This is a genomic window from Paenibacillus sp. SER-28 (assembly GCF_052906305.1).
In genome coordinates this window covers 57,672-115,342 of record NZ_JBRECM010000001.1, presented here as the reverse complement: position 1 = coordinate 115,342, position 57,671 = coordinate 57,672, and the positions used below count along the sequence as shown (strand labels likewise).

Sequence of the window (57,671 nt, the reverse complement as noted above, 5' to 3'; positions counted from 1 at the left end):
ACAATCATCATGGTAAAGCAGAACAAAGAGTATGCGGTTAACAACTTTCTGAATTTGCGAATCAGTATAATCGAATTGATATTTTGTTCAAAAAAGAAGGCTAATGAAGGCAGCAGAATAAATAGTGCCACATCAAAAAGTTGTAAGTACAGCTTGCCATAGCCGCGATAGAATGTATACAAGAATGGTGAATACGTTACGATCATCAGACCAATAGACAATACTATTGCACTTAGGGACAGCCACATAGCCATACTCGGACGGAACATGAAAAATGAGCAGATCAGTAGTACTAGTGCCATAAAGATAAACGTACTGCCCAGTACAATATCTAAAACATCCATTCTGACCAAGGTCCCCAACAAATCACGATAATCACCGGTCATCACATTGCCGATAATGCCCAGTCTATTCTTACTGCTTTCCGTCCATATGTATAATGTTTTACCGCTGTCTTCCGGCTTCAGCGGAATCAGAATACGATTATTCTCATAATTGTACCCACGGTAGGATTCGTAAAAATTGGTCCCATCTTTATACAGCGTAATATGCCTGCCATAAATATTTTCAAAAAGTACCGCTGGCGTTTCATCATTTAGCGAAGGTAACTTCATACGAATCCAGGCAGAGCCTATATTACCGGGTTGCCTAAGCAGTTGTGTATCATTTTCAATATGCATCCAGGCCTTGCTGGAATCCTTTACCTCATCTAAAGAGCCATCCTCGTTTACCGCTCCCCATCTCATATCCCAGGAGGGTATCTTATAATCCCTTTCCGGGGTCATTTTGGCCGCATAGGCGGAGTAGCCCAGCGACAACAACAACACAATGACCGCTAGCAGGGTGGCGACAGCTTTGGGCACATGCCTCATATTAAGCACCTCAAAGTTACATAGTAGGATTTACAAGTTTGTATACGTTTTAACATTTTTTACGTCCTGAAATTATATTATTCTATACGATGATGTGCATACCTTCTTCATTAGTAGGGTATCATGTTCTTTTTACTCATTTTTTGTAAAATCTTCATATTGATTAATGATCATTTCCTGTTCGCGCCGCTCCTTCTGCTCTCTAAGCCCCAACCATGGTTCACAATCTTCATCCTCATAGATCGTCCAAATATCGGAAAATAAATAATCGCGTATTTCTACTATTTTTCCGGCCTGTCCGCCATCTGTCCAGTATAAGCCTTCCGGGCGCCGAATGAGGGTACGGGAAAAACCCGGGGTAGATGCCTTTTGACCTACTCGGATACGACTAATCATCGGACCAAACATGTACCATTCCAATTCATATCCCTCCCTATCCTCTTTATCATATCACAGCAGTTACCAAAAAAACGCTAATTGAGAATGGGCATATCCCTATTCGCATGATTTTAACTTCCTACAGACACACTAACTCAAGGTTTAGCCGTTCTACTGTTTGGGTAAGGTCGGAATAAGCAACAAAAAGTAAAGGAGCTGAGCAACATGGCCAATCGTGATGATCGAGTTAATGAGCTACATGACAATGATTTTGAGCCTTCTCTGCAAAATGCAGAAACCAACTGGGAGAATCTAACCGAGGGCCCAGATACTCCTCTCGAAGACGTCCCAGATGCCGATGAACTGACACCGAACAGTCCTGTTGATCCTTCTGCTCCTGCCGAATTCCTGCATGGTACCGATTTGCTGAATGGTACCGATGGGGACGAAGAAGAGCAACTGGACAGCGACGATATGCTGGATTAAACACTTCATTTTATCGGGTGAAAGAAAACGGTTACCCATTCTGCTATGCGGGTAATGAAGTGTATAACCGAAAGGAGTTGACTGATCTCCTATGTATAAAGATCCGATGTCTCAAGCCGATATGGAGTATAAGCGCTACAAAGCCTTGAATCCCGTGGAAGAGGATGACCGCAGGTCTGCGGACAAGACAATTACAGATGATATCTCGGCCGAAGATAACCCACGAGGAGTCGCATCTGCGAAGCCCGAACCCAGAGATCAAGGAAAATGAAAGGACAGATAGAGAATGCAAAAAGGGTGCTACCCAAGCCACACAAATGATACACATGGCTTGAGTGCACCCTTTTGAACTTCACATGTTTACAATGGCAGCAATGCTACTGTCGATTTGGCTTCCAATCCATCTATCATTTCGTTCCAGACAGCAGGCTTGTTCGGCAATACTGTATAGTAACGACGTAGGAAAGCTGCCACCAATTTGGCGCTCACTTCTTCCATGCTATCATCCTCAGGCATAAAGCCTAAATTCAGCCCTTCTACTGCTACACCATCGTTATTCCAGGACGGATGTACGTAGTACAGATCCAAACGCTTATAGCCCAGATGAGATAGCACCTCACGTCGCACGTACGGGTCCATTGGCTTGACACCACCAAAGGGATGCTCGTTGCCACGGTAAGGGTCATAGATTTCAGCAAACATACCCAGCAACTGCTGTCCGCTGGCCTGAGCAAGCGCGTGCAAGTCATTCTGGCGTCGTGTCCAAAGAAAACGGCCAATGCCCAGTCCCGATTGTCCGATGATCGTAAAATCTGTCATAGCTACATTAAAGTCCTCATAATAACGATACTCTGTTGCACCAACTACCTTATCATCCTGTACCGCAACAAAGACACGAATACCCGGGTCTTCCAGCGGTTCCTTCCACAGACTGTACTCTAGCACTTCCTCTGGTGGAAATACTCTCTGCATTAGCTGATGCATGCTCGCAAACAAGGGGTCTTCAATATGAGTAATGCGATGATATTCCATAGGATAGGACACGCTCCTCTACAATTAGTGATGGGTATGAAACGGATTTCTCCATTCCATGAGGGCAGCATAATTACGCGATTGTTCATCATCCAAATAATTCGGCAGGATACAAACGGGCACCCGTCCGCAACGAAGCAGAAAAGTTAATACCGGGTCCTTCAGCTCACCAGACACTACGGCATCCACATACGCTTCTGCGCTCAATTGGTCGGCATGATGCTGATAACCAGGCATACGCCCCGCGCCCAGCAAACGATCCAGTCTCCGTTCAATCACAAGATGATATAAGGAAAAAATCAGCCATTTGCCCAGACCCAATCTGCGGTAAGCAGGACGTACCGCCAAATCAATCACATACAGCGCCTTGCCGTCCTCACAGTGCGTACGAATATAACCGTCATCCGCTACTTCATCCCATGTATGCTGGGGATGTTCGGGGTTATAATGCATCAGTAGGCTGGTTACCGAACCCGCCAGTTCCCCCTCAATTTCCACACACAGCGCTCCATCTGCAAAATGCTCTGTCTGGCTGGCAATCTGCTCCCGGCTCCATAACAGCTCCTGCGGATAAGGTGGGGGGAAGCTCTCCTGCTGAATACGCAGCAACCCCTCATAATCGGCTGTAGAATAATTACGAATCACCGCCCGTAGCGGTCGATCGCCGTCAAAGATGAACCATTCTTTGCGATACATGGCTTATTTCCTTTCATTAGCTCCAGTCTGTGTATAAATCTGTTCTACGGTCACGCCAGGTTGTAACCGAGCCCCGCTCGCGCACATCGTACAACAGCTGCAAATCGAGATCTGCTGTCACAATCATATCGTTGTTCAGTTCACCCTCCACCATAATGCCGCGTGGCGGAAAAGGAATGTCATTGGGTGTAATGACTGCGGCTTGTCCATAATTGGCACGCATAAAATCAACCGTAGACAAAGCGCCGACAGTCCCCGTTAAAACGACATACACCTGATTTTCAACCGCTCTGGCGTGGCTTGTATACCGTACCCGGTAAAATCCGTGACGATCGTCCGTACAGGAAGGACAGAAAATAATATCTGCTCCCTTGGTCTTCGCCATGCGAACGATTTCGGGAAATTCAATATCATAGCAGGTCAGCATCGCTATGGTGCCCTTGGACGTCTCAAACACATTCAGCCCCTCACCGGGAGCCATATTCCATTCATGCACCTCTGTCGGTGTAATGTGAATTTTGTCCTGAGTGGCCACACGCCCGTCCGGGTAAAACAAATGTGCCGTATTATATAAACGTTCGTTTCTCCTAACTACATGAGTGCCACCGATAATATGCATCCCGGTTCGACGTGCGAACGAAGTGAATAATTCAAGGTACCGGTCCGTAAAATCCGGCAGGTCGTTGATCGTCAGAGCTTTGCCTTCACTGTCACCAATCGACATAAGCTGGGTCGTAAAAAACTCGGGAAACAGAACAAATTCCGCGCCAAATTCCTCCGCTGTTTTGATATAATGCTCCGATTGCAGGGCAAATTGCTCGAATGAGTCAATCGTATGCAGGTGATATTGAACCGCCGATACTCTGATTTTGCTCATAATTCCTCCTCGGACATCACGTCTTTTAGATTGCAAGGGGGTCCCGTTGCTGTTCACATTATAACCGATTCAAAACGGTGCGAAAACTGAACCTGATAATCAGGGCTTGCCTTCTGCACCTACTTTGTTTAAAATAAGGTCAAATCTTTTGAATACCATGAACAAAGACATCGACGGAGACAAGTAGACGTTTAACGGATTCCCACAGAAAGGTACGAATTGCTGAGAGCGTACCGCAATCCCGCGTTGAAATTCACTCCCGAGTCGAGCCTTGAACCGACAGAAGGATTCATTCCTTTGTCCGCAGTAGAGGTTTCCGGAAGCCCCCGTTACGGGCATCAAGATCAGAAGTTACTGCCGTCGACTGAACGACGTTGACGATTCGTATGTATACTTCTGTAATTAGGGTGGTACCACGGCATTCGTCCCTTGCGGCGAATGCCTTTTTGTGTTATTTTCTGCAAAAAAAAGTCCATGGGCTAACAGAAAAAACAAATTTAAATTCGGGAAGGGTGTACTGTATGTCTACAAATGAAAATTCTTTGGAGCTGTTGCGGGAACAGCTCGATGCTACAAATTTGCAATTGCTGGAGTTGCTGTCCCAACGCGCTGAACTGGCGGGACAACTTGGAAAATTGAAGGAAGCTCAAGGGGTACCTGACTTTGATCCGGTACGCGAGCAACAAATGCTGGACAAGCTGATCGCGGCTAACCGTGGACCATTTGACGATGCTACGATTCGCCAGCTGTTCAAAAATATTTTCAAGGCTTCTTTGAACTATCAAAAAGAAGAACACAAAAAGCATCTGATCGTCAGCCGCAAAAATCAACCGGATAGCACAGTTATCAAGGTTAAAGATACGTTGGTGGGCGGCAAAGCCTCCATTATGGTCGCAGGTCCCTGCTCGGTGGAAAGCTACCAGCAAACTCGCGAAGTAGGTGCGGCTCTCAAGGAAGCCGGTGTGCCGATTCTACGTGGTGGTGCGTTCAAACCACGTACGTCCCCGTATGATTTCCAAGGACTGGGCGTAGAAGGATTGCAAATTCTTAAACGTGTAGGCGACGAGTTCGGGCTGGCTACAATCAGTGAAATCGTCGATCCAAGACATTTGGAGGAAGCGATCCAATACATCGATATTATCCAAATTGGTGCGCGCAACATGCACAACTTTGAATTGCTCAAAGCTGCGGGTGAAACCAGAACTCCGGTTCTGCTCAAGCGGGGACTGGCTGCCACAATGGAAGAGTTCCTTCATGCTGCTGAATACATCGTTTCCCGTGGTAACACGCAAGTCATGCTGATTGAACGCGGTATTCGTACGTACGAAAAATGGACGCGTAACACGCTGGATATTTCCGCTGTTCCGATTTTGAAAAAGGAAAGCCATCTGCCTGTATTGGTGGACGTGACTCACTCTACAGGACGTAAGGACATCCTGGCCCCTTGCGCCAAAGCTGCCCTAGCTGCTGGAGCTGACGGTATCATGGTGGAAGTTCACCCGAACCCGGCAGTCGCTTTGTCCGATGCTCAGCAACAGCTGAACATTCCTGAGTTCCACAACTTCCTGTCTGAAGTCAAAGAATCCGGTTTATTCAAAGCGTAAAACTAATTTTATGCCGGCATTCATAAACCGCTTTCATTTCCTCAGATAATGATGTAAAATTGGATCAGGATTGTGACTGATCATGCAGGCAAAACCTAAATGTATATATGCTCGACTTTTGTTGAGACATATATATGTTTAGGTTTTTTTTATGCCTAATTCTTGAATAAAAAGAATACCTACATGGTTATAATCCACAAAAAACATCATAGGAACGTTCAGAGAGGGGAACAGAAATGAGAGAAAGAAAAGGGTTAAGCATTTTTCTATTAGCCATGATATGTATTCTGATCATCAGTGGTTGCAGTGGTAAGGCGCCCGCCGTTGTGAAAGATGAAAGGGCTGCTCCAACAGAAAAACAAACGGAAAATAAAGTAGAAAATAAAATTACCAAGGCCAGAACGGTGATCACTACCGATGGAGAAGTAGATGATATGAACTCTGTCATTCGCTTCCTTCTTTACTCCAATGAAATGGATTTGTCCGGGATTGTACTGACTAGCTCTGTATATCATTATGCAGGTGATGAAAAAGCTGGCATCAAACCATTTAGATGGACCGGAACCCAATGGGTAACGGACATGATTGATGCCTACGGAGAGATTTATCCCAACTTAATTAAACATGCCGAGGGATATCCAAAGCCTGAATATATCAAGAGCGTTACCAAAATAGGTAACATTTCAAATAAAGGTGAAATGGACAAAGAAACGGAAGGCTCCAATTTCCTTAAAACGCTTTTCCTGGACGATGACAAAAGAGATTTATACGTACAAACTTGGGGTGGAACCAATACCACGGCCAGAGCTCTAAAGTCCATTGAAGACGAATATAGAAATACAGATCAATGGGAAACGATTCGAAAAAAAGTAAGTGATAAACTCGTACTGTACATCATTCTGGACCAGGATGATAGCTACAATAATTACATCGCTAAAAATTGGCCTGACATCAGAATTATTAATGATCAATCTAACTTCTGGCATTTCGCTTATGCTTGGAAAATGCACACAGAAGAAGTAAACAGCAAGTTGCACGGGGAATGGAATTTCAAAAATATTAAAGAGGGTCATGGCAAGTTGCTCAATATGTATGCCTTGATGGGCGATGGCAATATCATCAAAGGCGAGTTGGATGAAGAACAAAGAGGCAGTGAAGCCTACTTAAAGAAAAATCCACAATACGACAAGTATGACTTTATTTCTGAAGGTGATTCTCCATCCTTCTTCTATTTAATTGATAACGGATTGCGGAGTATGGAAAACCCAACCTATGGTGGCTGGGGAGGTCGTTTCGGTGTCGTTAACGATAAATTGTTTAGAAATACTGTGTTAGATTATGATATGCATACGAAAAAATTCGAAGCAGAATATTCTTTGATGCGTTGGTTTGATGATATTCAAAATGACTTTGCTGCTCGTGCAGATTGGGCCATTGCGTCCGACTACAAAGATGCCAACCATAATCCAACATTGACCATTAAAGAAGGATTAGACCTAACGGCTAGCCCAGGGGAGAAAATAACCCTGCATGCAGAAGGTGCAGATCCAGACGGTGATCAATTGACTTACAAATGGTGGAGATATTTTGAAGCCGACACGTATGAAGATTCTAAAGTAAAACCCGCACAAGTTAAACCTGAATTGCTGGGTGATATGCAGCTCGGGCTTCACCGAGAAGTAGCTAAAGGCGAGAAAGTAAACACAATTGACTTGCAAGGAAGTGACACAAATACAGCAAGTTTCATAGTTCCTGCAGATGCCAAGTCTGGAAATACGATTCATATCATTGCAGAGGTACAGGACAATGGTAAACATCCTTTAAAGCATTATCAACGTGTGATTATAACCGTAAAATAATAGAATACAACATCAATAAAATTAGGCTCATGGAATAACACTCCATGGGCCTGTTTATTTTTGCACATCGAACCTAGGACAATCTCTATACACGTTTAATGCTTTTTTCAGTCAAAGGAATATAATATCCTTTGCCATTCGGACCCATAGCAAATTTATTGCGAAGATGAATTAGATTAGGGCCGAATTTCTCCTCTAATTGTTCGCGGAACTCATATAGGATTTCCATGATATAAATATCATGAATAATCACTTCAGTAATCGGCATCACCAGCCCCGGATGCAACGTCCATGCAGCGCGGCTGTCATCACCAAGTGAAAGTATGCCAGCTACGACCTCCCGGTCGTCTACGCTAAGTACAATCCACCGACCACCAATTTCAGACGTAATCTCCTCACTCATATCATGGCGGTAAACAGTAGCGAAATCAAAGTTAAGCTCCCCATACGCTACAATGATCACTTCAATTCCTTGTTGAGCGACTTGCTCTAAAGCATCTCGGAACACCTCGGCATCCTCTTTCCAAATTTCCAATAAAATTCGGTGTTTTGCTCCCTTTACCCCTTCATTTATGCGATTGATAATGGCTTCATACCCCGAAATATTCCAAATATTCTCTCTATTTTGAAATGATGCTGTGTACTGCTCCAAACTCTCTTGCGCCACATTGAAAATCTGCTCTGCTTTGCGTTTTCTCTGGGCAATCAATTCATGTGGAGGAAGCGGCACATACAGAGGCGTATTTTCTTGACTGACCATGATATCCCCACGGCTAACCATTCCAGACAAAACCTCGTAAACTTTGGACCTCGGTACCCCGGAATTCAATGAAACGGCATATCCCGAAAGTGGAGAGCTTTCCAATAAGGTCACATAAGCCTTGGCTTCATATTCACTAAAATTCAAATCTCGTAGAATTTCTAATATATTTGGTTTTGGTTTCATGACGTCTTCTCCTCAATTCGTGTTCATCCTTACTATATCACTTCCCCTTGACAAAAACTGATATACACACTATCTTTTTAGTAACGTTTTTATAGTAGTCACTATAGTAGCAACTATTATATTTCACAGGGGATTACCTCAGGGAGGATTTAACTTGAACAAAGTCATAGCTCATCACAGCGAAAGCAACCGCATTTACTACGGTTCTACGATTCTGGCCCTATTGATCTGGAGTACATCGTTTATTGCCACCAAAGCAGCCTACACGACGTTCCCCCCTCTTACCTTGGGTCTTTCCAGATTTATTATAGCTTCCGTTGTGCTAGGTATCGTTTTGCTGATTAAAAAAGAACATGTCAAAGTAAAGCCAAAAGATTTGGCTACGATTTCGTTTAGTGGTGTTTTGGGGATCACTCTCTACTTTTCAATGGAGAATATAGGGGTTAGCCTGACTACCGCTTCCAACGCAGCATTAATTGTTGCATCATATCCCGCAATTACGTCGCTGCTTGAACTTATTTTGTATAAAGTGAAAATATCCAAATATAAAATTTGCGGCATAGCACTGGCCATGATCGGGGTATATTTCTTGACTTCAGTTGGCGAAAGTTCGGATAGTAAGAATCAACTAATCGGAAATTTAATATTAATCGGGACGGGTTTTGCGTGGGCGTTTTACACTTTCATGACGCGCAAGGTTGTGGACAAATATCCGCCTTTGACGTTATCTTTTTATCAAACCGTTGCAGGGAGTATCTTTTTCATACCGTTGGCTCTATTAGAAAAGGATCGTTGGCAGGTTCCGACAACCGGATCGTTTATGTTGTTAGTATATCTGGGTGTATTCTGCTCCGTTATCGCATTTTTGCTCTACAATTACGGATTAATCAAGCTGTCACCGAGTAGTTCCGTTTCTCTGATGAATTTGGTTCCGATATTTGGAGTCTTATTTTCTGTGTTGCTTTTGCAAGAAACGATTACATGGCGCCAAATCATTGGCGGTTTGGTCGTTATTATCGGTGTTTTACTGAGTGCACATCAAACAAATCGTACCTAAAATGAAAGATTGCACACTAGTTATAAAAGTTAAGACAAGCATCGTTGTTATAAGTATCAGCGCTACAATATAGGGCGAGTGACCTCACCAAAAGTTTCTCGCCCATCGCTTCCATTTATGCAGTTGGCTTTTTTTCTTTTATATAAAAAAGGTGGTTATATTGATTGATGAGGTTATCCATAATTACAGACTGTCTGAGCACACTGGCATGATTAAAACCATGTTTTGCTTGCAAAATATACAGCTTTTGACGAGCTTTCTCAAGCTGTTGACACAAAATGTCGTCTCTTATCATAATATATCCCTCCTTGTCATATTATCAGTGTAGAGGGTTATGAATAAGTATACTAAAAGTAAAGGTTTGGGATAATTATCTAATAACACAAAAAAAGACCTGCTCTATGAGCTCTAAGGTTGTCCTCTTCGACAATCCTGTGTGATTCGCTTATCCGGCAGAATGAATATCCTGATCCGTGACGTTCTTCTTGGCTGAAACCGGGAACACGTTTTTCCCCTTCACCCCTAGCAACAACGCTGCAAGCAGCAGTATGCCACCGTTTAACACAAAGATCCAGCGGATCGGCATCCAGCTGCCAAGCATGCCGCCAATCAACGGCCCTGCCATTGTCGCGAGTTGAGTGGCTGATTGGCTCAAGCTAAAGGCTCGTCCGCGAAACTCCGGCTTGGTGACCTCCACAGTCATCGCGTTGATAGCAGGCATGACGGACGCATAAAACAATCCATATCCAAACCGAAGTGCACCAAAACCAACAAAGTTGGTTATAAAAAATTGTAAGATATTCCCGATTCCCGAACCGATCAGCCCAATCAGCAGCACGTGTGCAAATCCGGTCCGTCCTCCAATCCGTCCCCATCGGGGAGCCATCAGCACCGCCGCGATGCCTACGGCTGAGAATACAATCCCGGAACTTAAAGACGCCTGGCTACGGTCAACTCCCATTTCAAGCACATACACCGTAATTAACGGTTCCAAGATCATGACGGAAAAGGTACTTAATCCCGCCAGAATAAGCAAAAAGCACAAAGGCCGATTAGCAATAGCCTCCTTGATATCATCACGAACATGCGAGCGGGTACTGGTTCCCTTGAAGCTGTCCTCTCTAGCGCCAAAGGTCGCAATTAACGCAGATACCAGTACAAGAGCCGCTGAGAAAAAAAAGGCATTCCGATTGCCATAATAATGGCTCACCACACCGCCAATTAACGGACCTATAATGCTGCCTGTCGCCCCAGCGGTCGCCATAATACCGAGTGCATAGCCGGTTTTCTCCTCAGGCGAACCTGTTCCGACCAGCGCAATCGCAGCAGGAATAAACCCGGATAGTAGGCCTTGAAACAACCGTACTCCTACGAACACATATGGATCTGTCACCAAAGCACATATCAGGTACAACACCGCCAGGCTAAAGCCTGAACGAATCAGCATCGGCTTACGTCCATACTTATCCGCAAGCGAACCCCAAAATGGGGCAATCAGCGCGCTGGCTAAAAAAGTGACTCCAAAGGCAATCCCCGACCACAGTTCCAGATGATCATTTACACCCATTTCCGTATTCAGAAATATAGGTAAAAACGGAATAGACACGGAATAGGCCATGCTGCAAAACAATACTCCAATCCACAAAATGACCAGATTTCGCTTCCAATATAGATGCATGATGCCACACGTCCCTTCTGCTCATTCCATTATTACCCTCTAAATTAGAAAAGTCTACCGCCCCCTCATCCTTCAATCGTGGAACAACCGTGAAGAAGCTGATATAATCGAATGGAATGGAGTTGATGACATGGCTAAGAAGAGAAATTCGTCTTCCCCTGCTCCTGCGGCTCAGGACAAACCTGCTACGTTAAAGGATCTGTTGAGTCAGGATGTGCTGAATAAACTTAAGGCTCAAGCCAATGAAGCCCAAGCAGAACAGGACAAGCGTAAAGAAGACGAACGGCAGCGTGCCGCCGAAGCAAAAAAAGCTGAACAGAAGAAGCTGGATAACAACTTTGAGCATCTGCTGAATAACAGCAATTTGGACTGGCACAAATACAAATAAGCCAAAACCATAACGGTTTTGGCCTATCTTTACGCTTTATGTTATAGCCAGTCACGAATATGTTGTACTGAGTACAGCACCCCTACCCAAACCGGCAGACTGAACGCCATACCCCATATGAGACCTTTCGCCAGCTTTTTGTCTACCTCCATCATGATCCTGCCCCTTTCCTTGGGAATAGCAGCAGTATGGGTCAAGAATACGGCTTTCAAACCCGTATTTCCTTATCCCCAGCAAAAAAGGTATGATAGAAAATGGAAAAGTGTTCTGCGCTGCCCCCAAACTTTAAAATTAGGATGTTACACCATCCAATCTTTCAGGAGGAATATCAATGAACCGAAAAACGATACGCCCATGGTACACGCTGTGCCTACTGGCCATCATGCTCGTGCTGGTTGCTGGATGCGGTACAAAAGCGGCCGATGTGGAAGCTGCCAGCCGGACAAGCACTACAACTCCTGCTGCGACTAAAGACAAGAACAAGGCTGTTTCCCATCCGATTGTCACGATTGTCATGAATGATGGCAAGAAAATTAAGCTTGAGCTGTATCCGGAAGTAGCACCGAACACGGTTAACAATTTCATTTCTTTGGTGCAAAAGGGAGCCTATAACGGTACCATTTTCCACCGTGTTATCCCAGGCTTTATGATTCAGGGTGGTGATCCGCAAGGTAACGGTACAGGTGGCCCCGGCTACAGTATCAAAGGCGAATTCAAGAGCAATGGTGTTAACAATACACTCAAACATACACGTGGCGTATTATCCATGGCCCGCTCAGCGGATCTGGATTCGGCCGGATCGCAATTTTTCATCATGGTTGCCGATGCGGACTACCTCGACGGTCAATATGCCGCTTTCGGTAAAGTAACGTCCGGGTTGGATGTGGTCGATGCTATCGTCAATTCCAAACGGGATAGCAATGACAAACCGATCCAACCGGCTACGATGAAAAAAGTCACTGTGGATACGCTGGGTAAAAAATATCCAGCTCCCGTCAAAGTAAAGTAAGACATTCAAACAGTCTTTCAAATCGGGATAACAGCAACGACCTTGTGTATACGCATGAGGTCGTTTTTGCTTATCCCTTGATGCTCTCTAAGCTGCTGCCTCTATGATGTAGTAAGAGTATATACACAAAAGGAAGCGTTTTCAATCATTATTTCTAAAGTTTTTTTTCGTTATAAAAGCCGTCAGCGTTCGACAAAAAAGCTACTGTATGAGCAGTAAATTCGTCTAATTGGACTTGGTCTCGACTGAACGAATACCTTCCATCTCTTGAAGCAGTGACAGCAGTTCCTCCACTCCCTCTGACCGGGACAGCTTTAAGAGCATATGAATAACCAACTGCTCACCGTTATTGATGCGCTCGACGTGAAAGCTGTGAATTGTCAGCTTCTTGTGCTTCAGCAGTTCTTTGATCCGATTCAGTACGCCCGGCTCATTGTCGACCTGAACAACTACTTGTTGCGTGGACGGGGTAGCCATCTGATAAAAACGACTATGGAGCAAGGACTGAGCCGCTAAAATAAACAACGTTACACCTGCACCAAGCCCATACATCCCTGCACCTACGGCAATACCGATTCCGGCGGTAGTCCAGATGCCTGCGGCAGTGGTCAGTCCTTTAATTCTATTTTTTTGTGTAAAAATCATCCCTGCGCCGATAAAACCCACTCCACTTATAACCTGTGCTGCTATTCTGGAAGGGTCCAGCGACAGGTTAGACCAGACGGCTTGATCCTGAAAACCATATTTGGATACCACCATCATGAGCGCTGCGCCAATACCGACAATGAAATGCGTGCGAATGCCCGCCTCCTTCATCCGACTTTTGCGCTCATAGCCGATTAACGCGCCGCATAATCCTGCAAACATGACCCGAATCAAGTAATCCCAATCCCACATACTTTTTTCACTCCACTATAGTTTATGTTTTGAAAGATGTTGCCTCAAAGTATACAATTTAAAAATACTACGGCAAATGAGCCATTTATACAGCTGTTATTTTGTTATTACCCAAATTTCAAGGAACCCTCACTTCATCCTCTGGCAGATTGCGATGTGCCTTCCTTCCCTTGAGCAGCCATAGCTCCGGTGTATCCTGCACACCATCAAGGCGCAAGCTGAACGCCCCCGCTGGTAAATTGCGTACACGCAGCAATAGACGGTTTCCGTCTGCTACGGCATCCACAAGCTCCAGCAACGTTAGTGAATCGTTCCTTAGGTGGCGGCTCAGGTCGCATGTTGTACCTGCTCTGTCCTCCCGGCTCCAAATACGCAGCTCATCTACAGACGGCGTGGCAATTCGCTTGCTGAAAGAAATAACCACCTCATCTTCGGCTGAACGTTCCGCCCTTAGCGGTTTGGGCGGCTCATCGTACATGTAACCACCCACATGGTATTCATAGGCGGTCCAGGCGTCGTAGTCGCCCTCCAGGGCGGTAGCCCCGAACCGCCGCGTCCACTCGCGGTCTCGAACCATCCGCGCGAGCGAACCGATATCCGCCTGCACCCCGAGGGGCAGGCCCGGATAAGCGGCGCGAATCGACTGCGCGATGCGGGCGTAGCCGCGGATATACTGTGGCGGCAGGCGGCGGCGCATCCAGTCTGGCCAATGGGTCTGGAGTACGTGCATATCCGGGGCTACGCTCCCGATCATGGCTACCGCGTCCAGACCCTGCCATTTCCGCAGCTGGCCGGGAACATCGCCGCGCCCGCTCACAGCAAGCGACCATGTCGCCACGCAGATGTCCGGCCGGACATCGCGCACACCGCCTGCGCCGTTCACCAGCTCGCTGATCAGGCCGTTCACGGCGTCCACGCGCAGGTCGACCCACTGCGCGTACAGGTTCGGAACCTTCCGGTAGTAATTCCGCGCATGCTTGTCGCGGAAATCCGGAATGTTCTCCCCACTGCGCTCGCGAAAGGCACGCTGTGCATGCGGCCCAATATCCCCGTACACTCCACTGCGCAGCCCGTTCCATTCGGGGAAATAAGGCTCCGCCACCTCGAACCCGTCGAACGGAATGTCGGTGACGAGCCGGGCAGCGGCGTTCTTTTTCCATTCCACATACTCCTGGGCAAAATGCGAAAGCCGCTGAAATCCGTCGTTCGGTTCGCGCAGCAGCTCCATACGCCATTCTTTCCACTCTGGCGGTAGCTGGGACACGCCAAAAGAGCCGTTGCCTAGCACCATTGCCCACACCGCTATGCCTCTGCGTTGAAAAGCAGCAACAAGCGCTCCATCCACTTCATTTTCACGCACGACAAAATAATGAACGGTCTGGTAGCCCGCAAGGGCGATCTCATCTGCTATACTGTCCCGCGAACGGTTGGCGTAATAGGGGAACAACGGATCGATTTGAATACTGGGGCCGCTCAGTGCCCACGGTTTCATTTTTCCGGTCAGTGCTATAGCGTCTGTCGATTCGGGTCGGTCATTTGCGTTATAGCTCAATTCGATCCACCTCCGTCACTCGGTCTTCTCCATACTTGTTCCTGCTATATATTTTTGCTACAAGTTCCTGCTGGTTCGCCTATGTTACCATATTTCGCAAATGGGATAAAATCCAGCTGTGACTGTTTCACCATCAACGTCCAGAGGTATGGAATAACGAGCCAGGTTTAGTTTATGAACGGAATGGGAGGAATAGTCAATGGCAGAGCAGAGATTGCAAGGAAAGATAGCAGTGGTCAGTGGTGGAGGTTCAGGAATTGGCAAGGCGACCGCGATCCGTTTTGCAGAACAAGGCGCCAAGGTGGTCATGCTGGATCGAACACCCAAGCATGCAGAGGAGACCAAAACAATCATCGAGCAGGCTGGCGGCGAGGCGCTTGTACTGGAATGTGATATATCCAAGCCGGATATGATTCAGCAGGGGTTCGCTAAAGTCGTGGAAACGTACGGAAAGCTGGATATTGTGTTCGCCAACGCAGGCATTAACGGCACCATGGCCCCTATCGAGACACTGGAACTGGAGGAATGGGACCGCACGATGAACATTAATCTTCGTGGCACCTTTGCTACCGTTAAATATGCCGTCCCTTACCTGAAAGAACGCGGTGGCAGCATTATCATTACCAGCTCCATCAACGGTAATCGAACCTTTTCGGGTATTGGATTCTCAGCCTACGCCTCCACCAAGGCAGCTCAGGTTGCTTTTATGAAAATGGCAGCGCTGGAGCTGGCACGTTACAAAATTCGGGTCAACGCGATATGCCCGGGAGCTATCGACACGCAAATTGACGATAACACGTACCCTTCGGAAGACTTGAAGAAGGTACAAATTCCAGTCGAATTTCCGAAGGGCGGAGAGCATCCGCTAGAGGATGCCCCTGGTGAGCCAGAGCAGGTTGCCAATCTGGTCCTGTTTCTCGCCTCAGACGAGTCATCTCATGTATCGGGTACGGAAATTTATGTAGACGGAGCAGAATCACTACTGCGTTAAGTATTAGAATGGGGAACGTTATACCCATTCGTACAACTGTTTAGGCTTCTTAGCAGCCTTATCCCTAGTCATATACTTGTGGAAAAGGCTGCTTTTATATGGCTTTACAACGCCTCTACAACCTCTCTATGTCGTCTCTATGACGACCTGTCAGCACTATGCACAGCTCCTTTACGTGAGCGGACATACAGCCTGCCTCCCGGAAGCACCTCGAACAACAGCATCAGAAGAGAAAAGAACAGGAGCGCAATAGCCTCTTCTGCCACAATATACAGAGGATATGGCCCTAAAAATTCTAATATCGACGGTGTTGACGGCTTTCCGGCCAGAAACATGTAATTAGCTCCGAGAGCATCGTCTACCATCCACACCTTCAGCGCCAGGCCATTCAGAAAAAGCATCACTCCTCCCACACTCTTCCACGTCGGTCGGAGTCCTTCTATCCAGGTCATATACAAGGCTGCCAGAATAATAGCACTATGAGCTATGAAAAATTGGATAAAACGATAATGCGGAAATGCGTATGCCAAATTAGGCGTGAGTACGGCTTGAAGCGCCCCTCCAATTCCGGCAAAAAGGATGATCGGATATAACCAGCGGCTTCGAAAAATGAGCATCAGGATAGACAGCAGCAGTGTCACACTGCACAGTTCTAATGGCAATGAGGTCTGGATATCCCAAATATGCTGCATCACATACCAAATATTCAGAGTCACCTCTGACAGAATGAGGACTGTAATTAACAACCAGCGAATTCCCTCGCTTATAGGCTTGTTCGACCGAATCCATCCCCGAGTCAGCCACAGCATCAAAGCGCATACAATGAGTCCCAATATAGCCAACCCATGTGACGGAGTAAAAGCCTCGAACCCTTCTGGCGCGTTGGCATCGAACCAAGGCCCTGACCACGACCTATCCATAGCTAGCCCCCTTTGATCTCTTTCTCTCTTCGTTGCATTCTATTTTATACCCAATAGCCGATTATGTTCTAGCCGTGTTTCTTGCTTGTTCCATACCTTACCTTTATGATAAAAGATATTATATTCAAAGGAGAACCCTCATGGCCATTAATCGCCGATTAATTACAGATCAGGATTTCAGCGAGGCACTGGAACGTCATCTGCGTGTCCGGGTATTTCAGGATGACCAATTGATTGGCTCTGGCGGAATCATAATCCGTTTTGACGATCAAACCATTGTCGTGCAATCCAGCGTCAGTGATCTGGCTTACCACCCCAGAAAACAATGTGAGTTTTTTGAAATTAGAAAATAGCCACTGCACACCGGGGAACCATTTTGCTGCGTTTTCCGGTGTATAGCGGCTATATTTTGTTTGTATATATCATGCTTCACATGATGGTTTCTGTTATAGTTGCATTCCACGTGTTTTCATCATGAGTTTATTCGTAAGCACTTTCAAATCCTCGGAAGAAGACGAAATTTCCTGCATAATTGCTGTCTCCTCATGAGCAGCCTTATAAATTTTATGAGCTCCTTCAGAGAAGGCCCCTGACATTTGCTGAATACGATGGATCTGCTCAAAGGTTTGATCTACCCGATTCGTCTGCTCCGTCACAGCTTCTTCCATTAATCGGATGCTCTCGACAAATTCACGTACAATAGCGTTCAGACGGTTCAGCGTCTGATCCACAGAGCTTGTCCGTTCCGCCTCAGCACTGACCAATGACGTTTGCTGATGCATCAACTGCACTGTCTCTACGATTTGTGACTGGACACGGCTAACGATGGCATTTATTTGCTGCACAGACTCCGTACTTTGGGCGGCAAGTGCTCGAATTTGGTGAGCCACTACCGCAAACCCGTTCCCTTCTTCTCCCGCACGCGCCGCTTCTATGGAAGCATTCAACGCCAGCAGATGGGTCTGTTCGGCAATATCCTTCACGGTGCTTGTAATCGCTTCAATTTGGGAAGCTTCTTTTTCCAGTCGGGCAATTACCTGCTGCGAACGACCATGTGATGCTGTCAGCTCTCCCATTCCATCCATCAGGGATGAAAATACAGTCTGCGTCGAATCTACTGAATGCTCCATATGGCCTGACAGTTCCAGCATATGCCCCGATTTGCTACGCATCATTTTAAAATCGCCCAGCATTCGGTCTGCTGTTTTAATAGATTGGGCAGATGCTTGCTTTTGCTGCTCCACGCCACTCAAAATATCTTCTACTACCGAAGACATGGACTCAATTTGTGTGGTAGCCTGCACAATAGCCAAGCTCAGATTTTCCGCACTTTGCGAAGTTGTTCTGGTGCTGTACGAGATCTCATTGAACATATCTTTAATGTTCAGCATCATATGCCGAAATGCATCATACAGAACTTTGATTTCATCCTCCGAACGACGTTCAGGAATTACAACAGACAGGTTCCCCGCCGAAGCTTCCTCTGCCGCCTTTGCCAACCTAACAATTGGCCGTGTGAGTAATTTCGAGATCAACCAGCCCAAAATGCCACTCCACAGGACACCCAATAACAGAATGATCGAAGTGTACACCCATTCCTGTGTACCTTGAGCCAGCCAGTCCTTGAGTACAAAAATAAAAAAAGCGCTTGTTCCATAGGTTATTGCAGAAATTGAGACAAATGCAGTAACCATTTTCGTACCTAGTGACATCTTCATGTACTGTAGCCCACCCCAAAAAACTCAAATTTGATTCCATTTTACCATAAAATTGCTACATTTCTAGTAGAATTTTTCACAGACAGATATATTTATGAGCATAAAGATACAGAGTCTTAAGTCCCCTATCCTAATTACAAAAAACAATATGTTACCAGGTAGCAGCTTGCATCTTAAAACGGACGAATCGCGCTGTCACAAGCTTTACAGGCCATTCGTTACATCTTAAGCGAGCTGTTACCGACAAAGTCAATTTCCATTATTAAAAATCATTGTCATTTTTCTGTTCAACGACTGCTTTCTTAATCGCTTCAATTGTGTCTATTTGGTGACTGTTTTTTTCCAGTACGGTAAACTCCCATAAACCGATGGTCAGCTTTTCTCCTTGCTGGATATCAAAACGCTCTGAAAGCATCCATCCGCCAATCGTATATACGTCCCCGGCCTCAATATCCGTCTCCAAGCGCCGATTGACCTCATGAATGAGCGCCTGTGATTTGAGTATGTAACGATGATCATCTGTTTTTGTAATGAGTGGAGTTAACGCTGCGGGGGTTTCGGTGTCGGTATAGGAAGGAATATCTCCAACAATTTCCTCCATAATGTCCTCCAGTGTGACAAGTCCAGATGTTCCACCATATTCGTCCACCAGCACCGCTACTGGAATGCGTCGTTTTTGCATCTGAATCAGCAGATCCCGAGCCTGAACCGTCTCGATAACCTGAAGCACCGGGTGAATATAAGAAGACATCGTCGTATTCCCTGTGCTGTGCCCACGTGCCAAATCATGCAGGGCTTCCTTGACGCGAATCATTCCGATAATACGATCCCGGTCTCCATGTTCAGCTACAGGTAGAAAATTATAAACTTTGTCCTCGATCAGCTCCATAAACTCGGCCACTGTTGCCTGGTGGGAGATGGAACGGATATGGATGCGCGGTACCATAATTTCCTGCGCCGCACGGTCGTCAAAATCAAATACATTGTTCAGATATCGATATTCTGTCGGTGTAATTTCACCACTACGAAAGCCTTCAGATAACGCCAAACGAAGCTCAGCTTCACTGAGTGCTGCATCTTCTTCAGATACCTTTTTGAGCCCGAAGAGACCCGTAATGACACGCGATGAACGACTGAGCACCCAATTCAGGGGATAGGTCATTTTATAAAATATCGTGATCGGACGGGCAAAAAACAATGCCATGGGTTCAGCAATCTGTATGGCGAATGTTTTCGGTACCAGCTCCCCAATGACCACCTCGAAATAGGTCAAGATCAAAAAAGCCAGCAAAAAGGAGAGCACTCCCGTCAGGCCTGCCGGAATATGAGCCAATACAAACAGGGGGTGTAGCAGATGTTCAACAGTAGATTCCCCTAGCCAGCCTAGCGCCATTGAGGTTAATGTGGTTCCGAGCTGACAAGCAGATAAATACTCGTCCAGCCGAGACAAAATGTTTTTAACGGCTTTCGCATTTTTGTTGCCTTCAGAGGCCAATTGATTGATGCGAGATACCCGCACACGAATAATGGAATACTCCGAGGCCACAAAAAACGCAGTTAATGCGATAAGTAATATAACCAGAATGATATTTATCGTTTCCATAGCCCTCTCTTGCTCCGTTCATAACGAAGCAAGAAGCACCCCCTTTGACATTCATTTTTGGATGGAACCATAACATAAGTAATGATGTCCATAATCGTGTATTACCCAAAAATGACAAGGAGTAGACTATGTATGACCCTGTTAGCGAATCGCCAGCGGACTCTTTTGCACGATATCTATCCATTGATCAGCTATCAACTGATGCCCAACCGCTGTCGGATGGACCCCGTCATGCAGCCAATAGGAGGCGTCCGCCTGGGTAGCGGCTTCGTTCAACATGCTCTGGAGCGGCACAAATACGGCCCCATATTCGTCTGCAAGCTGACATACAATACGCTGGTATCCCGTTATTTTTTCTTGCCAAATATCCCATCGCGCCTCGGTAGCTCCCGTTTTCAAAATAAACGGTTCACACAACACCAGCCCGATATCAGGCAGTACTTCACGCGTTTCTTCCAGAAGGTGGCGATAGGCTCGTTCAAATCGGTCCGTCACCCCGGACGGCTCCTGCTCCACGATCCGCCAGGCGTCGTTCACTCCGATTAGAATACTGAGCAGGTCTGGCTTCAGGCTAAACATGTCCTCATTCCAGCGTGCATACAAATCCGAAACTCGATCCCCCGAAATTCCCCGGTTCACAAATTCTGGCTGCGTAGTAGTCAAACGGCTCCCCAATGCACCTGCGATCAGATACACATAGCTCTGACCCAGCCAATGGTTCGCGTCCTCATTTCGTCCTCTTCCTCCGTCCGTTATAGAATCTCCCTGAAAAAGAATACGTGCATGTTCTGTACTCGTCATCTTCCTAACTTCCTCCTTCACATTTTCCAATAATACCCTTATCATACCTCTCATCTTCTAAATTATAAAGCGGTTTCAAAATATAGAAGAATTATAGATTTGCCATATAGCCGGATTCACTAGCTTAATTAGGGTAGGAATCCGGGGGCAAAGGCGATCGAGTCATTTCACACCGCTCGGTACTTACACACCTCACGAAAATTACAGCCTCCGCACGCTCTGCGTGAAGGCATCGGAGTGAAGAAAGACTCGGGCTTGGGGCGGTTATAGTAATCGTCATCGAGACAGGACTTCATTTCATCGATGTATCGTCCGACATTACCAACCACTTTGTCGATATCCTCTTGTGTGGGACGATATACCTCATGCTCTCCTGTCATCAGATACTCCACACGTACCTCAATCTTCTCCAAAGGAAGCTGATAGTGCTCCTGCACATAGGAAGCATACAAAAAAAGTTGATCGGAAAAATCACCTTCCTTGCCTGTTTTCCAATCCACGATGACCATGTCTCCATTGTCTCTACGATAGAGCAAATCCATTTTGACATACACTTTCGTCTCATGAAGGAGCATCGTATCCCACTTCTCCACTTCTACAATTCGGGCCTTTCCCTGTTGCAGTTCACGCCAAACCGCAGTACGGTACAAATTGTGTATCACCGCGTGCTGTCGCTCCTTAATAAGGGCGATCCGTTCCGGAAGCACCTCGTCGTCGTAATAAACCTCCGCCAGCATGACGCGATTTTTCGGATCTTGTAGCCATAGCTCACGGTGTAGCGATTCCTTGTAGCTGTTATTCAACATGTTCTTCATAGCTGTCTCGAGGTATGCTGTGCGCGGGATAGCCCCTTTTTCCATCCATCCACGTATGACTGATTCACACATTTGATGCGTAATATTCCCGAATAAAATATATAAGTTGCTCAGTTGCTTGAGCCGATACAACGTAACTTGCTCTTCAGTGCCCTGCGCCGAATTCCAGCCATTATGCGAGCCGTAATAATGATAATAGTATTTGCGTAAGCATTCATCGAACGTTTGAGCCCTCGATTGCGAATAGGACCAGGACGGGTATATAGCCATGACAGGCCCTCCTTCATTAAAACTATCATCTCTTTATTATAACGCAAACCCAAGCTGTATCGGCGATAAAAAGGACGAAGACTTTAACCCATGGATTAAAGTCTTCTACTGACTGACTAGTTTGTAGACTCGCAATGAGTCCGTTCAACATGTATCAAATCACTAACATTAACAGCACCGTCCTCACGGACGTTGACAACAAGTACCGGAGTTTCTAGCATGCCGCTGATCCACTCCTTATAATCATCCACATGATCATTCGGAAGAATCGTCAAGATGACACCAGCAAAGCCACCACCATGTACTCTGCATGCGCTGTTATCTATTGACTTTAAATACATTTCGGTTAAAGCCAGTGCAACCGATACGTCTTGTTCCCGCGCAATCCCACTTCTATATACGTTTTGGAGCCATTTCCATGAGGAATTACCAGATTCGGTAACGAGCCCCAGGAAATCAGTAAAGCGCCCCTCCTCCAGTGATTTCACCTGTTCATCCACACGTCTATTTTCTTCAAAAAAATGCAACGCCCGCAGTACTGCACGGTCTCCTGCTTTTTCCCTGACCATTTTAAGGTTGGCATATAGATCCTCCGGCAATAAGTCACGGCAAACCGAAGCGTCTAAAGACTGAGCCACTGCAAACATTTCGTTGGGCACCGCCGCATAATCGTCCGTTAAATCAGCATGATTTCCACCTGTATTTACAATAACGAGGGAATATCCGTTTTGTTCAAAATTCCAATGAACAGGATTTATGATCGGTTCCTTGGGATTTTCAAAGTCAATGGAAATCAAGCCGCCATATGCACAAGCCATCTGATCGAGCAGCCCCGACGGCTTGTTCCAATAGCCATTTTCCGCATACTGACCAATTTTGGATTTAACAACAGCATCTAACGCTCCCTCGTTATAAAAATGATTTAATATCGTACATATCAACATTTCAAAAGAAGCGGAAGAACTTAAACCTGAAGCAGAGAACACATTGCTTGATATATAAGCTCGGAATCCCCCGATACGGTATCCGAATTCAAGTAGACCAGCGGCAATGCCACGGATCAGCAGCATCGTACTGTCATCCTCCGGTTTTGGCGACAAGTCAGTTAAATCGATGACATACTTCGTCTTGTAGCCTTCAGAAAAGAATGTAATTACAGACTCCTCCACTTTAGAAGCTGCAGCGATGGTATCGAGTGTAATACTGCCTGCCAGCACCTTTCCGTGATTGTGGTCTGTATGATTTCCACCAATTTCGCAGCGCCCCGGAGCACTAAACAGTTCAATATCCCCTACACCAAAATGCTTCCGATACGCCTGTATAAGTGATTCATATCGAGTCGTTTGCTCAGAGATTTGCTGTTGACCGTACATTCGGGCAAGCACCATTTGTCCCTCTCTGGAATTCAATAGTTCCATATCTTTCATCGTATATCCCCCTAATTGTATGTGTTTTGCTATGCTGGAATGATACTAGCATTATTTCAATTTTCCCTGTATGAAAGTATGGCACTTTTAAAATTTGTAAGCGCTTATTTTAATCGCTTTACTGAGCATTTTACCAATATAACAAAAAAAGAACCAGCCCCTAATTGGGCCGGTTCCTTGAATTTCTTTTTAGTCGCGTTTCAGTACATATTCCCCATCATTATTACGAGTTACTGTGGCGCCAAGCGCCTCGGCAACTGATTTGAAAGGAACATACAATGTACCATATTCATCCGTATATGGAGCTTGTGGCAGCGTCAATGTGCTTCCTTCCAATACAGCCTGTTTGGAGCCACTTTTCAGCTTAATCGTCTTACCTGTAATATCATCAATTACAGTAGTCTGTTTGGCAGCTGCATCCCATTTTAACTCGGAGCTCAGTTCGCTCGTCAGTTCACGCAATGGAATAAAGGCAGTGCCACCACGATTCTCCAAGACGTAGTAATCGTCTTTAGGATCGAAAGTTGTTTCTACTTTTGTAATTTTCAAATCATTTTTTAAAATGTTGTAGATCGGAGAATTCGCTTCAAAATTGCGCAGCGTCGCTCCCGGAGTTAATTCAGCTTGTTTATTCAAGTCAATAACACCGTTAGAAATATCCACTTTATCAGCCGTCACACTACCATTGACGTTCCATGATTGAGTTTCGGTCAGAATTGTGAAGGACTTCACCGGAAGACCGTCCACATCTGGCAAAGCAACCGTCAGGTCTGTCGCCGCTTTGCGAACATTTCCTTTTTCATCAAAATACATGTCGCTTTTCAGAACCGTGTTAGCACTCAGAACCGTTTTGATTTCAGGGGACTGTGCATACATGGTGCTAACGCCTACATCATACTGATCAACGGCTAGATCCAAATACTTTTTAACTTCGGTATAAGCCTCATTGACCATTTTTTCTTTGTTAGCACTCAGTTCCGCTGTTACTTTATCACTACCTTCAATATTCATGCCGGAAGCAATTGTTTTAGTCATATCAATGGCTTGCCCGATCAGCTCTTTCAAGCCTGCTTCGTCCTTGGCCAGATTCGCCAGGAACGGTTTTACCAATGTTACCAGCTCATCACCACGAAGTTCAGCATGCAGATGGGTCAGTTTCACTTTGTCTTTCTCACCGTATACTTCCTCGGTTACAGACGTTGCAGAAATGGTAGAAGGGTTAGGCGCATGCTTGAGCATAAGTGCAGCGGCTGTTTTCGTCAGTTCTCTCACGTCTTTGGAATATACATATGGATCAAATCCAGCAGGCAGACCGCTCACACTCTCTTGCGAGTTCAAAGATATGTAATAAGGTTTTTTGGCACCTTCCAGTTGAATAGCCAAACCTTGGCGGTCTAAAGCAAGTTCAAACGGCAAATTATACTTATCGATGTGCAATGTACCTTTGGCAGAAGCAAGTTCCTCCGATTGTACTTTGGCTTCATCCACAGTGACGGAAATCGAATTAATCAAATCTACGATTTCCTTATCTCCTTGCGTGATTCCTTCTTTTGGAGTCAATTTAAGAGAGATTTTCTCCGTTGTCTGCTGGGATTTCACATCAAGTGTTCCCAATAAACTTTTACTTACATCAAATCCACCTACTGCCTGGCAACCTGTCAAAGCTACCATTAACAGAATAAGAGGGACGGCGATCCATTTTTTTATATTCATATTAATCCCCTTTCAAGATATTTCCGTAATCTCTTCTATTATCTCAGTGTTAACACGCATTGTAAATGAGTAGAATGGAAAATAGAACTAGTTATTTAGAATCAATTTTCAGCCTGAAGCATCCGGTAAGCCAGTAGTGCCATTTCCAGGCAACGGCGTTTGTCAGGGTCTGCCAGATTTCCCTCTATGATTTCATTAATTTTATCCAGCCGATTATAAAGGGTCTGTCTGTGAATGTACAAAATTCCGGCGGTATCACGCTTGGAGCCATGGGATTGAAAATAGGCATCCAGTGTATCCAAAAGCTGCATATGGTGCTCACGATCATGCGCAATCAGCTCGCCCAAATGGTCCTCTACGAACTCTTGTAGAAAAGGAATGCGGGGCACCGCCTTCAACAACTGATAGATTCCGATGCTGTCGTAAAATAACCGATCCTTCATGACTGGGACGCTTCGTGCCACTTCAATGACCTCATATGCCTCTTCAAAACTGCGATCCGTCCCCGTCATGCGATGCCTTACTTTACCAAAGCCTGCATGAATGCGCACCTTATCAAGCTGTCCTGCGGCATAATTCTGAATATATTGAACAGTATGGGCAAGCACTTTTTTCATTTGCGCTGCGGAACGCAGTGTTAATTCCTCCTTGGCACAAAGGATGTAGCATTGACTTCCCTTCATCATCAGCAGGTTGTGCAACGTCTCTTTTTTCAACAATGAACGAAGCAGCACTAGCACATCCTGATTGATGGATTCCTTGCGTACCTGACTGGCATCCTTGTCCTGATGTTCTACCTCAATAACCCCTGCCCAAAATAAATACTGCCCCTTCGATAACAATCGCAGGCCCATCCGGGTTTGAGCCTGTTCTTCACTGGGAAGCTGTCCGCTCAGCACATCCTGAATCAATTCATTTTGATTACGCAGCAATCGGTCTTCAAGAAACTGTGTTCTCAGCACCAATGTAGCGGCTGCCTTGGCAGTGTAATCGAGTAGCAGCGACATTTCTTCCGTCGGCATTTCACTATGCAGTACCAAACCTACTGCGGAAAACACCTGACCGAAGCATACAACGGGCTGAAACAAGACGGCAGTGGATTCATTCAGGTGAAACAGCAGATGCCCCTCCCGATCGGCGGTCATACTAGATTCCACTTCATTGGCATAAAAATCTGCAATACGGTCCGCTAGATCCGGCTGGACGGAAGGTACGAATCGATTGGTTTCAATGGAAGACATGTAGATGACCTGCCGGGCTGCATAGTCATGAAGCACACGCAAGAGGGCGTTCATATCAGTGCTGCGCAGGGTTTCCTGCTGAAGCTGACGTGAAAATCGCTCCAGATCTTTTAGAAGTTCATGATGTCGGTTAATAAGTAGGGAATGAATATCTTGTGTAATTTCAACAAAACGTACTGGCTGCTCAAATACGATGACCGGGAAGTGATGTCGTTCCGCCAACTCCAGAATTTCAGAGGGGATTTCATGAATGCTCGTGCCCAGCTCCACACACAATCCTGCGGCTTCCGAGCGGATCAGTTGCTCCATATACTCGGCACGCTCTTCCCCCTTCCGGGTGAGCCACAGGCCGGTCGTCAAAATCAAGTCATGACGGCTCACAAACGGAGAAACATTTGTGATTTCTAGCACATGGACCCAACCCACAAGGCGATGTACGCCCTGTTCCCCCGCCGCCAGCTTCGCCCGCCGGAAAACAGGACGTATCAGCACATCCGCAATGGTAAATGTTTTTTTACCGTTCATCGGCATTCTCCTTATGCTTATGTCTTTATGTCATTTTATATGACATATATTCATCAAAAAGTCGAGCCTTTAAGTCAGATAATCCGACAAAATGTATGATGTCAAGGAGCTTCACCCCTTGTAAACTGTACCTAATCTAACATGAATTGCATTTATCGGCTTGAGTCCATGTAACTAATCGGCAGGGCTGCGGAAAAATGATAGTGTAATTTTCTTAACAATTATTTTTAGGAGAGGTGAATGAAATGAAAATTGGGGTTCCGAAAGAGATTAAAAACAATGAAAATCGTGTCGCTCTAACGCCAGCAGGTGCAGCTCAAATGATTCAACACGGACATCATGTGTTTGTGGAAAGCCATGCAGGTGTTGAAAGCGGCTTTACAGACGGAGATTATGCCACTGCGGGTGCGACCCTTGTGCAGCAGGCTGCGGATGTGTGGGCCCAGGCGGATCTGATTATCAAGGTAAAAGAGCCGCTCTCCTCTGAATACGGATATTTTCGACCAGGATTGATTTTATTCACCTATCTACATTTGGCTGCCGAGCTAGCACTGGCCCGCGCTTTAACAGACAACGGCGTAACCGCCATTTCCTATGAGACGCTAGATGTTGAAGGCAGCCTCCCGCTGCTTACTCCGATGAGTGAGGTTGCCGGTCGAATGGCTGTACAAATTGGAGCACAACTGCTGGAAAAACCAAAGGGTGGCAAAGGCATTCTGCTGGCAGGTGTGCCGGGGGTGAAACGCGGTAAAGTGACCATTATTGGCGGAGGGGTGGTCGGTACCAATGCTGCCAAGGTCGCCATCGGTCTTGGGGCAGATGTGACACTGATCGACCTGAGCCTGCAAAGACTGCGCCAACTGGACGATATTTTTGGCAATCAGCTCCATACGCTGGTGTCCACCCCGTCCAACATTGCTGAAGCCGTGACGCAAAGTGATTTGCTGATCGGTGCTGTCCTGATCACTGGTGCCAAAGCTCCGCGGCTCGTAACGGAAGCCATGGTACAGACGATGCAGCCCGGCTCTGTGATTGTGGATGTGGCCATCGACCAGGGCGGCATAGTCGAGACGATTGACCATATCACCACACACGATCAGCCTACCTATGTGAAGCATGGCGTCATTCACTATGCGGTAGCAAACATGCCGGGCGCGGTACCGCAAACCTCGACGCTCGCTCTGACGAACGCGACGCTCCCCTTTGCTCTCCAGCTCGCAGATTTGGGTGTGCAGGAGGCGCTTCGCAGAAGCAAGCCACTGCTTAGCGGCACTAATGTCCTGAACGGACATATTACCTACGAAGCGGTTGCACGTGATCTGGGATATCCTTATGTTCCCGTGGAACAGGCATGGCAGGCGAAAGCCTTACAATAGAATAGAAACAGCTCAAAGAACCACACGCTCTTCCCAGCAGGGACTGAAGCGTGTGGTTCTTTGAGTGCTAGCTGTATTCACCGTGCTTACTGCATTTCAGACGATTTCTGACGAAAGGAACGTTTGAAGATGGCGATAAATATCTGTGATTTCTTCCAGCGACATGCGCACCAGTCCACTAGACGAAGGTGCCACAAATTCATGCATCTCGGGAATGAGCGGTTCAGGCTGAAATCCCCAATTTACTTTGGATTTTTTACTGTATTCGGTGTACACGCCTTTGCCGACAAAGCAAGCAACCTTCGGGCGGTATTCCTTTAGCTTCTCGTATAGCTTCAGACGTCCTTCGGCGTATTCCTCGCGTGAAATATCCTCTACTCCCCTCGTGGGACGGGAAACAATGTTCGTAAAGCCGAAGCCCAGCTTTAGCAGCTCCCGATCTTCCGATGGATCGTACAAGCGAGGTGTCAAGCCTGCTCCCTCCAGTATGCGCCAAAATCGGTTGCGCGGATTCGCATAATGATGTCCTACCTCGCCTGATTTCAAGCTGGGATTAAAGCCGATAAATACAACGGATAATCCATAATCCAGATGATCATCTACCTCATGCAGTTCTGTCTCTCGCTCTGTCATGGGCTCCTCCTTCCTCAAACAATATCCAGCGGCTGCTTCCGCGTTGGCGGAGGAAAAACTTCGTCTATTTGTTGAAGTTGTTCAGGAGTGAGCCGAATACTTGCTGCCGCTGCATTTTCTCGTACATGCGATTCCTGCACCGCCTTCGGAATTGCCCAGACATCACCGTCCCGTATGACCCACGCGAGCGCAATTTGGGATGGAGTTATCCCGTGGCTGGCAGCAATGTCTACCATAACAGGATGCTCCAACAGCCCCCGTCGCAGGCGGCCACCTTGGGCAATCGGGCAATAGGCCATCACAGGCACTCCATGCGTACGGCTCCAAGGTAGCAGATCATATTCGATGCCCCGCGAAGCTGCGTGATACAGCACTTGGTTGACAGCGCAGGCTTCGCCTCCACTTAGGCTCCATAACTCCTCCATGTCGGACTTGTCCAGATTGGACACTCCCCAGCTGCGGATTTTGCCCTGCTCACGCAGTTTTTCCATACCTTGTATCGTCTCTTCCAGCGGAATATTCCCACGCCAATGCAACAAATACATGTCCACGTACTCCGTTCCCATTCGGGTTAGGCTCGCTTCGCACGCTTGAGCCAGTCCTTGGCGGTCCGCATGATGAGGATACGCCTTGCTAACAAGATAGACATCATCCCGGCGACCCCGAATGGCCTCTCCGACGATCTCTTCTGCGCCGCCCTCCGCATACATTTCAGCCGTGTCCACCAGCGTCATGCCCAGCTCCAAGCCAAGTTGAAGCGCGCGCACTTCTTCCTGGCGGAGTGATGCTTTTTCACCCATATGCCACGTGCCCTGCCCGATTAGCGGCACATCACGACCGTCAGTCCAGGTAATCACACTTTTCTTATGTTGGCTCATATGCATTCCCTCCTTAGGAGCCTGATGCCACAGGCTTGTCAAATACATGGCTCTGCGCCCAATGCTGTCCACCATCCGAGGTGGTATACATGACTGGGGCCTGCTCTGAATCCGAGAAAATAGCCCAGCCTTCCTTGGCATTTGCCATCCCGATTTGCTGACCACCATAACCGTCAAAGCCTTGCTTGCCATTGTTCCACGTCTTGCCGCCGTCAGTCGTCCAGCCGATGGTATTGGGCTTGTCGCACGGTGCGCAGTAGCCGCCCATCCATGCGGTATTGCTATTAACCGCATAGAGCATACCTGGTGCAGCCCCTTCATTTTTGGGAACCTGGTTGTCTTGCTGGCTAATACCTGGTGCCGGACCGCCGCCAGCAGTGGTATTCGCCAGCACAGCACGCCAGCTTTGTCCACTATCGGCAGTATGCCAAAGCGAATACGACGTCTGATTCATCCCCGTATCGCCAACCAGCTCGATCCATGCGTTGCCACGTTCTACCGAACGAATAATGGCTCCATTTAGTGGCGCCTCCGTTGTCCGTGACATGACAGTAGTCCACTTTTGGCCCCCGTTAACCGTGTGTAAAATCTGAAACGAACGGTCTGTGTCCTGCGTAACTGCCCAGCCGTTTTGCTGATCATGGTAATATGGCTGTCCTACCAAGTGGCCAGGCACGGGGAGCGAGGACCAGCTTTGCCCGCCATCCTTCGTATATTGGTTGCCACTGAACCCTTCCTTGGATGATACAAAGTGTAAAAAGCCCGCTTGCCCTTGCTCAGGTACAGTCCCGACAACCTCCCAGCGTTTGCCGCCATCGCGAGTGGCCAGCAGCGTTCCGCTATCTGCCATAACAGCCCAGGCCTGCTGCCCGTTCAAGGCAAAAATCTGCTGAACCGTACCTTGGCCCTGATATTGCACATTCCACGTCGATCCGACTGAACCGGATGCAGCCGCGTCCGTTCGGGCAATCCAGCCATTTCCGCCGATCCAGCCGGATTGGCCGTCAATCAAACGCAACGCGGTAATATTGTCCATGCGGACCTTCGCTTGAGTAGCATCTGTGGTTGCTTGTCCTCCTGTTTTCGGTGTATCTACAGTCGCTCCCGAACCATTCGCTTGTGCCGAGGCGGCACCCTTTTGCTCATTTTGAGCCGTTTGTCCTGTTTGCGAACTTGTTTGTGAGCCTGTTTCACACCCCGCTGTCACTATGGCTACGGCGAGTAAAAGCACCCAGACCGATGTTTTTTTCTTCATTTTCGTTCATCCCCTTATGTTGGTGATATACATGGCTGTGCGGGTATCGTATTCACAGCCATGTATATTCTATGTATTACCCTGCTGTCTTCGTTTCACTCTTAAGGTGAATATACGGAATGGACTGAATGCAAACCAGTGTTACAGGATTACGAGTTTACAGGAACAAAGCCACCCTTTTCGATGGCCCGGGTTCCTGCTTCGCTTTGCAGCCATTCGAGTAGTCGTTGCATCGAAGGGCTTGGTTTCTCGCCTTCCCGTGTGACCACGAACAGTTGAGCTGTGAATGGATATTGTTTCGAGCGAATGTGCTCTTTGTTCGGCTCCACTCCATCAATAGACAAAAATTTGACCTCTTGACGATTATGCATCACATTTGCAAAATAATAAAATGAATATCCGAGCGCGTTGTGATCCTTGTTAAAATCTGCGACTGCATTAATCATACCACCCATAATGCCAATTCGGAGTTCCCGAGGAGGTTCAGCCATGTCATGACCTTTCATCACTTTCTTTTGCATATATGTTTGACTTCCTGAATTCTCCTCCCGCTGATAAGCAACGATCGGCTGATGCTTTCCCCCTACTTCACTCCAGTTACGAATAGATCCTTCATATATGCTGCGTACCTGCTCCGAAGAAAGTCCGTTAACTGGATTGCCTTTATGAACGAGAAAAATAAAAGCATCCCACCCAATGGGTGTAAGCTTCATTTGAATTCCCCGACTTTTTGCCAGGCGTAATTCCTCATCGGAAGGACCGGCCACCAGGATCAGATCCGCCTTCTTTTCGATCAGATTGACATAAGCCTGATGTGTTGTGTTGAATCTCAGTTCGTGAGCCGCACGAACCTTGTTCATTCCGGTCAATTCATGCAGCATATCCTGCGCGAATGGAATGGCCGCCGTAGCCCCGTCTACTACCGGAAAATCCCTCTCTGCAATGTACGGGCGTTGAGGAAGCATCAGTGTAATCGTTAGCACAATGAAGAGCGCAGCAGATATCGCGGCAACAATCCATTGCCATCTATAATCCACCTTACCATTCTTGTCGGTTAGCGCTGGATAACGATTCACCCCAACTCCTACTACCATGCCAGCTATCGGCAACAGTGCTGCCAGTAGAAACCAAACTTCACCATGCTGTGTATATAGCCCCAATACCTCCAACACAGGCTCCGCCCAAGCGTGATAGAGTGAAAAGAGCTCCCACGCCCCTCCCACTTCAGCAGGTTGGCCACCAGACCCTTGTATGCCTACAATCCACAACCACAGCCCACATAATAATGATAATAGCCCAGTCAGCATCAGCGAAAGCTTGCCCATGCTAGACATACGCGCACTCAAGGCACCATAAGCTGCAAAAATGAGACCGATAATCCATGCATATAGAAGTAATATTACAAACACAGTTGTATCTGTGACACCTTCATGCCTCAGCAGAAGCTGCACTTGGGGTGCCACAACCATACTCCAAACTACATTAAACATGACTGAAAACAATCCAAACATAAACGTACCGCCCAGCCATGGCCAAAACCATGCTATCCGCACAGACTCATCCTTTTCCGGCTTGGTTATAACTCTCTTTGGATCAGACATGTACATCCCCCTATATCTAATGAATGAAATGAGACTGTAAACCATTGCTTCTTCATTGTACAATTATGGTAAAGATTAGTATACGAGAGGAGGATAAAAATGTCCTTAACCGATCACCCGAATCATACATCTGATGTAACCTTGCTCCGAAAAGCACATGATGATCTATGGCATTCCTTACAGCACATTCCAAGCGATGAAGCACTCAAGCTACTTCACAGCTTTGCAACCCAGGTAGCGTTCTATCACGAGAAAAAGGACAAGGAGGCGGACTGTAAAAACTACTTCCGAACTCCCTTGCCCTATATAGCGATAGCCGTTGGTATTTCACTGCCAACCGCCATGTGGCTTCTGATATTGTTCTTACCCTAATGCTTATGGCAAAAAAGGCCTCCCCCACGGGAAGGACCTTTTTGGTATCGAATCTTCTTTATATCGCTCTGGCATGGATCACAAAACGGTGCTGCTTCACGTCCCAGTACCCATCACGTTGGATATCCAAATACAGACCATACAGCTGTTCTATATATTTCTCTGGCTGAAAGTCTGCAATCTGCCATTCAATGGCTTTTAAATAGTAGACAAGTGCTCCAATATCGTAAAACCGCTGTATTGGAAACTGCTCCTGCTGCTCTACAATTTCGAAGCCATTGCTTTTCAAACCTGCAAGTGCTTGAGAAAGGGTCCAGTCCGCATACTCGTATTCAGGTGCTCCCAAACGGTCGTTGATACCCGCACAATCCAGGCCCCCTACCTGTTGAGTCAAAAACGTCCCACCTGGGCGCAAAATACGTCGTACCTCCGTTGGCGAAAATGACTCATGCTTGTTCAGCACAAGATCGAACCCGGCATCGCCAAACGGAAGGGAATCGTCATCATGTATAGCCATCACGCGCACACCCAGCGGCTCCAATCTTGCCTTGGCGATAGGAACGTTCGGTGCATATGCCTCTGTCGCACAAACGATCTCTGGAAAAGGACGTAACCGCGACAATAGCTCTCCCCCGCCTGTTCCCATATCCAGCATCGCTTTGGAGGAATGGATCAATGCCAAAGCCTTGCTGGCATAAGACCAGTCCAAAGGCTCGCTCGCCACTCGTCCTGTATCCAAAATGAATGAAAAATCCCATCCGGAAAATGGCTGCCTATGATGCTCCAACAACTGTAGAAATTCACGATCTTCTGTATATTTCATATTATTTTGCTCCTCCACTATTGGACTGGACATAATTGAACTCTTCTCTCTGTATGTTCTACGTTGTATCTCTCTGTGCCTTTATTATGTCAGCCCTAATGTGGAGGAGCTCTTACCCGTCGATAAGGTTGTTATATGTCGTGTCCGAACCATCCCATGTTCATCTACCTCCGTCCATATGCTATCCAAACCAGATACTGTCCTTCGTAAGAGCTTAAGGAACTGTCGGTAATGCCTTCGCAAGCTCCGGTGTCATATCTTTCGGAGTTAATAAGTAATAGCCTGTGTGGGCATCTGAACTGTATAAAGGCTTAATCTTAACTTGAAACATATAAGTGCCTTTCTCTATATTTGGAGTAAGGTTATAAGGTCTGCGCTTTTCCAGTACAGTACTCCAAAGCTTCTGATCTGTAATAGTTGTTGCTTTGTGTTTCTGTTGAATACTTCTAAATAGTTTATAGTCTTCAATATACTGATTGGGTTGGTAAGGCTCAAGCTCTTCAGTAATAATAGGAACAGCCCGTATTGAAAAAATATCCTTAGAATCAATGATGACCTTATCCGCATATCCCTTTTGTTCTAACCATTCTGTAAGCTTGTGATAGGAAGCCGGCCAATTAAATGAAAGTTCACGGTTCCATTTCGGTTCATTGGTAAAAGATGACTCTTTATTTGTAACAGAAACACTCCCCAAGGGATATCGATCTGATTGCATTTCGCTATAACTCATATTTAAAACTTCTTCTTTGAGTACAGCTTCAAATTCATGAATCTCTTTGGGTTCGCTCAAAACCACTCGTCGTTCATTGTCATCTACTGATTGGATATTGATCGTTTCTGCTCTCCCTTGCAGCTTATCCAGCTGGTATCTTACCGTTTTATAAGGCTCTGCTTCCATCACTTTAGTTAGTTCTGTCCGGAAAGGCTTCTCCGGGAATGTATAGCGGCGAGTCATGGTGGAACCATCATCCAAACGGTAGACTATGACTGCCGATTCAACCGCCAGGTTTTTGGACAACGTTTTCTCACCAGCTGCATGTGCACGTACGAGTTCACGATGTAAATTCAGCACAGAGGCGATGTAAGCCCTGTCTTGGGAGTAATAAGCTTCTGTTTGTGCATCTCCCCCTAGAGGCTCCTCTTGCCCGACATAAACCTTTTCTACGGAGTGAGCTGTTGGAATCCGCCCCTCATAACCCAACCAACCTGAAATCGGGATATATAGTACCAGCCCCATGATCACACCGTAAACAACCATTTCCACCAAAGCACGAACACGCACAATTTGCCATGTCTTGCGGATGACCATCTCTACAACGATGTAGCCTAAAATAGCTCCAAGTGTATAGCCAAAAATCGACCAATTTACTCCTCTTGTACCTGGATTATAAAAATAATCACCTAGTACTAGCATGGCGCATAGTATAACCCCTGCCTTGAACAAAGGCTGTAAGAAAGGAAATGCTATGGCCTGAGTCGCCTTTTCGACCAAGCGTTTACGATACAAACCATAACTCAAGGCGACAAACAGCAGAGAGATACCTAAATAGGCAAGTAGCTCTATGTAGGAAAAGGCGCGCTGCGGCAAGTTCTCCACAATGCGTACAAACGGCGATAAGTTTTCCCAAACATTATTATTACTACGAAACTCCGAACCGTTAATATATTGGACAACGGTTTCTCGTACCCGCACATAACCGTATAAATTACGTTCCAGAAAACGCCCCATCATCATGAATAGAAACTGAGGCAATAGCAGCAAAACATACACTACTACGGCCTGTAGCAACGATTGTCCCACACAAGTCCCTACAAACACGGTAAAGGTAAACAGGAAAATCGTAAGGACGGATACGACCAGAGCCCACGATCCAATATCATTGATATGGAAAATATAAGGCAGTTCGATTGACGTGTTAACCCAAGCAGTTACTCCCGCAGTCAGCCACACAGGTACAAGTAAAAGAATAAGACCGCTAATGAAATGTGCCGTTAATAGATGCTCTCTACGCAAAGGTAGGCTATGATACAAATCGGATGGCCCCTGTCGCTGAACAAAACGAAGCAGCATCACGCCTGCCAGCACCGGTACGGTCATTAAAATCAATTTTTGCAATTCATTACCCGAGTTTGTGCTATCGAACAAGCTTTTTAAAACCACTTGCGGTTGTTCATAACCAATGCTCACAAACAATGGCAGCGGTACTGTAAACAGCAATCCCGCCAAGTACAATAGACCGATCCAGCCATGCTGTGTCAAGCATTGGCGAATTACGCCGCCGCTACAGAAGAATCGGTTGGATGTCATAACCTGCGTCCTCCATTTCATAAATGAAAATTTCCTCAAGCGTCAGCGGCAACAAATCGAATACATGCGGCTCATACGCTTCAATTGTCTCTGCAATCCGCTCTCGCTCACCCCGGATAATAAGCAGCAGAACACTGCCCCTCCGCTCCTTATGTACGACCGAAAGTTGGCCACAGACAGCTTCCTCATGCATGCTGTCCCGAAAAGCAACCTGCACCTTATGCGTATCAGATTTGAGGTCGTCGACCTCTTTTTCCAACAGCATCCGTCCTTGGTGCATAATGCCCACATGATCACACATGTCTTCAATCTCACGCAAATTATGAGATGAAATTACGACGGTCATCTCACGTGCAGCGGTTTCTTGGAACAAGAGATTTTTGATCATTCTGCGCATCACGGGGTCCAGACCATCAATGGGTTCATCCAAAACCAGCAGCTCAGGCATACAGCTCAAGGCAAGCAAAAAAGCGGCTTGACGCTTCATCCCTTTGGAAAATCGGTGAAGTTTGCGCTTCGGGTCCAGCTTAAAAATACCTGTAAGCTGTGTGTAGCGTTCTTCACTCCAACTTGGATAAATAGAGCGGTAAAACCGGGCCATCTGACGAATTGTCGCTTGTGGGAAGAAATAGGGGGCATCCGGCAAAAATAGAATGTGCTGCTTGACTTCAGGCTGCTCATATACCGGCTGTCCACCGATTAACACCTTGCCAGCATCGGGTCGGTAAATCCCGGCAATAATTTTGAGCAAGGTCGTTTTCCCAGCTCCGTTCGAGCCCAGCAGTCCAAAAATGGAGCCCTTCTTTACCGTAAGGGCTAGCTGATCAACAGCTTTTTCTTCTGTAAATGTCTTTGTGACTTCCCTTAATTCAATCAAGGGACATCCCCCTTTCCTTTGTTTGTATAGCTTCCACGTATATGCCGTCCACTTCCTGCTGTGTAAAACCGAAATGGACAGCTTCGATCATTTGTTTTAACAATGCCGCCCGAATCTCATCTCGCTTGATTTGTTGCGGCTGCTGCTGGGTAGGCGTGACAAAGCTGCCTTTGCCTTGAACGGAATAGATATAGCCTTCACGTTCCAGCTCACGATACGCCTTCTGAATCGTATTCGGATTCACCGTAAGTTGAGCGGACAATGCCCGTACAGAAGGCAATTGCTCATCCGGCTGAAGCGATCCGTACACGATCATTTCCTTTACCCTGTCCATAAGCTGTTCGTAGATCGGCTTGCGGCTGCGGATATCCAGCTCGAACATGGACTTCCTCCTTCCAACACTGGCTCAATTTCAATTTATATAGCTTCAACTGTTCTAACTGTACTATTAACGATAGTACAGTTAGAACAGTTTGTCAATCTTTTCTTTGGGTATTCCTTACAAAAATAGCCGTGATGCATCATGCATCACGGCTATCTCTTTTTTAGCCTTCCTTTGACTCATAAGGTTCATCACGGCTTATATTCGCAAGCGTTGAACCTTCCGGCAGCTTAAGATCCAGCTGGAACCGGAACGTCGCTCCTCTGGCCTCATCGCTATCCACACCAATAGAACCTCCCATCAGCTTGACCAAGTTTTTACAGATGGACAATCCCAGTCCTGTCCCTCCATATTTTCGGTTCAGTGCCGGATGAAGTTGGGAAAAAGGCTGAAACAATAGATGCTGGCGGTCTGCTGGAATACCGATTCCAGTATCCGTTACACTGAACTCAATCAGGCATCTATTTTTACGACGGCTGTAAGCCTTTCTCTCCACAAAGATATTTACACGCCCTCGCTCCGTAAATTTGATCGCATTGCTCACCAAATTCACCAGCACCTGTCGAATACGCACATGATCACCGACCAGCATTCCCGGCATTTCCTGATCCACATGCCATTCCAGCTCAATGCCTTTTTCTATAGCCTGCGTCATGAATAGGTCAGCCACACTGCCGACCACATTATCTAGCACAAAGGGCTCGTGTAGCAAAGACATTTTGCCAGCTTCGATTTTGCTCAAATCCAGTATCTCATTCAATATCTGCATTAAAGCACCGCTGCTGCTGGTAATAATGTCTATATAGCTACGCTGCTCCTCATCCAATTCAGTATCTGCCAGTAACCCTGCCATGCCTATAATGCCGTTCATCGGTGTACGGAGCTCATGACTCATCACAGAGAGAAACTCTGACTTGGCCCGATCGGCGCGTTCGGCAGACTCCTTGGCCCGAATGATCTCCTTTTCATTCGTCCTGTCTACAAAAACCATCACAGCTCCTTTTCGCTCGCCATTATCCATCAAAGGACTGATTCGATAGGAGGCCAGAAAGCTGGACCCGTCTTTTTTCCAAAATACAGCTTCCTCAGCCTGATAAGAGGCTCCGCTTCGAATCGCTTGAAGAATAGAGGACTGTTCGTCTGGAAAATGACTACCAATTTCGTCAGCATGGCGGATCATATCTATGCATGCGCCATTCAGCGGATTAGCCGATCCTACGCCGAACATCTCGATAGCTGCCGGGTTCATAAAGCGGACATGTCCTTCGTTACTTAAACCCACAATTCCTTCGGATACGGCATTCAAAATAAGCGAATGCTCATTACTAAGTTTTTCAATTTGAGCAATGTAGCTTTTGAGAGGGGTAACGTTTTCTATAATCCCGTAGCAGCCTACAATTTCCTCTTGCACGAAAATCGGGATATTCGTCATCTTAATGAATAGACGCTCCCCCTCCTTATGTATGAATTCCGATTCATAGGTTTGCGTCTCACCCTGCTTGGCCAGTTCCATATGACGCTTGATTTTGTCCTGTTCCTCAGAGGAAGCCATGATAAGTATGTCAGCCCCAAGCAGTTCGTCCCTCGTATAACCCGTAAGCTCCACCAAGCTCGGATTCACACTCAAGATATGACCTTCCATATTCACGGCGCATATCCCAAGTGGATTATGCTGAAACAGTGACCTATAACGATTTTCACTTTCGCGCAGACGCTGCTCCATTTCCCGGTGCTCTGTAACATCCTGGATCATACCAACCACTTGAACGGGTTTGCCTGCATGCTCGTCCATTTCAGCTTCCCAGATTGAACGCAGTACCTTTTGTTCCCCATTGGGCAATACAATCCGGTAAAAGGTTTCTTCGGGAACTCCCTTTAATATAATGTTGGTGATAATCTGTTTCATGCGCTCTGTATCTTCTGGATGAACAGCCGCCATGAACGCGTCAATACTTGTTTCAACCGGCTTGACACGATAGCCAAATATGCTGCGAAATTCCTTGGAAAAATGCATAACATCGTTGACCAGGTCCCAGTCCCATGAGCCGAACATCGCCAACTGTTGAGCTTTTGCCAGGTTCTCCTCGCTCTTCTGGCGCTCTGTGATATTTCGTCCGATGGATAGAACTCGCTTGATCCTGCCCTGTTCATCCCGAATAATGCGGTACGATACTTCCAGCCACAAATAGTGCCCATCCTTATGACGAACACGCCGCTTCATAATGCCTGTTTCCTTGAAGAGTCCATGTACACGCATATAATCGGCATCTTCAACATGGTAGAATTGGAGCCGCTTTTTGCCGAGCATTTCCTGCTTTGTATAGCCTAGGAGTTTTTCCACCGAAGGAGAAATATATTGGAGTATGCCGTCCGCCGTGCTATAAGAGATAACATCCGGCGTATTTTCCGTAATCAGCATGTACAAATCCTCATTATCCGAGAGCACCTGCTCCATATCTTTTTTCTCCGTGATATCCATTGCATACGCAATCAAATAAGATTGTTCGGTAGCCTCATCATCAAATATGGTTAATTCCAGCGATAGCCAGACGGATGTTCCCCGTTTATGTTTCAAACGCAGCTCTGTCTTATAGACTTGATCTGTAGCCTTTAGCCAACCTGCGTAAGCCTCCCTTAACCCTTGCTGATCCTGAGCCTCTTTATATAAGAGATGGTAATATCGGATATCTAGTAATTCCTCCTGCTCATATCCGACCATTTTGCAAAAGGCGGGATTGACGTACAGGCACTTCCCCTCCCTCGACAAAATCACGATTCCTGTCGGGGCATGATTATACATATGTTCCAGCAAAGGCAGTCGTCGAGCAGCAGAAAACACAATGAATCTCCTCCTTTGTGGTCCGGCAGTTTTTCTAACTATACCTATTCTAACATGATATGGAATTTTTATAACGGTGAGTCCGCCTCTAGATGAATGCCCTTAAAACATGTATGCACAAAAGATTGCCGATGCAGGTTCATCGGCAATCTTCGAATTATTTTTTTATACCACCCGGCTAATTTATACCACCCGGCTAAGAAAATGACGCAAAAATCGCTCCGCATCGACTTTAAGTGCCACGTCAACCGTAGTCAGTGCTTGAGCTTCGTTCTCATTTTGCACCTCACGGGTGCGGCCAACCTCGGCGGAATCGCCCACCTCAACGGCAATGTGCATTGGACGCGTCTCCACAAAGCTGGAATCTATCGCTAATCCTACAGCCAGTGGATCATGCAAAGCACAGCCTGCAATACCAGGTCTGAAGTTGCGATAAGCTTCCATATAAAAGTCTGTCATATCTGCCATAAACGCACCCAGCTCGGTCCCTTGCTCACGCCATTTGTCCACATCCTGCTGTGGAAGCAGTGTTTGCATCGTGACGTCCAGCCCAACGAGCGTAAGCGGAAAGCCCGCTCCCAGCACATAGGCTGCGGCTTCTGGATCGGTGTAAATATTCGCTTCAGCCGTCGGAGTTACATTCCCTTTCACTGTGACCGCGCCGCCCATGATGATCAGGCGGTCAAGCAATTGGGGTAATTCGGGACAGCGATCCAATGCAATCGCAAGATTGGTCAGCGGTCCCACAGCTACCAGGGTAAGTTTGCCTTCATGGCGTCGAGCCTGTCCGATTATAAAATCAGCGGCATCCCCAGACGCAGCCTGACGGGAAGGTGCTCCTTTCAACTGATTGCCAATACCGTCTTCGCCGTGAATATGCCGGGAATAAGGTTTGAACAGCTCCCGAGTATACGGCTTGTGAGCGCCAGACACGACCGGAGCCTCTACCCCCAGTTTTTCCAGCAGAATCAGTGAGTTACGTGTTGCCTCCTCCACCGAGATATTACCAAAGGTGGTTGTAATACCGAGTAGCTCCAATTCCGGCGAATGGACCGCGTACGCAATAGCAAGCGCGTCGTCAATGCCAGTATCTACATCTAAGATTAACTTTTTGCTCATGATGACCCTCCACAGTAGAACAGCATTCTTTTTTTCATTATACACAATTTCAATGCTTATTCCCTTGGTCATCAAATTCTTTATTCGAAGACGTAAAAAAGGCTACGACAGTTATGCCGTAACCTTCTTTTAATACTTTTCAATCATTCAAGAGCACATGTTCTGACCAAATCCTAAGGCTCGATTCCCCACACCAGCTTATCATTGTGGAACAACGTTGCTTTGTTCCATTCTGCATAAGAGGTTTTGGTTGGATCGAAGGAGTAATCATTGGATTCGTCCAGGTTGGACCAGTCGCTATTGTTCATGCGGATCTGAATATCACCTGTTTGCGCTCCGGCAGCAAGCGTACCGGCAGCAGGACTGAAACCAATTTCAATATAGTTGTCAGTAAAGGTACGCAGCACGTTATCATTACCTACTTGCGCATAGTCTACTGCAGATTGCAGCTCCAGGCTGCCATCTTTCGTGAAATAGTAACGAATTTTCAGCTCACTCAGCTTCACAGGTGTTGTTCCTTTATTTTTCAAGTTAAAGAAAGGCTTGACTGCGTTATTCGCTGGATCAGTGTCCCCGGCCCGGTACATTACAACCAGATCTCCCGCTGGTTCTGTAGGATCTGTAGGGTCTGTTGGATCTGTCGGTGTACCTTTAGGTTCAGCGCTTACCGCTGCGGAATCCTTACTTGTTCCTTTCGCATTCGTAGCACTTACAACATAGAAGTAAGTTGTTCCGTTCGTCAGTCCCTTATCCGTGTACTCTCTTTCCGTTACAAGAGGCGCAACGGCTGTAAAAGGACCTGCTTCGCTAGTGGCGCGTTTGACCGTGTAGCTATCGGCACCAGTAGACGCATTCCAAGTCAGCGTTACTTGAGCATTGCCCACAACAGCCTTTAAGCCTGACGGTACAGCTGGAGCTGTAGGCGCTGGGTCCACACCACCAGTGGAAGGCACGATAGCAGGGTACGCATTTTGTACCAGCATTACAAACTGATCATGGAACCATGCTCCTGAAATAGGTGCATTCGGTAAAGCATCTGTTAATGTGCCATCCTTGGTTGTATAGGTAGGATCACACATACGGTCAAAGCCTTTACCCTCATCGTTCGGAATGAGTGAGCTGGAACCATCGGAATCACCCGGAGGTTTCGCCCATACATAGGCATCAATATGGCCAGCTGGAGCCGTTTGTGGCGGCGTTCCCATACCTGCTCCGCTGTTATTACACCAGTTACCACGGTGCGAGCGTTTGTCAACACGGCCTGAGTTTACATAGGAGTTAATATCACTGCCGACTGCGGAAGTCGGACGGTTAGGTCCTCCCCATCCATTACGGCCTGTATCAATTAACATACCGAGTGAGCTCGGCCAGCCTGCGCTGACAAAATCTCTATGCAATGCCTCTGCGAAATCCGATTCATCGAAATTAGGATTCCATTCGTAGTACTTGGACGATTTGATCGGCTGTCCACCGATATTCAGATTTGGATCAGGCAAATTAGGTTCTGTCAGCGGTGAAGTGTTGGCTGTATTCGTGATAAAGCCATCTACACTGGCCAGACCTTTGCTAGTATCTTTGAAAATGGTTGTAAACAGGGATACCGTTGCTGAACGGTTGTTATCCCAACCTAACCAACCAGAGTGACCGATATCTACGTATTTGTACACGTTAGGAATCTCGTTCAGCTTATTCATTGTGTACTTCACGCCAGCTTCATAAATCCCTGTAGACTTGGCTTGTGCACATTTCGGATCATCCAGATTAGTTACCAGATTTGGCAAACTATCTGGTTCAATGATCGTTACAATACGAATATCCTTATATTTGGGATTAGCAAAAATAGCAGCAATTTTGTCAATATAATCCTTTTTATAGGTTTCCAGACCTGCCTGGGTCAGTGGCAATTCACCATTGGAAGCCAAGGCATGACAATCCCGTCCGGGCAGATCATACACAATAAATTCCGCCGTAATCGGTGTGCTGCCTTTCTTTTGCGCCAATACTTGGTCCAAATGCGCTTCCAGGCCAAGCTTGCCTCCACCGCCGTTAATAGCAGCGATACGATCAAGCCATACGGCTGTTGGGAATGTTTTGACCGTTTGCATTTTTGCTTTCAGATTGGCATCCGTAATTTTGGCAATCGATGTGTCGACACTAGCCGCATAATCAGGGCTAATGTATTTTGTCGCCCCTTGGTAAGGATTGTCCACATGGGATTCTGCATGTATTTTATCCGTAAATCCTGCACCTGGTAGAAAGCTGCTTGCGACGAGTGATAGCGCAAAAGCATACTTCATGCTTTTACGAAGCACTTGCTTTGTTTTCAATTGCTTCACCTATCTTTCCGTGGATTTTGTTGAATCTTCCTATGTCGGCACCTGATTGTTACATGATTAAATGTGAGTTACGCCTACTCTCTCCAAAAAAAGCGGCGTTCATAGTTGTGAAAGGTAAGCGCTTTCTATTTGTTCATGCGCTCACATTTTCCCCTTTTTGTCACCTCCTATGTTAGATTATAGTGAGCTGGAAATCTGCTGTAAATTGAATAAATTAAGGACTACATTATTAATTAGGCATATGAATTGCCACCCTAGTGGTTCATCGCGGCCCCTCTTTTTCTGAAGTCGGTTTCTTCATTTGTTGAACATCCCTGCTATAACAAGCTTTCGGGAGATTTAGGATCGACGGCAAAAGAGCAAATTCATAAAAAGTAAGACCGTATTCTTTAATTTCCGTCAGCCTAAATCGACAATGATAAACTTCAGCACGCCAACTATGCCAAATCGTCATATCTATCGACAGCAAAAAGGTGCTTTCAGGCCATCATGACCATGAAAACACCCTTTTATTGTAGTGAAGTCAATCTCTGCTCTTATTGTTCTACACTTTTTCGCGATCCTTGCCTTTGTCGGATTGCCCTGCATTTTTATTGGCGGCATCCCGATCCAGTTGCATTTCTTCAACCGTCTTCACCTTAAGTCGTGCTGCTCCCTCATAGGGTCGGGTTGGAATCAGATCATCTACAGCCAGACGTTGACGCGCCTCGGCAATCGCTGCTCCATATTGCGGCAACCATGCTTCCTGCGCCACCAGCATCTCATCGACCATCTGCCAAATTTCTTTCGGATTGCACACCGCGCCCACTAGCGGATCCATCATAAACGCTTGCCGCAGCAGCTTATCATCTCCGTGTACAGCCGCTTCAACAGCCAAACGCTGGACGGAAATACTTACATTGCAGACGGCAGCAAGACCAAGCGGTAGGTCTCCTACATGTGGCATGGAGATACCATTCCGATCCACGTATCCAGGCGCTTCAATAATCGCGTCGTCTGGCAAATTGGAAATCACACCGTTATTAACGACATTAAAATGCCCCCGGTATACACGTCCGGTTTCCAGACCTTCGATAATGTATGAACCATGCTCTTCACCGCGATTTTCCGCCTTGTACTCCAATGGGTCTTCTTTCATCCAGTTAGGGAAATCTGTTTCAAACCAATTACGTCCTTCTGTACATACACGCAGATAGCCGCCTGTTTCTCCGTTGATCCAGCTGCCTAGATCAATCCAGTCCATAATTTCATTCGGACGCTTCCGGTACCAAGGCACATATTCACTGAGATGACCATTCGACTCTGTGCTGTAATAGCCAAAACGACGAAGCATGTCGATGCGTACCTTTTCGGTGCGGCTATATTCAGGATGTTTTTCAAAAGCCTCCAGCAGTCCGGCTGTCAGATCCTTGCCTTCATGAGACGCCTGAATGTACCACGTCTGGTGATTGATTCCGGCGCATACAATGTCCACCTCCTGCTTCTCCAGACCATACACCTCGGCAATTTGGTGATGCCCATGCTGGACGCCGTGACATAGACCGATTGTACGCACACCGCTGTATTTATTGCAGGCCCACGTCATCATCGCCATGGGGTTCGAGTAGTTCAGCAGCAATACATCCGGTGCACTTAGCTCGCGGATATCCTTGCAAATCTCCAGCATTTCAGCAATGCCGCGCTGTCCGTACATAATCCCTCCTGCACACAGGGTATCGCCCACGCATTGATCCACGCCATATTTCAGCGGAATATCCACATCGGTTGCAAAGCCCTCCAGCCCGCCTACCCGGATGGTACAAATGACGTATTTGGCATCCTTTAAAGCTATCTTTCGGTCCGTAGAGGACTGTATTTGTATCGATAAACCGTTCTCCCGAATATCCCGTTGGCACAGCTCAGTGACCATATCCAAATTGTGCCGACTGATGTCCGTAAAAGCCACTTCAATATCATTAAATTCCGGCACCGTTAACAGATCTCGTAAAATTCCACGGGTAAAACCGATGCTTCCTGCTCCAATAAACGCTACTTTAAATGACACGGCATTCAACCTCCGGTAATTAGAATGGGTATATACCGTCATTGTAGCAATAGGCCCGTGGAAAGCGTTATCAAAATCATGACCAGTTTCGTATTTAGGTGTCAAAAATCCTAACTTTCGCATCAATAAATGCTGCTTGCCGTTGACGATAGCTGCCTACGCTTCTTTTGTTGCTGTATAATGAATTAAGTCTCTAAATATTGACAAAGGAGCAAGACATGTCAAACCGTAAATGGACATTTATCCTTATCCCCGTCTTTCTGCTATTTGCCTGGCTGCTCTTTCAGTTCACTCTGTCTTCTTTTCAGATTCACCAATTTGCAGAGTTATTGAAGACGGTTTCTCCAAAAGACGGGGTTTCCGATACAAAAGTCGTACTGATATCACAGGAGTTGGATAATTATTACTGGCGGTCAATCGAACAAGGAGCCCGAAAGGAAGCGGAACAGTACGGTATGCGGCTCGATTATATCGGGCCGGACCGCATTAATCCGTCTGAGCAGGTCAAACTGCTGGATAAAGCGATCGCCAGTAAGGCGGATGCAATTCTGGTTCAAGGGATAAATGATCCAGAGTATCGCCGATTAATCGACAAAGCAGCCGGACTTGGCATCCCCGTCATCACGATCGATACGGATGAACCAGACTCCCGTAGACTAGCTTACGTGGGAACGGATAACGAAGGAGCAGGAAAACGGATGGGCGCGCTATTAGCGAAAGCCTCTGGAGAGCGTGGCGACATCGGAGTTATGATCAGTAGCGAGCGTGTCGAGAATCAGCGACTCAGGCTTGCTGGATTTCGTTCCGTGATCGGTCGCTATCCCAAGCTCCGCATTGTGGAGATTCGCTCCTCAAATATTTCACGGCTTCAGGCAGCACAGCAAGCTCAGAACATGCTCACCCGGTATCCGCAGATCCGCTACATGGTCGGATTCAGTGCGCTGGACGGCCTTGGCATTCTGGAAGCCTCCGAGCGGCGCGGCGCGCGGAGTTTGCAGATTTTCGCTTTTGACGATATGGCCGAGACGTTGGAAGCCATCAGAGATTGCAAAATTGAACTGACCATTGTTCAACAGCCAGAGGAAATGGGGGCCAAGGCCATAAAATTGCTGAATGATTATCTAAAGGGGAATGCCCCCCAGGAATTAACATACACCAGGATATATGAGATGCATGCGGACACTCCCGACAACATGTCCGGAGATGACAGACGATGACGATCAGAACGAAGCTGCTTCTGTTCATCCCTCTTCTAGTTGTGTTCGCCAATATCATCGCTTATTTTGTATTTCAAAGCGGAAAGGTCGTACAACAGAGCTACGATGAAATGCTTGGCCGAATTCTCCTCATTGAGCAAACCTCCGAATCGGCGGAGAGCAACCTAAAGCTCCTATATGCCTATCTGCTTAATCCAAGAGGCGATAAGGCTGTGCAGGGTCCGACAGAATACCAATTAATGCAGTTGAAAGCCAGAATTCAGGAAGTCTCCGACTCGACCGACCCTTCTTTCGCCGAGGAGGACTACATGAATCTGTTGGCCACATTTCTTGAACAGAAACAAGCCGCAGTTCTGGATGCAAAGGCACAAGAACCTCAATCGGCTTTTGAACATTATATTGAAGCGGAAAAAACCGTCAGCTATATTCATGAGGAGGGTCAGCAACTGATCGATGCTGAACTGGCTTATTACCGGCCAATCATTGAGAACATCCGGAACAAGAATGAGCGAATGAACGGATGGGGAGTGGCGTTGTTCGGCATGAACGCGCTGATGGGGGTTTTGCTTGCAATCTGGGTCTCGCGCAGCATTACTGGCCCTGTCGGCAGACTTGTCGGACTGGCGAAACGAATCGCCACAGGTGATCTGAATATTAGGCCCCAACCGCGACGGGATGACGAGCTAGGCGTACTGTCGGACGCCATTTCGCAAATGTCCACCGATTTGAGCATCCTTATCGAGAAGGATAAACAGAGCCTGGAAATGCGGCGGCTTGTGAAGGAACTGGAGCTTCTGGCTCTGCAAAATCAAATTAACCCGCACTTTTTATTTAATACCTTAAATGTGCTCTCCAAGCTGGCGATCCTGGAAGGGGCGGAGAAAACCAGCGACCTGATCGTTTCGCTGTCCAATCTGCTACGGTACAGCCTGCAGAAGCTGGACAAACCCGTAACTCTCCAGGAGGAACTGGATCATATCCGCGAATACGTAACCATCCAGCAGGCGCGCTTCAGGGACAGAATTCGCTTTGATCTTCACTTTGACGCTTCCGTACTTCAGCAGCAAATTCCGGCCCTGACGATCCAGCCATTTATTGAAAACGCTTTTCTTCATGGTGTGGAAGATATGGAAAGCGGAGCCATTATCGTATTAACGCTGTCGAGAGCGAACGAAGATGTACAAATTGAAATTTCGGATAACGGAAAGGGCATGACGGAGGAAACCCGACTGTCCGTACTCCGTCTTAAAGGCGAAGCCGAAAGCGGCAGTTCAACAGGACTTGGAATGCAAAATGTGTTTAGGCGGCTGCAGTTGTTCTACGGAAAGGAAGAAGAAATGGTTGAAATCAATAGCAATATCGGACGAGGTACTACCATAACCATACGAATTCCAGTCAAGAAGGAGAGTGAGCGGACTGATGTATCGGTTGTTGATCGCGGATGACGAGGCTTTGGAGAGGGAAGGACTGGAATTGACAGTGGAACGGGCGATGCCGGGGATATTCCGGTTTATTCATGCTGGCAACGGCCGCATGGCGATTGAATGCGCGGAAGAGCACCGTCCCCATATTGCCATTCTGGATATCAATATGCCCGGAATTGACGGGCTTGAAGCGCTTCGTGAATTAAAGGAGCGGCTTTCCGATACCCGATTCGTGCTCGTCACTGCCTATGATTATTTTGCCTATGCCCAGAAGGCGCTCTCTTTGGGCGTAAAAGAATATATTCTGAAGCCGGCGAAGCGAGAACTCATCATCGGCACATTGAAACGACTGATTGAAGAAATTGAGTGCGAGAAGCGGGCACGTACGGAAGAATTGGAGCTTAGGCATAAAATCTCACAGCTGATGCCGCTCGCAGAAAATGAGCTGGCTTTAATGCTTATGGTCGACCAGACAGTGGATTCGAGCGCTTCCCAGCTATCAGAATGGCTGGACTTTCCTCTTGATCAGGGAAGCGCCATCATTGCCGCTTTTGAGGGATATACGGACGAGCAGGATAAAAAGAAAATTTACGATCATTTCCGAAGCTATATAAAAACGCATGGCCCGAATTCCATTGTAAGCTCCTTGATCGACCATCATGTAGCCACTTTTTTATGCAAGCCGCCTGCCACCGGCGAAAACGACTGGCGGCAGCTGGTTAAACACCTTGTTCAGCAGCTCTCCGATCTTGCCCAGCAGCAACTTGGCATTAAGACGGCTATTGGAATCGGCTCGCTGCATAGCGGCGAGGAAGGACTTCGCAAGTCCTATTTCGAAGCCGTTTTTGCCTCCACCCTACGCAAGCGCGATGGAGGTTACTGTCACTTTGACGAACTGAAGTCGTCAGAGGCTGGAAACGCCTCTGTGCTTGCCGTCAAAGCGGAGAATGGAATGCTTCAGCAGACGTACGTCATGTCAGCACTGCAACGGATACGCGAACAGCGGGAAGTTCAAACACTGACTATGCTGGGCAGAGCAAAAATGTATATCGAGGAACGATTCAACGATGAGCTTTCGTTGGAAGAAGTGGCTGATTTCGTCCATTTGAATCCCCACTACTTCAGTAAAATTTTCAAACAGGAATACGGAGAGACGTTCATCGACTTCGTAACCCGGCTACGGATTGATAAAGCTATTTCTCTGATCAAGGAGGGCAACCTTGCTCTTAAGGAAATCAGCTTTGAAGTGGGTTATAAGGACCCGAACTATTTTAGCCGCGTCTTTAAGAAGATAACGGGCGTTCCTCCCACTGAGTTCAAAGGACAAAAATAGTAGTGATTCATCCATGCCGCCCATCGGCATGGATTTTTTTAAGCTTGAATGACAAGGTAATGCTAGGTTTAGCCCCTCCGTCTCCAATTCGGGAAGCGAAGCCAAAATCGTGCATGAAAAGGTGCGTTTATTGAAGACGATAACCGGCCTTTCTTTTATAAGCGCGTGTTATACTTCTCCTCGAAGAACGGAATGAGGTTCTAGGAATCTGGAGGGGAGATGATCATATGGGAGTAATCATTCATAATGAAAGCGCTCAACAGAAAGCGCTTCAATCAGAAAAACCCAATATGCTTTTTGTGACGCTGGTATCCATCGTAGCTGCGCTTGGAGGCATCCTGTTCGGTTTTGATATCGCGGTCGTTTCGGGAGCAGTTGAATTCCTACAGCAGCGTTTTTCGCTGAGCGAATTTCAGGTTGGTTGGGCGGTGTCGAGTCTGATTGTAGGGAGTATCACGGGAGCGGCTCTCTCCGGCTACATGAGTGAAAGGATCGGCAGAAAAAAGGTATTGCTAGCCGCCGGATTTTTATTCGTCGTCGGCTCGATCTGCTCTGCACTTCAAGATACGTTCACCGGGTATGTTATCTTTCGTATGATTGGCGGCGTCGGCATAGGAATCACTTCCACCGTTTGTCCGGTGTACAACGCGGAGATCGCTCCCGCCAAATACCGAGGCCGTTTGGTTGCTTTAAATCAGCTGGCAATTGTAACAGGCATTTTCCTGGTTTATTTTCAGAATTCGTGGATCGTCAGCCTGGGGGATGAAGCTTGGGATGTCTCAACAGCCTGGCGCTGGATGTTCGGAGTGGGAGCCGTTCCGGGACTGATCTTTATGCTCTTGATGCTCTTCATACCCGAAAGCCCGAGATGGCTTATCAAACAGAATCGGCCTTATGAAGCGCTGCCGATTTTGCTGAAAATTCACGGTGAAGAAGCCGCTAAGCAGGAAGTGCTTGATATCAAGGAATCGTTCAAAAATGAGAACGACTCATTGAAACAATTGTTCGCTCCCGGTATTCGGGTCGCTCTCTTTATCGGCGTCATGCTCGCCATTATGCAGCATATTACCGGCATCAATGCCATTTTGTATTACGCGCCGGTTATCTTTAAAGGAATGGGACTCGGTACGGACGCTTCTTTGACCCAGACCATCTGGATCGGGTTGATCAATGTGTTGTTTACCATCGTATCCGTATGGCTGATCGACAAAGCGGGACGAAAAGTTCTGCTGATCATCGGTACCTCGTTGATGACCCTCTGCTTGGTCATTATTGGAGCCGCATTCAAAATGGGTTTGACTACCGGACCGCTCGTACTCATCATGATATTGATCTACGTGGCCTCCTATGCTATATCGCTTGGGCCGATCGTATGGGTCATGATCTCTGAGATCTTTCCGAACCGCATTCGCGGCAAAGCGGTAGCCATCGCTTCGATGGCATTGTGGGCCGGCGATTATCTGGTATCGCAGGCATTCCCTCCTCTGCTGAGCTCAGCCGGACCGTCCAATACCTTCTGGTTGTTCGGAGCCATCTCGTTGTTCGTCGTAGTCTTTATATGGCGCAAGGTTCCCGAAACCAAGGGGAGATCACTTGAACAGATGGAAAATATGTGGCTCGGAAAATGACACTATTTTAGCTCTTAAAAAGCCCCACACGTGTTATAATGCTTGAAATCACCAGCCTCTGAGTTCATACCGACCTAATCGGTAAGGGTTCAGAGGTTTTTTATTATCAGTCCCCTTCCTCCTCCGCATAGTTCCTCACATAGCGCTCCACAGCAGAGCGGTATTCAACAGGCGTCTTGCCTGTGTGCTTTTTGAACAACATATGAAAATACTGCCTGCTGGCCACACCTACATAATCGGCAATTTCTTGAATGGGAATGTCCGTCTGCTGAAGAAGCATACGGGCCTTGTCCATTCGCAGCATCGTTAAATACGCGGTGAGCGTTAGCCCCGTATGTTTTTTGAAAATACGGTGCAAATAACCTGGGTGCAGATTCACGGCTGCCGCCATGTCCTTAACCACAATATCTCGGTCATAGTTCAGATGGAGAAATTCAATGCACCGTTTGATGTACATATCCGTTTGCTGCGTGTTGCTGCGCTCTGCTTCTTCCCGTAGACGTGCAATTCGTACTAGCAATTGCATAAAAAGCAGCTCTGCCATTGCACCCGGCTGTTCTTTTCGTTGGTCCAGCTCCAGCACGAGACTTTTCAGCGCATAATATACCTCTTCCGGGTCCGATAGTACCAGATACGGGAACGGACGTGACATGAGAGTCGTGACCTCCTGCTCCTCCGTTGCGATTTGTCGGATAGACGGCCCTACCCTCACCCCCTCCGTAAAACCAAACTCTACATTTAGCATCCGGCACGGTTGTTCTCCTTCCACCACCAGTCGATGCGGTACACCTGCGTCCAGCATTATAAACTCGCCTTTACGCAGCGTGATGCTTTCTTCCGTGTTCTCTCCCGTTTGGACATCTACCCTGCAAAAGCCGGAAATCATGTACATAATTTCAGTGGAATGATGATCGTGGTAAGACATGGTATAGTCATGCCATTGCTTGTAATAGTAAGCAAAAAAACGGGGAATATAATCCCCGTCACGTAGCCGTGGCTCAAACAGACTTCCGTTCATCCCCGCACCTCCACTAAATAGATAAGGCTAACACGACAACGTATCTGAAATCGTTCTATTTTCACAGTTTAACAGACTGAGCCGTGTACTTCTATTTCACACCATCGGACGATCTAAAATACTTTGGAATACGGCAGGCGACTCCTACCTAAAAGGCAGGCGATTCATCACTTTCTGGACTTAAATACTGAATCAACATCCCCACAAATCGGTTAGCGATTTGTATATCCTCAAGTTCGTTATTCCAATCATCCTTGGACGTCAGACTCATTTTCTGGAGTATACCCATCATAGACGTGAAGATAAAATGAGCAGTCTTCAAGGGTTCCGTGTCGGACTTTAATGATCCATCTTGGAATCCAACTTCCAGAGCATCCATCAGGAAATGTCGTTCCTTTTCCCGGCTAACAAAATTTTTGTACTGTTCTTTGAGTTCTTGATTTGAATCATAAGCTTCGTAATGCAGATCGAATAAAAGAATAAACTTGATGTAATCCGGATGTTGCCAAGCGTAATCAATCCATGCATCAAGCATCGAAGTAAGCATCTTCTTCCCGCTCATTTCAGCTAAAGGTGCCCTTCTAACAAATTCGGTCATGCTCTCAAGGATTTCCATCTGGACCTCAAAGATCAGTTCGTTCATGGACTGAAAGTGCTTATAGAATGTGACCCGACTTACACCAGCCACGTTGCATACATCCTTAATATTCACTTTGAGAAAGCTTTGCTTCATAAAAAGTTCCTTCGCAGCCGCAATGAGTTCTTCCCGATTTTTGTTTTTCAAATTCTGGTGCCAGTTCTCAGTCATTAACAACCATCCGTTTCTCATTTTTCGATTTTTGTAAGGTTAAGAAAAGGGCAGATGCAAGGATAAGCGCACCAAAAATATAAGGAATATGAATGTGTTTGTCAAACAACAAACCTGCTAAAATGGGCCCCAATATATTGCCTAGGCTGGTATACGTCGTATTCAATCCAGCGGCATACCCTTGGCGATCACCAGCCGAGTTCGCGATCATCGTACTTACAGTTGGCCTTAGGAAGGCATTAAAGGCAAAAAACAGAGCCGATATCATTAGCAGATAACCTAAATTGATCTTAATGATCATTAACAGTAAAGCGATGGCTGTCATGATCAAAGAGAGACGTATAAGCTTCATCTCACCAAGTCTCTTGATGAGATAATCAAGTAGCCATATCTGTACAACGATGCCTATAATTGCACCAACCGTAATGATCATTGAGATTTTAGTGGCATCAAAACCATATTTTCGTTCCACAAAAAGAGCATACACTGTTTCGTAATTCATCAAACCTAATGTCATGATCAGAATGAGGAGAAGATAACGAAAATAGGATGTCCGAAATGAATTTAGGATTTGGTTCCGAATAGGCTCCCGGCGGACCCATTGGCTGACGGGTTTTCGTTTTTCCTTGGGTAGTGTCTCTGGCATATACAAGCTAAGCAGCGTAGCAACAAGTCCAAGTCCACAAGCAAAAAAATAGGGCACCCTTATGCCAAACTCCGCGATCATACCACCTAACCCCGGACCAAGCACCATACCCAAATTCATGGAGGCACCCAAGTAGCCCATTCCTTTAGCTCGGGTTTCAGAACTGGTAATATCAGCGACGTAGGCCATATTGGAAGGAACCATTAATCCAATACCTATCCCCCCGATAAATCGGGCAATATATAGAAGGGGCAATGTCGTAGATACAGCAAACATGAGATCCGAAATGACGGTTAAAAACAGACCGGTGATGATCATGGATTTTCGACCCCATCTATCCGAAAGCTGCCCACCTAGGGGTGAAAAGATAAACTGCGCTGCTCCAAAAGCGGCAATAAGATACCCTGCAGCAGCTCCTGCAGCATCAAATTGTTTCAGATATTCAGGCAGAATGGGAATCACCATACCTTGACCCAATAAAGCAATAAACAAATTCAGCATCAGAATGAAAAGTGGAAATGTAGCAGACTTAGGTAAGCTGCTCATGTTTGTAACCCCCTCTAACTATTTACACTATGTAACCCTTTACTATGTGTAAACTATACTAGTTGAAATAGGGGCCATTGTAAATAAAAATACAAACCTATTGAGCCTGGCTATCGGGCTCCTGTTTTGCAAACTCCTGTAACATGCCTCTTATTTGTTCTCCCAATTCCCATGCCACAACCAGAACAATGACCTTTAATAGTACGTACCTGTAAAAAGGCATACTTAAAAAGGGCCACCCCCAGGGCAATGTCATTAAGATAAGACGCAGGTTCTAAATCAGGAACAAGAGCAGGTTATCGAAAAGATAGCCCGCTCTTTTTTTGCATGAAAAAGAAAAAAAAGACTTGACAAGAAGATGGTCATATGTGGCGAAGCCCCTTGAAAAAACGAGGAGGTTACGCCAATGGATGAGTACGCAAATTCCCTAAAAGAAACGCTGACATCCCTCATACGAGAAATGTCAGCCGCACCAGCACCTTATGTCAAAAACCCTGAAAAAGATTTTACCCGAAAGAAAAAGCTGCCCTTTGAAACGGTTATGCAACTCCTGATCTCCATGGGGGGGAACAACCTATATAAGGAACTCTTGGAATCACAAGGTTATGACGTAAATACCGCGACCACTTCTGCTTTTGTCCAACAGAGGAATAAAATCCTGCCGTCTGCTGTGGAATTCTTGTTTCACCAATTTACGCAATCATATACGGATATCAAGGACTACCGGGGGTATCGTTTACTTGCTGTTGACGGTTCGGATTTGCATATCGCAACGGACTCTGCGGACACGGACACCTATTTTCAAAGTCAACCGAACACGAAAGGCTATAACCTTCTGCATTTGAACGCAGCCTATGACTTGTGCAATAGACTTTACGTGGATGCCATTGTTCAGCCACGAAGGTTTTGCAACGAGGGAAGGGCGTTGGCTGCTATGGTTGACCGTTCCCCGATCAAAAGCAAAACCATTGTTATTGCCGATCGAGGGTATGAAAGTTACAACAATTTCGCGCATATTGAACGCAAAGGGTGGAACTATGTCATACGGGTAAAGGATTTGGATTCCAATGGTATTCTTTCGGGCTTGCGTGTGCCCTCTAGCGGAGAGTTTGATTGGGACATTCATCTGACACTCACAAAAAAACAAACCAAAGAGGTCAAGGCTCATCCTGAGATGTACAAGTTCGTCCCTTCCACGTCTACCTTTGATTTTTTGGATCTGCAGGAGAACTTGTTTTATCCGATTTCCTTTCGGGTTGTTCGTTTCATCCTGCCTAATGGCACTTATGAAACCGTTATTACGAGTCTTTCTACCGCTGGTTTCCCACCCGATGAAATCAAGTCCATTTATAACATGCGATGGGGGATTGAGACCTCTTTCAGGGCATTAAAATACACCGTCGGTCTGACGAATTTTCATGCAAAGAAGCAAGAGTCCATCATCCAAGAGATATTCGCAAGAATGATCATGTACAATTTCACTGAAATGATGACCTTGCACGTCGTCATTTCCCAAATGGATACACGGCATCCCTACCAAGTCAACTTTACGGTTGCCGTTCACGTTTGTAGATATTTCCTGCGCTCTCGGCACGATGAACCCTCGCCCGATGTTGAAGCGCTGATTCGCAAAAACATTTTGCCGATTCGACCCATTCGCTCAGGGCAGAGGAATACACGCAAAATCCGCTGGAAATTAGCTGTTAGCTTCGTCTACAGAGTAGCATAATTCGGTTCACATGAACATTTTTTTAAGCGGATACTCTATCCGCTTTGTTTGCTGTACGCTTTTTTCCTTGCTTGCACAAAAAACAAACGGCACGGGGCTTTTCCCATGCCGTTTCGGATTTCATTTTTATTCCCGGAATTGTCTTTGAGCTTATCTTAATGACATTGATCCCTTGGGGATTTCTTTTTTTGTCTTCAAATCATTTTTTTAGCCTGTGGTGATAATAAAATTGTTCAATAGGTACTATTCAATAAGTGCACTTCAATATGTAATTCTTAACTCTGGATTGTCAACACAAAACTGAACAACTCCTATGAGGGCACTTTTTCCGTCCCTTCTTCTTATCTGCTCGTTCTACTAGCCCTTATATTTTCTGTCCAACTAAGAGCCGATCCATCATTCAACACTTTTAACATGTTACTTTAATCTTCGGCAGCCGGATTTTTTCCTGCACTGTCTCTATGAATGCAAGACAACAGAAGATTATATAAAAGATTCTTCGTTTAGGTTGTTAAATAACCATGTTAATTACCCTATAAATGAAGAGCAATTAAAGCGCGCAGTTCTCAACTCGAGTGAAACAAAAAAACTTTGGAGGTTAAATATTATGGCAAAAACACGTGAGTATGCTTCAACTGAACTAATTGCAAGATATCCGTTTAGCGGTTACGTCCGGGTATCTAATGGGAGTGTTGGCTAAATGACGATAAAAGACACGGTTGCCCGAACGATTGCGAGGAAAGCAGACGCTAAAGTAGGCGAGATAATAGGTCAAACTACCACTAAGGTAGCTGAGGAGATTACCACCCCGATACCTTCCAATTGGGCAATAGGTGGACTGACCAGCGCTGGTATGGAGACGAGTGTTACGAATAGTTATAGATCCGGATACATCGACGTGTCGAAGGTGAAGAGACTCAGGCTAGAAAATAACACAATTATGTACAGGGTTAATTTATACAACGCGGCGAAGCAGATGCTACGGCAAGCTGCGTTTGATATTAATTATTACACGGTCGATGATGACGTTTACTTTGTAAGAATTGTAGTTGCCGATACAAGCAAAACATCTTATCAAGTCTACGCCGTAGACGTCACAACTACGACAGAACCTATATTTATAC

50 protein-coding genes and 1 other annotated feature (2 of these 51 cut by a window edge) are annotated in these 57,671 nt (G+C 46.5%); of the genes, 17 read left to right on the top strand and 33 right to left on the bottom strand.

The genetic code is table 11. The annotated features are described in order from the left end of the window. On the bottom strand, positions 1–872 hold the 5' end (the start) of the coding sequence (locus ACUYLD_RS00460; RefSeq protein ID WP_446674201.1) for an ATP-binding protein. The gene continues 1,018 nt to the left of window position 1, outside the view; 872 of the gene's 1,890 nt are visible here — the first part of the coding sequence; it begins with the start codon at positions 870–872; its stop codon lies beyond the left edge, outside the window. Between the two features lie 132 nt (positions 873–1,004). Continuing rightward, entirely contained in the window at positions 1,005–1,292 is a 288-nt protein-coding gene (locus tag ACUYLD_RS00455) for a hypothetical protein (RefSeq protein WP_023987328.1), read from the bottom strand. Positions 1,293–1,475: 183 nt separating this feature from the next. On the opposite strand from ACUYLD_RS00455, the gene ACUYLD_RS00450 reads away from it, so the two are divergent. Further along, the gene (locus ACUYLD_RS00450; protein ID WP_061831212.1) at positions 1,476–1,736 is read left to right on the top strand and encodes a hypothetical protein; all 261 of its coding nucleotides are present in this window, start codon (positions 1,476–1,478) and stop codon (positions 1,734–1,736) included. Positions 1,737–1,827: 91 nt separating this feature from the next. Then, positions 1,828–2,007: a hypothetical protein gene (locus ACUYLD_RS00445; RefSeq protein WP_235307519.1), complete on the top strand. Its 180-nt coding sequence runs from the start codon at positions 1,828–1,830 to the stop codon at positions 2,005–2,007. Positions 2,008–2,096: 89 nt separating this feature from the next. Here ACUYLD_RS00445 and ACUYLD_RS00440 read toward each other — a convergent pair whose 3' ends face one another. From ACUYLD_RS00440 to ACUYLD_RS00430, 3 genes are read right to left on the bottom strand one after another with little or no spacing between them, the layout of a single operon-like run. Then, positions 2,097–2,768, bottom strand: a complete 672-nt coding sequence (locus ACUYLD_RS00440; protein ID WP_254350916.1) for a GNAT family N-acetyltransferase — start codon at positions 2,766–2,768, stop codon at positions 2,097–2,099. Positions 2,769–2,792: 24 nt separating this feature from the next. Further along, a complete protein-coding gene (locus ACUYLD_RS00435) occupies positions 2,793–3,464 on the bottom strand; it encodes a GNAT family N-acetyltransferase (protein WP_061831215.1) in 672 nt (223 codons plus the stop codon). 16 nt (positions 3,465–3,480) lie between these two features. Next, positions 3,481–4,341 carry a carbon-nitrogen hydrolase family protein gene (locus tag ACUYLD_RS00430; RefSeq protein WP_061831216.1) on the bottom strand — a complete coding sequence of 287 codons (861 nt, stop codon included), beginning with the start codon at positions 4,339–4,341 and terminating at the stop codon, positions 3,481–3,483. A gap of 161 nt (positions 4,342–4,502) precedes the next feature. Then, positions 4,503–4,774, top strand: a binding site (T-box leader). Positions 4,775–4,862: 88 nt separating this feature from the next. On the opposite strand from ACUYLD_RS00430, the gene ACUYLD_RS00425 reads away from it, so the two are divergent. Next, complete coding sequence (locus ACUYLD_RS00425; protein WP_013309063.1) at positions 4,863–5,945, top strand: bifunctional 3-deoxy-7-phosphoheptulonate synthase/chorismate mutase; 1,083 nt, start codon at positions 4,863–4,865, stop codon at positions 5,943–5,945. A 236-nt stretch (positions 5,946–6,181) separates the two neighbouring features. Next, a complete protein-coding gene (locus tag ACUYLD_RS00420) occupies positions 6,182–7,804 on the top strand; it encodes a nucleoside hydrolase-like domain-containing protein (RefSeq protein ID WP_446674200.1) in 1,623 nt (540 codons plus the stop codon). A gap of 85 nt (positions 7,805–7,889) precedes the next feature. Here the strand turns inward: ACUYLD_RS00420 and ACUYLD_RS00415 are convergent, their stop codons facing one another. Next, positions 7,890–8,750 (bottom strand): TrmB family transcriptional regulator, encoded by an 861-nt coding sequence (locus tag ACUYLD_RS00415; RefSeq protein ID WP_446674199.1) that lies wholly within the window; start codon positions 8,748–8,750, stop codon positions 7,890–7,892. A gap of 154 nt (positions 8,751–8,904) precedes the next feature. Here ACUYLD_RS00415 and ACUYLD_RS00410 point away from each other — a divergent pair, with 154 nt between their 5' ends. Beyond that, positions 8,905–9,807, top strand: a complete 903-nt coding sequence (locus ACUYLD_RS00410) for a DMT family transporter (protein WP_254350914.1) — start codon at positions 8,905–8,907, stop codon at positions 9,805–9,807. 115 nt (positions 9,808–9,922) lie between these two features. On the opposite strand, the gene ACUYLD_RS00405 is transcribed toward ACUYLD_RS00410, so the two are convergent. Further along, on the bottom strand, positions 9,923–10,102 hold the full coding sequence (locus tag ACUYLD_RS00405; protein ID WP_061831220.1) for an aspartyl-phosphate phosphatase Spo0E family protein: 180 nt from the start codon (positions 10,100–10,102) through the stop codon (positions 9,923–9,925). A gap of 150 nt (positions 10,103–10,252) precedes the next feature. After that, a complete protein-coding gene (locus ACUYLD_RS00400) occupies positions 10,253–11,485 on the bottom strand; it encodes an MFS transporter (RefSeq protein WP_061831221.1) in 1,233 nt (410 codons plus the stop codon). A 130-nt stretch (positions 11,486–11,615) separates the two neighbouring features. Between ACUYLD_RS00400 and ACUYLD_RS00395 the strand changes: the two genes are divergently transcribed. Together ACUYLD_RS00395 and ACUYLD_RS00390 are read left to right on the top strand one after the other, a co-directional pair. After that, entirely contained in the window at positions 11,616–11,873 is a 258-nt protein-coding gene (locus ACUYLD_RS00395) for a YqkE family protein (RefSeq protein ID WP_446674198.1), read from the top strand. 331 nt (positions 11,874–12,204) lie between these two features. Beyond that, a complete protein-coding gene (locus ACUYLD_RS00390) occupies positions 12,205–12,882 on the top strand; it encodes a peptidylprolyl isomerase (RefSeq protein WP_069291265.1) in 678 nt (225 codons plus the stop codon). Between the two features lie 225 nt (positions 12,883–13,107). Here ACUYLD_RS00390 and ACUYLD_RS00385 read toward each other — a convergent pair whose 3' ends face one another. Next, positions 13,108–13,779 carry an MgtC/SapB family protein gene (locus ACUYLD_RS00385; RefSeq protein ID WP_061831224.1) on the bottom strand — a complete coding sequence of 224 codons (672 nt, stop codon included), beginning with the start codon at positions 13,777–13,779 and terminating at the stop codon, positions 13,108–13,110. A gap of 118 nt (positions 13,780–13,897) precedes the next feature. Beyond that, positions 13,898–15,271 carry an N-acyl-D-glucosamine 2-epimerase gene (locus ACUYLD_RS00380; protein WP_446674560.1) on the bottom strand — a complete coding sequence of 458 codons (1,374 nt, stop codon included), beginning with the start codon at positions 15,269–15,271 and terminating at the stop codon, positions 13,898–13,900. A 259-nt stretch (positions 15,272–15,530) separates the two neighbouring features. On the opposite strand from ACUYLD_RS00380, the gene ACUYLD_RS00375 reads away from it, so the two are divergent. Further along, positions 15,531–16,322 carry an SDR family oxidoreductase gene (locus tag ACUYLD_RS00375; RefSeq protein ID WP_446674197.1) on the top strand — a complete coding sequence of 264 codons (792 nt, stop codon included), beginning with the start codon at positions 15,531–15,533 and terminating at the stop codon, positions 16,320–16,322. Positions 16,323–16,459: 137 nt separating this feature from the next. Here the strand turns inward: ACUYLD_RS00375 and ACUYLD_RS00370 are convergent, their stop codons facing one another. Continuing rightward, entirely contained in the window at positions 16,460–17,242 is a 783-nt protein-coding gene (locus tag ACUYLD_RS00370) for a YwaF family protein (RefSeq protein WP_446674196.1), read from the bottom strand. A gap of 140 nt (positions 17,243–17,382) precedes the next feature. Here ACUYLD_RS00370 and ACUYLD_RS00365 point away from each other — a divergent pair, with 140 nt between their 5' ends. Then, positions 17,383–17,595 carry a hypothetical protein gene (locus ACUYLD_RS00365; protein ID WP_446674195.1) on the top strand — a complete coding sequence of 71 codons (213 nt, stop codon included), beginning with the start codon at positions 17,383–17,385 and terminating at the stop codon, positions 17,593–17,595. 93 nt (positions 17,596–17,688) lie between these two features. Here the strand turns inward: ACUYLD_RS00365 and ACUYLD_RS00360 are convergent, their stop codons facing one another. The 7 genes from ACUYLD_RS00360 to ACUYLD_RS00330 form a co-directional block, all read right to left on the bottom strand. Further along, positions 17,689–18,960 (bottom strand): methyl-accepting chemotaxis protein, encoded by a 1,272-nt coding sequence (locus tag ACUYLD_RS00360; protein WP_446674194.1) that lies wholly within the window; start codon positions 18,958–18,960, stop codon positions 17,689–17,691. A gap of 262 nt (positions 18,961–19,222) precedes the next feature. Further along, positions 19,223–20,563, bottom strand: a complete 1,341-nt coding sequence (locus tag ACUYLD_RS00355) for a hemolysin family protein (RefSeq protein WP_446674193.1) — start codon at positions 20,561–20,563, stop codon at positions 19,223–19,225. Between the two features lie 141 nt (positions 20,564–20,704). Next, on the bottom strand, positions 20,705–21,364 hold the full coding sequence (locus ACUYLD_RS00350; protein WP_446674192.1) for an SGNH/GDSL hydrolase family protein: 660 nt from the start codon (positions 21,362–21,364) through the stop codon (positions 20,705–20,707). 167 nt (positions 21,365–21,531) lie between these two features. Further along, positions 21,532–22,449: a PD-(D/E)XK nuclease family protein gene (locus ACUYLD_RS00345; RefSeq protein WP_446674191.1), complete on the bottom strand. Its 918-nt coding sequence runs from the start codon at positions 22,447–22,449 to the stop codon at positions 21,532–21,534. Between the two features lie 116 nt (positions 22,450–22,565). Further along, positions 22,566–23,876 carry a galactokinase gene (locus tag ACUYLD_RS00340; RefSeq protein WP_446674190.1) on the bottom strand — a complete coding sequence of 437 codons (1,311 nt, stop codon included), beginning with the start codon at positions 23,874–23,876 and terminating at the stop codon, positions 22,566–22,568. A 189-nt stretch (positions 23,877–24,065) separates the two neighbouring features. Beyond that, entirely contained in the window at positions 24,066–25,589 is a 1,524-nt protein-coding gene (locus ACUYLD_RS00335; RefSeq protein ID WP_446674189.1) for a copper amine oxidase N-terminal domain-containing protein, read from the bottom strand. A gap of 101 nt (positions 25,590–25,690) precedes the next feature. Continuing rightward, positions 25,691–27,355 carry a PucR family transcriptional regulator gene (locus ACUYLD_RS00330; RefSeq protein ID WP_254350907.1) on the bottom strand — a complete coding sequence of 555 codons (1,665 nt, stop codon included), beginning with the start codon at positions 27,353–27,355 and terminating at the stop codon, positions 25,691–25,693. A 245-nt stretch (positions 27,356–27,600) separates the two neighbouring features. On the opposite strand from ACUYLD_RS00330, the gene ald reads away from it, so the two are divergent. Beyond that, the gene (gene ald / locus ACUYLD_RS00325; protein WP_446674188.1) at positions 27,601–28,731 is read left to right on the top strand and encodes an alanine dehydrogenase; all 1,131 of its coding nucleotides are present in this window, start codon (positions 27,601–27,603) and stop codon (positions 28,729–28,731) included. Between the two features lie 96 nt (positions 28,732–28,827). On the opposite strand, the gene ACUYLD_RS00320 is transcribed toward ald, so the two are convergent. From ACUYLD_RS00320 to ACUYLD_RS00305, 4 genes are all read right to left on the bottom strand, one after another. Beyond that, complete coding sequence (locus ACUYLD_RS00320) at positions 28,828–29,364, bottom strand: mismatch-specific DNA-glycosylase (RefSeq protein ID WP_254326603.1); 537 nt, start codon at positions 29,362–29,364, stop codon at positions 28,828–28,830. Between the two features lie 14 nt (positions 29,365–29,378). Further along, positions 29,379–30,242: an aldo/keto reductase gene (locus ACUYLD_RS00315; protein ID WP_061831062.1), complete on the bottom strand. Its 864-nt coding sequence runs from the start codon at positions 30,240–30,242 to the stop codon at positions 29,379–29,381. A 13-nt stretch (positions 30,243–30,255) separates the two neighbouring features. Next, complete coding sequence (locus ACUYLD_RS00310; RefSeq protein ID WP_254350906.1) at positions 30,256–31,497, bottom strand: WD40/YVTN/BNR-like repeat-containing protein; 1,242 nt, start codon at positions 31,495–31,497, stop codon at positions 30,256–30,258. A gap of 149 nt (positions 31,498–31,646) precedes the next feature. Continuing rightward, positions 31,647–33,098 carry a PstS family phosphate ABC transporter substrate-binding protein gene (locus tag ACUYLD_RS00305; RefSeq protein WP_446674187.1) on the bottom strand — a complete coding sequence of 484 codons (1,452 nt, stop codon included), beginning with the start codon at positions 33,096–33,098 and terminating at the stop codon, positions 31,647–31,649. A gap of 99 nt (positions 33,099–33,197) precedes the next feature. On the opposite strand from ACUYLD_RS00305, the gene ACUYLD_RS00300 reads away from it, so the two are divergent. After that, entirely contained in the window at positions 33,198–33,470 is a 273-nt protein-coding gene (locus ACUYLD_RS00300) for a hypothetical protein (protein WP_165176592.1), read from the top strand. A gap of 58 nt (positions 33,471–33,528) precedes the next feature. On the opposite strand, the gene ACUYLD_RS00295 is transcribed toward ACUYLD_RS00300, so the two are convergent. The 8 genes from ACUYLD_RS00295 to melA all read right to left on the bottom strand — a co-directional run bounded on the left by ACUYLD_RS00295 (position 33,529) and on the right by melA (position 46,198). After that, complete coding sequence (locus ACUYLD_RS00295) at positions 33,529–34,293, bottom strand: methyltransferase domain-containing protein (protein WP_446674186.1); 765 nt, start codon at positions 34,291–34,293, stop codon at positions 33,529–33,531. 214 nt (positions 34,294–34,507) lie between these two features. After that, complete coding sequence (locus tag ACUYLD_RS00290) at positions 34,508–36,601, bottom strand: DUF6449 domain-containing protein (RefSeq protein WP_446674185.1); 2,094 nt, start codon at positions 36,599–36,601, stop codon at positions 34,508–34,510. Beyond that, on the bottom strand, positions 36,576–37,478 hold the full coding sequence (locus ACUYLD_RS00285) for an ABC transporter ATP-binding protein (protein ID WP_254326609.1): 903 nt from the start codon (positions 37,476–37,478) through the stop codon (positions 36,576–36,578). Before ACUYLD_RS00285 ends, ACUYLD_RS00290 begins: the two co-directional genes overlap by 26 nt. Then, positions 37,471–37,860 (bottom strand): GntR family transcriptional regulator, encoded by a 390-nt coding sequence (locus tag ACUYLD_RS00280; protein WP_446674184.1) that lies wholly within the window; start codon positions 37,858–37,860, stop codon positions 37,471–37,473. The genes ACUYLD_RS00285 and ACUYLD_RS00280 overlap by 8 nt, the downstream gene beginning before the upstream one ends. Before the next feature lie 163 nt (positions 37,861–38,023). Further along, positions 38,024–40,699 (bottom strand): PAS domain S-box protein, encoded by a 2,676-nt coding sequence (locus ACUYLD_RS00275; RefSeq protein WP_446674183.1) that lies wholly within the window; start codon positions 40,697–40,699, stop codon positions 38,024–38,026. A 183-nt stretch (positions 40,700–40,882) separates the two neighbouring features. Then, entirely contained in the window at positions 40,883–41,818 is a 936-nt protein-coding gene (locus ACUYLD_RS00270) for a nucleoside hydrolase (protein WP_446674182.1), read from the bottom strand. A gap of 173 nt (positions 41,819–41,991) precedes the next feature. Next, complete coding sequence (locus ACUYLD_RS00265; RefSeq protein ID WP_446674181.1) at positions 41,992–44,154, bottom strand: glycoside hydrolase family 6 protein; 2,163 nt, start codon at positions 44,152–44,154, stop codon at positions 41,992–41,994. A 544-nt stretch (positions 44,155–44,698) separates the two neighbouring features. Beyond that, positions 44,699–46,198 carry an alpha-galactosidase gene (melA, locus tag ACUYLD_RS00260; RefSeq protein ID WP_446674180.1) on the bottom strand — a complete coding sequence of 500 codons (1,500 nt, stop codon included), beginning with the start codon at positions 46,196–46,198 and terminating at the stop codon, positions 44,699–44,701. 218 nt (positions 46,199–46,416) lie between these two features. On the opposite strand from melA, the gene ACUYLD_RS00255 reads away from it, so the two are divergent. The 4 genes from ACUYLD_RS00255 (at position 46,417) to ACUYLD_RS00240 (ending at position 51,800) form a co-directional block, all read left to right on the top strand. Continuing rightward, complete coding sequence (locus ACUYLD_RS00255) at positions 46,417–47,415, top strand: sugar-binding protein (protein ID WP_446674179.1); 999 nt, start codon at positions 46,417–46,419, stop codon at positions 47,413–47,415. Beyond that, positions 47,412–48,860, top strand: a complete 1,449-nt coding sequence (locus ACUYLD_RS00250) for a sensor histidine kinase (protein WP_446674178.1) — start codon at positions 47,412–47,414, stop codon at positions 48,858–48,860. The genes ACUYLD_RS00255 and ACUYLD_RS00250 overlap by 4 nt, the downstream gene beginning before the upstream one ends. After that, a complete protein-coding gene (locus tag ACUYLD_RS00245; protein ID WP_446674559.1) occupies positions 48,835–50,172 on the top strand; it encodes a response regulator transcription factor in 1,338 nt (445 codons plus the stop codon). Before ACUYLD_RS00250 ends, ACUYLD_RS00245 begins: the two co-directional genes overlap by 26 nt. Before the next feature lie 227 nt (positions 50,173–50,399). Next, the gene (locus tag ACUYLD_RS00240) at positions 50,400–51,800 is read left to right on the top strand and encodes a sugar porter family MFS transporter (protein ID WP_446674177.1); all 1,401 of its coding nucleotides are present in this window, start codon (positions 50,400–50,402) and stop codon (positions 51,798–51,800) included. 106 nt (positions 51,801–51,906) lie between these two features. Here ACUYLD_RS00240 and ACUYLD_RS00235 read toward each other — a convergent pair whose 3' ends face one another. The 3 genes from ACUYLD_RS00235 to ACUYLD_RS00225 form a co-directional block, all read right to left on the bottom strand. Continuing rightward, positions 51,907–52,818 carry a helix-turn-helix domain-containing protein gene (locus tag ACUYLD_RS00235; RefSeq protein WP_446674176.1) on the bottom strand — a complete coding sequence of 304 codons (912 nt, stop codon included), beginning with the start codon at positions 52,816–52,818 and terminating at the stop codon, positions 51,907–51,909. A 148-nt stretch (positions 52,819–52,966) separates the two neighbouring features. Then, positions 52,967–53,626 (bottom strand): TetR/AcrR family transcriptional regulator, encoded by a 660-nt coding sequence (locus ACUYLD_RS00230; protein ID WP_446674175.1) that lies wholly within the window; start codon positions 53,624–53,626, stop codon positions 52,967–52,969. Further along, positions 53,619–54,818 carry an MFS transporter gene (locus ACUYLD_RS00225; protein ID WP_446674174.1) on the bottom strand — a complete coding sequence of 400 codons (1,200 nt, stop codon included), beginning with the start codon at positions 54,816–54,818 and terminating at the stop codon, positions 53,619–53,621. Before ACUYLD_RS00225 ends, ACUYLD_RS00230 begins: the two co-directional genes overlap by 8 nt. 406 nt (positions 54,819–55,224) lie before the next feature. On the opposite strand from ACUYLD_RS00225, the gene ACUYLD_RS00220 reads away from it, so the two are divergent. Then, positions 55,225–56,547 carry an IS4 family transposase gene (locus ACUYLD_RS00220; RefSeq protein WP_446674173.1) on the top strand — a complete coding sequence of 441 codons (1,323 nt, stop codon included), beginning with the start codon at positions 55,225–55,227 and terminating at the stop codon, positions 56,545–56,547. A 700-nt stretch (positions 56,548–57,247) separates the two neighbouring features. Continuing rightward, positions 57,248–57,671: the beginning of a hypothetical protein gene (locus ACUYLD_RS00215; RefSeq protein ID WP_342428537.1), read on the top strand. It continues 1,331 nt past the right edge of the window; 424 of the gene's 1,755 nt are visible here — the first part of the coding sequence; it begins with the start codon at positions 57,248–57,250; its stop codon lies beyond the right edge, outside the window.

What these genes read in the sequence shown, in the direction of transcription:
- ACUYLD_RS00450 (WP_061831212.1), top strand. Translation starts at nt 1,476, where the DNA reads ATGGCCAATCGTGATGATCGAGTTAATGAGCTACATGACAATGATTTT.
- ACUYLD_RS00445 (WP_235307519.1), top strand. Translation starts at nt 1,828, where the DNA reads ATGTATAAAGATCCGATGTCTCAAGCCGATATGGAGTATAAGCGCTAC.
- ACUYLD_RS00440 (WP_254350916.1), bottom strand. Translation starts at nt 2,768, where the DNA reads ATGGAATATCATCGCATTACTCATATTGAAGACCCCTTGTTTGCGAGC.
- ACUYLD_RS00435 (WP_061831215.1), bottom strand. Translation starts at nt 3,464, where the DNA reads ATGTATCGCAAAGAATGGTTCATCTTTGACGGCGATCGACCGCTACGG.
- ACUYLD_RS00430 (WP_061831216.1), bottom strand. Translation starts at nt 4,341, where the DNA reads ATGAGCAAAATCAGAGTATCGGCGGTTCAATATCACCTGCATACGATT.
- ACUYLD_RS00425 (WP_013309063.1), top strand. Translation starts at nt 4,863, where the DNA reads ATGTCTACAAATGAAAATTCTTTGGAGCTGTTGCGGGAACAGCTCGAT.
- ACUYLD_RS00420 (WP_446674200.1), top strand. Translation starts at nt 6,182, where the DNA reads ATGAGAGAAAGAAAAGGGTTAAGCATTTTTCTATTAGCCATGATATGT.
- ACUYLD_RS00415 (WP_446674199.1), bottom strand. Translation starts at nt 8,750, where the DNA reads ATGAAACCAAAACCAAATATATTAGAAATTCTACGAGATTTGAATTTT.
- ACUYLD_RS00405 (WP_061831220.1), bottom strand. Translation starts at nt 10,102, where the DNA reads ATGATAAGAGACGACATTTTGTGTCAACAGCTTGAGAAAGCTCGTCAA.
- ACUYLD_RS00400 (WP_061831221.1), bottom strand. Translation starts at nt 11,485, where the DNA reads ATGCATCTATATTGGAAGCGAAATCTGGTCATTTTGTGGATTGGAGTA.
- ACUYLD_RS00395 (WP_446674198.1), top strand. Translation starts at nt 11,616, where the DNA reads ATGGCTAAGAAGAGAAATTCGTCTTCCCCTGCTCCTGCGGCTCAGGAC.
- ACUYLD_RS00390 (WP_069291265.1), top strand. Translation starts at nt 12,205, where the DNA reads ATGAACCGAAAAACGATACGCCCATGGTACACGCTGTGCCTACTGGCC.
- ACUYLD_RS00385 (WP_061831224.1), bottom strand. Translation starts at nt 13,779, where the DNA reads ATGTGGGATTGGGATTACTTGATTCGGGTCATGTTTGCAGGATTATGC.
- ACUYLD_RS00380 (WP_446674560.1), bottom strand. Translation starts at nt 15,271, where the DNA reads ATGAAACCGTGGGCACTGAGCGGCCCCAGTATTCAAATCGATCCGTTG.
- ACUYLD_RS00375 (WP_446674197.1), top strand. Translation starts at nt 15,531, where the DNA reads ATGGCAGAGCAGAGATTGCAAGGAAAGATAGCAGTGGTCAGTGGTGGA.
- ACUYLD_RS00370 (WP_446674196.1), bottom strand. Translation starts at nt 17,242, where the DNA reads ATGGATAGGTCGTGGTCAGGGCCTTGGTTCGATGCCAACGCGCCAGAA.
- ACUYLD_RS00365 (WP_446674195.1), top strand. Translation starts at nt 17,383, where the DNA reads ATGGCCATTAATCGCCGATTAATTACAGATCAGGATTTCAGCGAGGCA.
- ACUYLD_RS00360 (WP_446674194.1), bottom strand. Translation starts at nt 18,960, where the DNA reads ATGAAGATGTCACTAGGTACGAAAATGGTTACTGCATTTGTCTCAATT.
- ACUYLD_RS00355 (WP_446674193.1), bottom strand. Translation starts at nt 20,563, where the DNA reads ATGGAAACGATAAATATCATTCTGGTTATATTACTTATCGCATTAACT.
- ACUYLD_RS00350 (WP_446674192.1), bottom strand. Translation starts at nt 21,364, where the DNA reads ATGACGAGTACAGAACATGCACGTATTCTTTTTCAGGGAGATTCTATA.
- ACUYLD_RS00345 (WP_446674191.1), bottom strand. Translation starts at nt 22,449, where the DNA reads ATGGCTATATACCCGTCCTGGTCCTATTCGCAATCGAGGGCTCAAACG.
- ACUYLD_RS00340 (WP_446674190.1), bottom strand. Translation starts at nt 23,876, where the DNA reads ATGAAAGATATGGAACTATTGAATTCCAGAGAGGGACAAATGGTGCTT.
- ACUYLD_RS00335 (WP_446674189.1), bottom strand. Translation starts at nt 25,589, where the DNA reads ATGAATATAAAAAAATGGATCGCCGTCCCTCTTATTCTGTTAATGGTA.
- ACUYLD_RS00330 (WP_254350907.1), bottom strand. Translation starts at nt 27,355, where the DNA reads ATGAACGGTAAAAAAACATTTACCATTGCGGATGTGCTGATACGTCCT.
- ald (WP_446674188.1), top strand. Translation starts at nt 27,601, where the DNA reads ATGAAAATTGGGGTTCCGAAAGAGATTAAAAACAATGAAAATCGTGTC.
- ACUYLD_RS00320 (WP_254326603.1), bottom strand. Translation starts at nt 29,364, where the DNA reads ATGACAGAGCGAGAGACAGAACTGCATGAGGTAGATGATCATCTGGAT.
- ACUYLD_RS00315 (WP_061831062.1), bottom strand. Translation starts at nt 30,242, where the DNA reads ATGAGCCAACATAAGAAAAGTGTGATTACCTGGACTGACGGTCGTGAT.
- ACUYLD_RS00310 (WP_254350906.1), bottom strand. Translation starts at nt 31,497, where the DNA reads ATGAAGAAAAAAACATCGGTCTGGGTGCTTTTACTCGCCGTAGCCATA.
- ACUYLD_RS00305 (WP_446674187.1), bottom strand. Translation starts at nt 33,098, where the DNA reads ATGTCTGATCCAAAGAGAGTTATAACCAAGCCGGAAAAGGATGAGTCT.
- ACUYLD_RS00300 (WP_165176592.1), top strand. Translation starts at nt 33,198, where the DNA reads ATGTCCTTAACCGATCACCCGAATCATACATCTGATGTAACCTTGCTC.
- ACUYLD_RS00295 (WP_446674186.1), bottom strand. Translation starts at nt 34,293, where the DNA reads ATGAAATATACAGAAGATCGTGAATTTCTACAGTTGTTGGAGCATCAT.
- ACUYLD_RS00290 (WP_446674185.1), bottom strand. Translation starts at nt 36,601, where the DNA reads ATGACATCCAACCGATTCTTCTGTAGCGGCGGCGTAATTCGCCAATGC.
- ACUYLD_RS00280 (WP_446674184.1), bottom strand. Translation starts at nt 37,860, where the DNA reads ATGTTCGAGCTGGATATCCGCAGCCGCAAGCCGATCTACGAACAGCTT.
- ACUYLD_RS00270 (WP_446674182.1), bottom strand. Translation starts at nt 41,818, where the DNA reads ATGAGCAAAAAGTTAATCTTAGATGTAGATACTGGCATTGACGACGCG.
- ACUYLD_RS00255 (WP_446674179.1), top strand. Translation starts at nt 46,417, where the DNA reads ATGTCAAACCGTAAATGGACATTTATCCTTATCCCCGTCTTTCTGCTA.
- ACUYLD_RS00250 (WP_446674178.1), top strand. Translation starts at nt 47,412, where the DNA reads ATGACGATCAGAACGAAGCTGCTTCTGTTCATCCCTCTTCTAGTTGTG.
- ACUYLD_RS00245 (WP_446674559.1), top strand. Translation starts at nt 48,835, where the DNA reads ATGTATCGGTTGTTGATCGCGGATGACGAGGCTTTGGAGAGGGAAGGA.
- ACUYLD_RS00240 (WP_446674177.1), top strand. Translation starts at nt 50,400, where the DNA reads ATGGGAGTAATCATTCATAATGAAAGCGCTCAACAGAAAGCGCTTCAA.
- ACUYLD_RS00235 (WP_446674176.1), bottom strand. Translation starts at nt 52,818, where the DNA reads ATGAACGGAAGTCTGTTTGAGCCACGGCTACGTGACGGGGATTATATT.
- ACUYLD_RS00230 (WP_446674175.1), bottom strand. Translation starts at nt 53,626, where the DNA reads ATGACTGAGAACTGGCACCAGAATTTGAAAAACAAAAATCGGGAAGAA.
- ACUYLD_RS00225 (WP_446674174.1), bottom strand. Translation starts at nt 54,818, where the DNA reads ATGAGCAGCTTACCTAAGTCTGCTACATTTCCACTTTTCATTCTGATG.
- ACUYLD_RS00220 (WP_446674173.1), top strand. Translation starts at nt 55,225, where the DNA reads ATGGATGAGTACGCAAATTCCCTAAAAGAAACGCTGACATCCCTCATA.